Source organism: Streptomyces sp. NPDC013187, from assembly GCF_042899705.1.
Taxonomy (GTDB): Bacteria; Actinomycetota; Actinomycetes; order Streptomycetales; family Streptomycetaceae; genus Streptomyces; species Streptomyces hawaiiensis_A.
In genome coordinates, this window is record NZ_JBIBAF010000002.1 from 605,379 (window position 1) to 646,395 (window position 41,017).

General features: G+C 72.8%; 26 protein-coding genes and 1 pseudogene. 18 read left to right on the plus strand and 9 right to left on the minus strand.

Going from position 1 to position 41,017, the window contains the following annotated elements:
* Positions 1 to 838: 838 nt before the first annotated feature.
* From ACFY5B_RS05945 to ACFY5B_RS05985, 9 genes are all read left to right on the plus strand, one after another.
* A complete protein-coding gene (locus ACFY5B_RS05945) occupies positions 839 to 3,409 on the plus strand; it encodes an FtsK/SpoIIIE domain-containing protein (RefSeq protein WP_389965054.1) in 2,571 nt (856 codons plus the stop codon).
* A gap of 176 nt (positions 3,410 to 3,585) precedes the next feature.
* Complete coding sequence (locus tag ACFY5B_RS05950; protein WP_389965057.1) at positions 3,586 to 4,998, plus strand: ABC transporter substrate-binding protein; 1,413 nt, start codon at positions 3,586 to 3,588, stop codon at positions 4,996 to 4,998.
* A 4-nt stretch (positions 4,999 to 5,002) separates the two neighbouring features.
* Positions 5,003 to 6,349: a carbohydrate ABC transporter permease gene (locus ACFY5B_RS05955; protein WP_389965060.1), complete on the plus strand. Its 1,347-nt coding sequence runs from the start codon at positions 5,003 to 5,005 to the stop codon at positions 6,347 to 6,349.
* Positions 6,350 to 6,440: 91 nt separating this feature from the next.
* On the plus strand, positions 6,441 to 7,301 hold the full coding sequence (locus ACFY5B_RS05960) for a carbohydrate ABC transporter permease (RefSeq protein WP_389965063.1): 861 nt from the start codon (positions 6,441 to 6,443) through the stop codon (positions 7,299 to 7,301).
* 142 nt (positions 7,302 to 7,443) lie between these two features.
* Positions 7,444 to 9,705: a CDP-glycerol glycerophosphotransferase family protein gene (locus tag ACFY5B_RS05965; RefSeq protein WP_389965066.1), complete on the plus strand. Its 2,262-nt coding sequence runs from the start codon at positions 7,444 to 7,446 to the stop codon at positions 9,703 to 9,705.
* A gap of 224 nt (positions 9,706 to 9,929) precedes the next feature.
* Positions 9,930 to 12,128 carry a CDP-glycerol glycerophosphotransferase family protein gene (locus ACFY5B_RS05970; protein ID WP_389965069.1) on the plus strand — a complete coding sequence of 733 codons (2,199 nt, stop codon included), beginning with the start codon at positions 9,930 to 9,932 and terminating at the stop codon, positions 12,126 to 12,128.
* A gap of 8 nt (positions 12,129 to 12,136) precedes the next feature.
* Positions 12,137 to 14,377, plus strand: a complete 2,241-nt coding sequence (locus ACFY5B_RS05975) for a CDP-glycerol glycerophosphotransferase family protein (RefSeq protein WP_389965072.1) — start codon at positions 12,137 to 12,139, stop codon at positions 14,375 to 14,377.
* The gene (locus tag ACFY5B_RS05980) at positions 14,374 to 16,215 is read left to right on the plus strand and encodes a hypothetical protein (RefSeq protein WP_389965075.1); all 1,842 of its coding nucleotides are present in this window, start codon (positions 14,374 to 14,376) and stop codon (positions 16,213 to 16,215) included. Before ACFY5B_RS05975 ends, ACFY5B_RS05980 begins: the two co-directional genes overlap by 4 nt.
* A 71-nt stretch (positions 16,216 to 16,286) precedes the next feature.
* Positions 16,287 to 17,876: a hypothetical protein gene (locus ACFY5B_RS05985; RefSeq protein WP_389965078.1), complete on the plus strand. Its 1,590-nt coding sequence runs from the start codon at positions 16,287 to 16,289 to the stop codon at positions 17,874 to 17,876.
* Here the strand turns inward: ACFY5B_RS05985 and ACFY5B_RS05990 are convergent.
* On the minus strand, positions 17,866 to 18,279 hold the full coding sequence (locus ACFY5B_RS05990; protein WP_033308229.1) for an organic hydroperoxide resistance protein: 414 nt from the start codon (positions 18,277 to 18,279) through the stop codon (positions 17,866 to 17,868). The two genes, ACFY5B_RS05985 and ACFY5B_RS05990, sit on opposite strands and share 11 nt — an antisense overlap.
* A gap of 95 nt (positions 18,280 to 18,374) precedes the next feature.
* Between ACFY5B_RS05990 and ACFY5B_RS05995 the strand changes: the two genes are divergently transcribed.
* Positions 18,375 to 18,893: a MarR family winged helix-turn-helix transcriptional regulator gene (locus ACFY5B_RS05995; protein ID WP_389965081.1), complete on the plus strand. Its 519-nt coding sequence runs from the start codon at positions 18,375 to 18,377 to the stop codon at positions 18,891 to 18,893.
* Here ACFY5B_RS05995 and ACFY5B_RS06000 read toward each other — a convergent pair.
* Positions 18,850 to 20,601: a hypothetical protein gene (locus tag ACFY5B_RS06000; protein ID WP_389965171.1), complete on the minus strand. Its 1,752-nt coding sequence runs from the start codon at positions 20,599 to 20,601 to the stop codon at positions 18,850 to 18,852. The two genes, ACFY5B_RS05995 and ACFY5B_RS06000, sit on opposite strands and share 44 nt — an antisense overlap.
* A gap of 166 nt (positions 20,602 to 20,767) precedes the next feature.
* Here ACFY5B_RS06000 and ACFY5B_RS06005 point away from each other — a divergent pair, with 166 nt between their 5' ends.
* Together ACFY5B_RS06005 and galE are read left to right on the plus strand one after the other, a co-directional pair.
* Entirely contained in the window at positions 20,768 to 22,483 is a 1,716-nt protein-coding gene (locus tag ACFY5B_RS06005) for a glycosyltransferase family 2 protein (protein ID WP_389965084.1), read from the plus strand.
* A gap of 78 nt (positions 22,484 to 22,561) precedes the next feature.
* Complete coding sequence (gene galE, locus ACFY5B_RS06010) at positions 22,562 to 23,542, plus strand: UDP-glucose 4-epimerase GalE (protein ID WP_389965087.1); 981 nt, start codon at positions 22,562 to 22,564, stop codon at positions 23,540 to 23,542.
* A gap of 72 nt (positions 23,543 to 23,614) precedes the next feature.
* On the opposite strand, the gene ACFY5B_RS06015 is transcribed toward galE, so the two are convergent.
* Positions 23,615 to 24,241: a TetR/AcrR family transcriptional regulator gene (locus ACFY5B_RS06015; RefSeq protein WP_389965090.1), complete on the minus strand. Its 627-nt coding sequence runs from the start codon at positions 24,239 to 24,241 to the stop codon at positions 23,615 to 23,617.
* A 181-nt stretch (positions 24,242 to 24,422) separates the two neighbouring features.
* Here ACFY5B_RS06015 and ACFY5B_RS06020 point away from each other — a divergent pair, with 181 nt between their 5' ends.
* The 4 genes from ACFY5B_RS06020 (at position 24,423) to ACFY5B_RS06035 (ending at position 30,082) form a co-directional block, all read left to right on the plus strand.
* Positions 24,423 to 25,343 (plus strand): ABC transporter permease, encoded by a 921-nt coding sequence (locus ACFY5B_RS06020; RefSeq protein WP_389965093.1) that lies wholly within the window; start codon positions 24,423 to 24,425, stop codon positions 25,341 to 25,343.
* Positions 25,336 to 26,166, plus strand: coding sequence for an ABC transporter ATP-binding protein (locus tag ACFY5B_RS06025; RefSeq protein WP_104788437.1), 831 nt, complete (start codon positions 25,336 to 25,338; stop codon positions 26,164 to 26,166). Before ACFY5B_RS06020 ends, ACFY5B_RS06025 begins: the two co-directional genes overlap by 8 nt.
* Positions 26,167 to 26,243: 77 nt before the next feature.
* Positions 26,244 to 28,439, plus strand: coding sequence for a CDP-glycerol glycerophosphotransferase family protein (locus tag ACFY5B_RS06030; RefSeq protein WP_389965096.1), 2,196 nt, complete (start codon positions 26,244 to 26,246; stop codon positions 28,437 to 28,439).
* On the plus strand, positions 28,436 to 30,082 hold the full coding sequence (locus ACFY5B_RS06035) for a glycosyltransferase family 2 protein (protein ID WP_389965099.1): 1,647 nt from the start codon (positions 28,436 to 28,438) through the stop codon (positions 30,080 to 30,082). The genes ACFY5B_RS06030 and ACFY5B_RS06035 overlap by 4 nt, the downstream gene beginning before the upstream one ends.
* A gap of 68 nt (positions 30,083 to 30,150) precedes the next feature.
* On the opposite strand, the gene ACFY5B_RS06040 is transcribed toward ACFY5B_RS06035, so the two are convergent.
* The 6 genes from ACFY5B_RS06040 to ACFY5B_RS06065 all read right to left on the minus strand — a co-directional run bounded on the left by ACFY5B_RS06040 (position 30,151) and on the right by ACFY5B_RS06065 (position 39,561).
* Positions 30,151 to 30,699 carry a hypothetical protein gene (locus tag ACFY5B_RS06040; protein WP_389965102.1) on the minus strand — a complete coding sequence of 183 codons (549 nt, stop codon included), beginning with the start codon at positions 30,697 to 30,699 and terminating at the stop codon, positions 30,151 to 30,153.
* Positions 30,700 to 30,760: 61 nt separating this feature from the next.
* Positions 30,761 to 32,257, minus strand: a complete 1,497-nt coding sequence (locus ACFY5B_RS06045; RefSeq protein WP_389965106.1) for a hypothetical protein — start codon at positions 32,255 to 32,257, stop codon at positions 30,761 to 30,763.
* Positions 32,241 to 32,696 (minus strand): GtrA family protein, encoded by a 456-nt coding sequence (locus ACFY5B_RS06050; RefSeq protein WP_389965109.1) that lies wholly within the window; start codon positions 32,694 to 32,696, stop codon positions 32,241 to 32,243. Before ACFY5B_RS06050 ends, ACFY5B_RS06045 begins: the two co-directional genes overlap by 17 nt.
* 114 nt (positions 32,697 to 32,810) lie before the next feature.
* Positions 32,811 to 37,763, minus strand: coding sequence for an NAD-glutamate dehydrogenase (locus ACFY5B_RS06055; protein ID WP_389965112.1), 4,953 nt, complete (start codon positions 37,761 to 37,763; stop codon positions 32,811 to 32,813).
* A gap of 458 nt (positions 37,764 to 38,221) precedes the next feature.
* Positions 38,222 to 38,887: an HAD family hydrolase gene (locus ACFY5B_RS06060; RefSeq protein WP_344462571.1), complete on the minus strand. Its 666-nt coding sequence runs from the start codon at positions 38,885 to 38,887 to the stop codon at positions 38,222 to 38,224.
* A gap of 158 nt (positions 38,888 to 39,045) precedes the next feature.
* Complete coding sequence (locus ACFY5B_RS06065) at positions 39,046 to 39,561, minus strand: DUF6912 family protein (RefSeq protein ID WP_389965116.1); 516 nt, start codon at positions 39,559 to 39,561, stop codon at positions 39,046 to 39,048.
* 318 nt (positions 39,562 to 39,879) lie between these two features.
* On the opposite strand from ACFY5B_RS06065, the gene ACFY5B_RS06070 reads away from it, so the two are divergent.
* Entirely contained in the window at positions 39,880 to 40,644 is a 765-nt protein-coding gene (locus ACFY5B_RS06070) for an Rv3235 family protein (RefSeq protein WP_389965119.1), read from the plus strand.
* Positions 40,645 to 40,907: 263 nt separating this feature from the next.
* Positions 40,908 to 41,017: pseudogene (locus tag ACFY5B_RS06075) on the plus strand (IS5/IS1182 family transposase); the annotation flags it as partial.

The window sequence follows — 41,017 nt, forward strand, 5'->3', positions numbered from 1 at the left end:
GCCGGAAGCAGTGCGGATCGGGAACGGGGGCACGGGCTCCGGGCCGGAAGCAGCGCGGATCGGGAACGGTGGCACGGGCTCCGGGTCGTCCGGGTCGGAAAGACCACGGATCCAGGGCGCCGGAGCGGGCTCGGGGGTGGCAGCGCCGCGGAGCGAGGTCGGGGGCGCGAGGCCGGAAGCGCCGCGGGTCGAAGGCGGCGCCCGGCCGGAAGCGCCGCAGGACCGGGGGCGCGGCCGCGGGGCCCGGACCGCGGACAGCGGGGGCGAAGCCCGCTCGGGAGGCCTCCGGAGCGAGGTGCCGCCCCGGGGTGCCGACGGCGAAGCCCGACCGGGACGCCGGAGTGACGTGACGCCCTCCAGCGCCGCAGGCACCACCCGCGCCGAGGGCCACCGCCATGAGGTCCCACCCCCGGGTGCCCGCGGCGAAGCCCGGCCGATACGCCGCGACGAGGTCCCGCCCCCGGGCACCGGCAATGAAGCCCGTTCCGGAGGACACCGGAACGAGATGCCGCCCCCCAGTGCCACGGGCGCTGCGCACGCCGGGGACGGTTGGAGTGAAGTGCCGCCCGGGAGCACCGGGGGCGAGGCGCGGCGGCAGACGGCCGGTGGTGGGGCACGGTCGGGGTCCGCCGGGTCCGGGCAGACGTTCCCGGAGGCTCACGGACAGCGCCCCGGTCCTCCGGAAGACACGCCCCGGGCCACCCGGCAGCGCGACGCCGCTCAGGGTTCGACGCCCCTGGCTCCGCCCGGCCCCGGGGGCCGGCGCGACGCGGGCCGGCCGACGAGCGGCGCCGGGGACACGCATGCGGGTCGTTCCGGGGCCGGGACGTTCGGTGACGTGGTCCCGGACCGCGCCGGACCGGCGTACGGCGCGGGCCTCGGCGCCGGTGCCGGCGTCGGCGCCACGGACGGCAGCGGTCACCACTCCTGGAACCCGGACCCCGGTACCGACGACCCGGCCCTCGCCGACCAGCGCGCCGGTCGTGGGCGCAAGGGCACTCCCCTGCGCGGCACCGACATGCCCCAGCAGACCCGCAGGCGTGGCGGGCTCGGGGCGTGGGCCCGGCGGCTGACCGGAGGGCGCGGCGAGCAGGCGGCGGAACCCCGCGAGACGTACGAGGACGAACCGGCCGCGGTGGTGGCCGCGGAGCACCACCCGGTCGTCGCGCCGGCCGCCCCGGAGACCTGGCCGGACCCGGCCACGCTGCTGCTCACGGCCCTGGGGCCCGGACCCCGGCTGTGGGAGCGCGGCCCGGGCCACCCGGAGGCGCTCGCCGTGCGCCTCGGTACGGCCGACCGGGCGGCACCGGACGGCTCGGGTCTGCTGCCCGCCGTCCCCGTGACCGCCGGTCTGCGTGAGGTCGGCGCCCTGGGACTGGCCGGGCCGCGGGCGCGGCTGACCGGGCTGACCCGTGCCGTCCTGGCCCAGCTCACCGCCCTGCACTCCCCCGAGACGCTGGAGATCGTCCTCATCGCCGCGGACCGCTCCCTCCCCTTGGAGGAACGCACCGCCGAGTGGTCCTGGCTGGGCTGGCTGCCGCATGTGCGCCCGGGGCACGGACAGGACTGCCGACTGCTCCTGGCGCACGACCGCGAGCAGGCCGCCGCCCGCGTCGACGAGCTGACCCGCCGTCTGGAGGACCAGCTGGCGGACGCGGGCCAGGCGGGCAGCCCCGCAGGGGTGGGCGATCCGTCGGCGAGCGGCGCCTCACAGTCGACCGGCGGCCTGCCCCCGCATCACACCGTCCCCGCTCCCCGCCGCCCTTCCTGGGCCCTGGGCGACAGCGCCGGCGGCGACACGGCAGGCGGTTTCCCCGGCCCGTACACCGTCGTGGTCGTCGACGGCGATCCCGGCGGTGCCGACCTGCGCGGAGCCCTCGCCCGGCTGGCGCTGGAGGGCCCCCGGGCCGGGATCCACGTCGTCTGCCTGGCCGAGACGGCCGCCGCCTCCCCGGCCTCGCCGGTGACGGACACGTACGAGGCGGCCTGTTCGGTGGCGCCGACCTTCCGGCAGTGCGGCGCGGTCGCGCTGCTCAGCGGGGACGTGGCGACGGCCCTGCGGCTGATGCGGGTGGCCCGCACCGGCGGCGACGGCTCGTCGGCGGGGCCCGTCGGGCACGGCACGGTCGCCACCGTCGACGCCGTCTCCGCGGCCTGGGCCGAGCGGTTCGCGCGGGCGCTGGCGCCGCTGCGGACGGACGGCCCGGCGAGCGAGCGCCAGCCGCGGGTCTCCGCACCGCTGCCGCAGGCGGCCCGGCTGCTGGACGAGCTCGGCCTGGCCCGCGCCACCCCGGCGTCACTGATGGCCCGCTGGGCGGACGCGGCCGACGACGCCGAGGCGCTGGGCGGACGCGTGCGCGCGGTGCTGGGCGCCGGGCCGCGCGGCCCGGTCGGCGCGGACCTCGCCGCGCAGGGGCCGCATCTGCTGATCGAGGGCCCGCCGGGCAGCGGCCGTACGGAGCTGCTGCGGTCGATCGTGGCGTCCCTGGCCGCAGCCGAGCGGCCGGACCGCCTCGGCATCGTCCTGGTCGACGGCCGGGGCGGCCCGGGCGCGGGCGGCGGCAGCGGCGAGGGACTGCAGGTGTGTACCGACGTACCGCATGTCACCACGTTGCTCATGGCGCACGACCCGGTCCGGATGCGGGAATTCGCGCAGTCCCTGAGCGCCGAGCTGAAGCGGCGCGCCGAGCTGCTCGGGCGGTCCGACTTCGCCGAGTGGCACACCGGCCGCGAGCTGTCGGGCCGTATGGTCGCGCAGCGCACGGCGACGGCCCGGGGTGGTGCCCAGGCCGACGCGGCCGGTGCGGGAGGGGCCGGCGACCTCGACTCGCCGTCCAGTTCCACCATGCGGCTGCGGCCCGGCGCCGCCCGGCGGCAGACGGAGGCGGCCGCGCCCCCGCTGCCCCGGCTCGTCGTGGTCGTCGACGACCTGGACGCGCTGGTCGCCCCGGCGCTCGGCTCGACCGGGCGGCCCGCGGCCGGGTCGGTGATGCGCGCGCTGGAGGCGGTGGCCCGGGACGGCGAGCGGCTCGGCGTCCATCTGGTGGCGGCCACCGGCCCGTGTGCCCGTACGGCGGAGACGGAGCCGGCGCGCCGGGCCACCCTGCGCGTCGCGCTCGACGCCCCGGCCCCCGGCCCGGAGGAGCCCGCGCCCGGCCGGGGAAGGCTGACCGGCGCGGACGGGCGGGTCACCCCGTTCCAGGGCGGCCGGGTCACCGGCCGGATCCCGCGCACGGCGACGCTGCGTCCCACGGTCGTACCCCTGGAATGGCACCGCATGGGTGACCCTCCGGCCCGGCGTCCGGTGCGGGAACTCGGAAACGGCCCGACCGACCTGGCACTGTTGGCCAGCGCGCTGGAAAGGGCGGCACGGGAGGTCGCGGCTGCGAAGGTGCCGTCGCTCCTGTGAGCGCGGAAGGGCTTCGGCCCCGCCCGCGTCGTGGGGCCGCGTCCCTGGTCACGAGGGAGTCACGATCCCCCGCTTGACAGCCGACGCCATCTTGCCGCCCCCGCACACCCGGGCGTAGACCAGATCGCACGGGAGCGCGCTCGACGTTCGACGAGGAACGAAGAAGCGGGGCAGTCATGCGCATGACGAGCAGCACCATCCGGACACGCTGGTCGCCCGAGCGGGACACGGCGACCCCCCAGAGCCGCAGAGCCGTCAGGGCTGCGGCCGCCGTCGCGGCGGGAGCCCTCGCGCTCTCGCTCAGTGCCTGCGGAAGCAGCGACAACGACAGCGGTGGAAGCACGGGCGAGGCCACGGAAACCACGAACAACGTCACCCTTCCCAAGCTGGACGGGACGAGCCTGGAGGTCGCCGCCGTGTGGAGCGGCACCGAACAGGCCAACTTCAAGAAGGTCCTGCAGGAGTTCGAGAAGCGCACGGGCGCCAAGGTCACGTTCGTGCCCGCACAGGACCCCATCATCAACTTCATCGGTTCGAAGGTGGCCGGCGGGCAGCCGCCGGACATCGTGATGCTGCCGCAGCCCGGCGCCATCAAGCAGGCCGTCGACAGGGGCTGGGCCAAACAGCTGGGCTCCGACGCCGTGAAGGAGCTCGGCGAGAACTACTCGCAGGGCTGGCAGGACATCGGCAAGGTGGGCGGCAAACCGTACGGCGTCTACTACAAGGCCGCCAACAAGTCCCTGATCTGGTACAACAACCAGGTCTTCGAGAACGCGGGGGCCAGCGAGCCCGAGACCTGGCCGGACCTCCTCAACACCGCGCAGACGGTCTCCGACTCCGGCGTCACCCCGTTCTCCGTAGGAGGGGCCGAGGGCTGGACTCTGACCGACTGGTTCGAGAACGTCTACCTCTCCCAGGCCGGCCCGGAGAAGTACGACCAGCTGGCCAAGCACGAGATCAAGTGGACGGACCCGTCCGTGAAGGACGCCCTGACCACCCTCGCGCAGGTCTGGGGCAAGCCCGACTGGATCGCGGGCGGGGCGAACGGGGCGTTGCAGACCGACTTCCCGGCCTCCGTCACGCAGGTCTTCACCGGCGGGGAACAGCCCAAGGCGGCCATGGTCGCGGCGGGTGACTTCGCGCAGGTCAACATCCCGTCGAGCATGAAGATCGGCACGGACGCGAAGGTGTTCCCGTTCCCGGCCGTGGGTGACCAGGGCCCGGTGGTCTCGGGCGGCGACGCGGCCGTGATCCTTGAGGACTCGAAGGGCTCGCAGGCCCTGGCGACCTGGCTCGCCTCGCCCGACGCGGCGCAGATCCAGGCCAAGCTGGGCGGCTACCTCTCGCCGAACAAGAACGTGCCGAACTCCGCGTACCCGAACGCGGTGCAGCAGAAGATCGCCAAGGCGCTCATCGACGCCGGTGACGACTTCCGCTTCGACATGTCCGACCAGGCCCCGCAGGCCTTCGGCGGTACGCCCGGCAAGGGCGAGTGGAAGATCCTCCAGGACTTCCTGAAGAACCCGAAGGACATCGCGGGTACGCAGGAGAAGCTGGAGGCCGAAGCAGCCGCGGCGTACGGGAACTGACGTCATGACGTCGCTTTCGGCGGCAGGGGGCACCAAGCCCCCTGCCGCTCCCAAGTCGCGCAAGAGTGTGACCGGTACCCGCAGGACCGTCGCGGCGCTGTTCCTGCTGCCCGCGCTCGTCCTGCTCGGCGCGCTCGTGGTGTACCCGATCGGGTACTCGGTCGTGCGCAGCTTCTACGACCAGTCCGGTGACGGCTTCGCCGGAATAGACAACTACAAGGCCCTCTTCACCGACGAGGGCATCCGCACCGCGCTGAAGAACAACATCATCTGGGTGGTGTTCGCGCCGACGGTCGCGACCGCGCTCGGCCTGATCTTCGCGGTGCTGACCGAACGGGTGCGCTGGGGCACGGCGTTCAAGCTGGTCGTCTTCATGCCGATGGCGATCTCGATGCTGGCGGCGGGCATCATCTTCCGCCTGGTGTACGACCAGGACCCGGACAAGGGCGTCGCGAACGCGGTGTGGGTGGGCGTGCACGACACGTTCGCCCAGGCGTCGGCGTTCCCGAAGGCCCACCCGGGCCGCGACTCGCCGCTGAAGCCGGCCGGCGGGGGCGCGTTCATCACCACGTCGCCCGTCCGCGCGGGCGAGGCGGTCTCGCTGCCCCTGGTGGGTGTGGCGCCCGATCTGATGCCCGACGGCGCGAAGACCGCGGTGGCGCCGAAGCCAGAAGCGGACAAGGTCACGGGCACGACCTGGCAGGACTTCACACGCGGCAAGGGCGTCGGCAAGCTCAACGGTGTCGACCCGTCCGAACTGGGCTACGCCGGCATGCGGATCGAGGCCGTGAAGGACGGCAAGGTCGTCGCGTCGACGACGGCCGCGGGCGACGGCACCTTCACGCTGCCCGCCTCGGCCGACGGGGCCCAACTCCGGCTCCCGGCGAGCAACTTCAAGGAACCTTACAACGGCCTGGACTGGCTCGGACCTTCCCTGGTCACCCCGGCCATCATCGGCTCGTACATCTGGATGTGGGCGGGCTTCGCGATGGTGCTGATCGCGGCCGGGCTCGCGAGTGTGCCCCGGGAGCTGCTGGAGGCGGCCCGGGTCGACGGCGCGAGCGAGTGGCAGGTGTTCAGACGCGTCACGGTGCCGCTGCTGGCGCCGGTCCTCGCGGTCGTCGCCGTCACCCTGATGATCAACGTGCTGAAGATCTTCGACCTGGTCTTCATCATCGCTCCGGGCTCCTCCCAGGACGACGCGAACGTCCTCGCCCTGGAGCTGTACCGCAAGGGCTTCTCCGAGGACCAGCCGGGCATCGCCAGCGCCATCTCGGTGTTCCTGCTGCTGCTCGTGATCCCGGTGATGTGGTTCAACGTACGTCGACTGCGTCGGGAGGTCAGGCGATGAAAGCGTCTCGCCCCCACCCCGGCCTGGGGTCCGGGGGTTGTCCCCCGGGAAGGCACAGTAACGTACGCAGGCTCAGGCGGGAGGTGCGGCGATGAAGGCCAAGCAGTCGCTCGGATCGCGGCTCGCCGAGGGGGTCAGCGGCGGGCTGCTGCGGGTGTTCCTCATCGTCGTCGGACTGTTCTGGCTGGTGCCGACCATCGGGCTGCTGCTGTCCAGTCTCCGAACGCCGGAGGACATCGCGGCGAGCGGCTGGTGGAAGGTGTTCACCGAGCCCTCGCAGATCACCTTCGACAGCTACGCGAAGCTGCTGGAGAACGAGGACATCACCAGCTCCCTGCTGAACACGGTCTGGATCACCGTGCCGGCGACCCTGCTGGTCGTGATCATCGGCTCGCTCGCGGGCTACGCCTTCGCGTGGATGGAGTTCCCCGGCCGGGACTGGTGGTTCCTTGGCGTGGTCGGCCTGCTGGTCGTGCCCGTGCAGGTGGCGCTGATCCCGATCGCCGAACTCTTCGGCAACATCGGCATCTTCGGCTCGGTGCTCGGCGTGGTGCTCTTCCACGTCGGCTTCGGTCTGCCGTTCGCGGTGTTCCTGCTGCGGAACTTCTTCGCGGAGATCCCGCGAGAGCTGCTGGAGGCGGCTCGCCTGGACGGGGCGGGTGAACTGCGCCTGTTCTTCCGTGTCGTGATGCCGCTCGGCGCCCCGGCGATCGCGGCGCTCGGCATCTTCCAGTTCCTGTGGGTGTGGAACGACCTGCTGGTGGCGCTGATCTTCTCGGACTCCGGGAGCCAGCCGATCACGGTCGCATTGCAGACGCAGGTACGGCAGTTCGGCAACAACATCGACGTGCTGGCACCCGGCGCGTTCATCTCGATGGTGGTCCCGCTGGCCGTCTTCTTCGCGTTCCAGCGGCAGTTCGTGTCCGGCGTGATGGCCGGCGCGGTCAAATAGCGATCAGAACAACGTAGTCGAAGGGGTGGGCCGGGGGCGGTCCGCCCCTTCCGCGTTCCCCCGGATGCCGTAGCCACCGTAACCAAGTCGGCCCATCGGCCGTTCCCGGGCCGAACGCCCGCGCCGACCGATGGATGGCCTCTTGCCCAGGTTCAGTGTCATTGTCCCCGCGTACCAGGTTCAGGCGTACCTGCACGAGTGCCTGGAATCGGTGCTCTCCCAGTCCTGTCCCGATCTGGAACTGATCGTCGTCGACGACTGCTCGCCGGACGCGTGCGGTGCGATCATCGACGAGTTCGCCGCCCGTGACACGCGCGTACGCCCCGTCCACCTGCCGGAGAACGTGGGCCTGGGCCGCGCGAGAAACGCCGGTGTGGCGCACGCGAGCGGCGACTACCTGCTGTTCCTGGACAGCGACGACACCCTCACGCCCGACGCGCTGCGGTCGATCGCCGACCGGCTGAAGGAGACGGGCGAGCCGGACGTGCTGGTCTTCGACTACGCGCGCACCTACTGGACGGGGGAGGCGATCCGCAACCAGGCGGCCCTGCAGCTCACCGAGCAGGGCCCGGCGCCGTTCCGGCTGGAGGACCGGCCGGGGCTGCTGCGGCTGCTGATGGTCGCCTGGAACAAGGCCTACCGGCGGGAGTTCGTCGAGGAGGGGGGTTTCGTCTTCCCGCCCGGCGTCTACGAGGACACGCCCTGGACGTACCCGGTGCTGATGACCGCCGAGTCGATCGCGACCCTCGACCGGGTCTGCGTGCACTACCGGCAACGGCGGCAGGGCAGCATCCTGCGCACCACCAGCGAACGGCACTTCGACGTCTTCGAGCAGTACGACCGGGTCTTCGCCTATCTCGACGAGCGCCCCGAACTGGACCGGTGGCGGCCGGTGCTGTTCCGCCGCATGGTGCACCATCTGGTGATCGTGTACTCCCGGCGGGACCGGCTGCCCCGGGCCTCGCGCGCCGACTTCCTGCGCCGGGCCCGCGCCCACTACCGCCGCTACCGCACACCCGGCGCGCCGGTCCCCCTGCGCTGCCGGATCCACCACGTCCTGATCCGCTTCGGCCTGCACCGCACCTACCGCACCCTCCAGCTGGCGTCGGCCCTGCACCGCGCCGCCGCCCGGGCCACCGGGAAGCTGCTGCGGGGCCTGCGGTCGGCCGCCCTCAGGACGCACTACCGCGTGCAGCGCTGCCTGCCGCTGTGCGCCGACCGCGCCGTCTTCGCCGCCTACGACGGCCGCGGCCACGGCTGCAATCCCGGCGCGCTGGAGGCCGCGTTCCGTGATCTCGTGCCGCACATCCGCACGGCGTGGATCGCCCGCCGCGAGCACCACCACACGATCCCGCCCGGCCCGCGCCGCCTCGTCCCCGGGACGGCCGCCTACTGGACGGCGCTCGCCCGCTCCCGCTACCTGGTCAGCAACACCGGCTTCGACGACCGGCTGGCCAAGCGCAGGGGCCAGGTCCTGATCCAGACCGGGCACGGCACCCCGCTCGGCCACATCGGCCTCGACCTCCAGGAGCGCCCCGCGGCGGCCCGCGGCCGTGACTTCGCGCGGCTGCTGAAGGACGTCGACCGGTGGGACTACGTGCTGTCCGCCAACCGCCACACCACCCTGACGAACGAGCGCGTCCACCCCGGCCGCTACACCACGCTGGAGTACGGCTACCCCCGCAACGACGTGTTCCGGACGGCGACCCCGGCGGACGTGGCCCGGCTGCGCGCCTCACTGGGCATCCCGCGGGGCGCGGTGGCGATCCTGTACGCGCCGACCCACCGCGACTACCGCCGCTCCCAGCTCCGCCCCCTGGACCTCCAGCGGATCGTGCGCCGCCTCGGTCCCCGTTTCGTCGTGCTGACCCGCGCCCACCACGCCTACGACGCCCCGCTGAGCCGCACCTGCGGCCGGGTCGTCGACGTCTCCGGCCACCCGAGCGTCGAGTCGCTCTGCCTGGCGTCGGACGTCCTGGTCACGGACTACTCGTCGCTGATGTTCGACTACGCCAACCTGGACCGGCCGATCGTGGTCCACGCCGACGACTGGGAGGCGTACGACGCGGCCCGCGGCACCTACTTCGACCTGCGGGACTTTCCGCCGGGCGCGGTCGCCCGCAGCGAGGACGAGCTGATCGACATCTTCGCCACCGGCCACTGGCGCGGCTCCCGCTCGGCCCAGCTGAGGGCGGCCTTCCGCGAGCGGTTCTGCACCTACGACGACGGGCGGGCCGCCGAGCGGGTGGTGCGCCGGGTCGTGCTCGGGGAGTCGGAGCTGCCGCCGGTCGCGCCGCTCGCCGAGCGCCGCCCGGTGCCCTCGGCTGCGGCCTCGCTGACGCGTGCGCCGCTCACCACGGTGCCGTTGGCGTCAGGTCCCCACGCCGTCACCGACAGCCTGTGACCACGGTTCTCACCCCGGGGAATCCGCATGCCCTCCAGCCCGTCGCGGCCGACGCCCAGCAGGCCGCCCTCCTGGCGCCCGTCCGGGCGCCCGGGGCGCCCGCGCACCGCTTGAGAAATCCCGACTCCGACAGACGCAGCTCCCCCGGCAGACCCGACTCTTGACCGACCCGTCGCCTGACAGACCCGACTCCGACAGACCCGCCTCCTGACAGAAAGAGCAGAATGCCCCGCTTCAGCATCGTCGTCCCGTCCCATGGGGTCGCGGGCCGGCTGTCCCTGGCGCTGGACTCCGTCCTCGCCCAGTCGTTCGGCGACTTCGAGCTGATCCCGGTGTGCGACGCGCCCGACGCACCGGCGGCGGACGTCGTCGCGGGGTACACCGAGCGGGACTCCCGGGTGACGCCGGTGCACTCGCCGCCGTCGGACGGACTGGCCGGGGCGCGCAACACCGGGCTGCGGGCGGCCGTCGGCGGCCATGTGCTGTTCCTCGACGGCGACGACGTCCTGGTCCCGGGGGCGCTGGCGGCGCTGGACGCCCGGCTGGGCGAGACCGGCGACGTGGACGTCCTGCATTTCGAGCACGAGCGCACCCCCTGGTGGGAGGGCGAGCCGACCAACCCGGCCGCTCCGTTGCTGGCCAGGACACCGGACGGGGCCTTCTCCCCCGGCCGGGCCCCGCGGCTGACGGGCGTGGCGCTCCCGGCCTGGAGCGCGCTGTACCGCAGGGCCTTCCTCACCGAGCAGGGCCTCACCTTCCCCGGGGACCACTACACCGACATCGGCTTCGGCGGGCTGGTCGCCCTGCGGGCGGAGCGGGTGGCGGCCCTGCGCACGGTCGTCGTCCGGCACCTGCTGCGCCGGCAGGGCAACCGGCTCGGCCTGCCCGGCGTGCACCACGCCGAGCTGCTCGACCAGTGCGAGCTGGTGCTGACGCGGGCCGTGGAGCAGGGGCTTTCGGCGGACCGGCTGTCGCCGTTGTTCGAGCAGCTCTTCGCCGCCGTACTGAAGACGGCCGCCCATCCCCGGCGGCTGACGTCCGGACGCCGGGCCTTCTTCCGGCGGGCGAGCGCGCTCTACCGGCGGCACCGCCCGGCCGGGTACCGGACGCCCGGCGGCAGCCTCGGCGTCCAGCACCGGCTTCTCGCCTCCGGTTCGTACCCGGCGTTCCGCTCCCTGCGCGCCGCCAACCGGACGGCGTCCCGGGCCGCCGCGCTGCTCCCCCGGCCTCGTGGGCTGCGCACCCGGCTGCGCTACGCACTGGGCCTGCGTCTCCCGCTCGACAAGAACCTCGTCGTGTACTGCGCGTACTGGGGCCGCGGCTACGCCTGCAACCCGGCCGCGATCCACGCCAAGGCCCGCGAACTCGCCCCGCACCTGCGCGCGGTGTTCCTGGTGGAGCCGAACGCGGTGGGCAGCGTGCCGCCGGGCATCGAGTACGCGGTGATCGGCAGCCGGAGGTACTGGCAGGTGCTGGCCCGCGCGAAGTATCTGGTCAACAACGCCAACTTCGCGGACGCCGTGGTCAAGCGCCCCGGCAGCGTGCACCTGCAGACCCAGCACGGCACCCCGCTGAAGACGATGGGCGCCGACCAGGCGACATACCCCGTGGTGGCCGCGGCGACCGGCAGCATCGCCCGGCTGCTGGCCCGGGTGGACCGCTGGGACTACAACCTCACCTCGAACCGGCACTCCACCGAGATGTGGGAGCGGGCGTTCCCCAGCGCGCACGAGACGCTCGAGTACGGCTATCCGCGCAACGACGTCTACTGCGCGGCGTCCGCCGAGGACGTCGCCCGCGTACGCAAGGAACTGGGCGTCCCCGACGGCAAGACGGCCCTGCTGTACGCGCCCACGCACCGCGACTACGCCACCGGGTTCGAGACGGGCCTGGACCTGGCGGAGTTCTGCGAGGCGATCGGTGACGACTACGTGGTGCTGCTGCGCGCCCACTACTTCTACGACCAAGGGTCGAGCAGGGGCGGCGGGCGGATCATCGATGTCACCGGGCACCGCTCGTCGGAGGACGTGTGCCTGGCCGCGGACGCGCTGATCACGGACTACTCGTCGATCATGTTCGACTACGCCAACCTGGACCGGCCGATCGTCGTGTACGCCGACGACTGGGACGTCTACCGGGAGACCCGGGGCGTCTACTTCGACCTCATGGAGCTCCCGCCCGGCCGGGTCGCGCGGACGCCCGAGGAGCTGGCGGCGGTGTTCCGCGACGGCTCCTGGGCGGACGAGACCGCCACGTCGCTGCGGGCCGCCTTCCGGGAGCGCTTCTGCCAGTTCGACGACGGGCGGGCCGCCGAACGGGTGGTGCGCCGGGTGCTGCTGGGGGAGCCGCCCGAGTCGATCCCGCCCGTGGTCCCGCTCGCGGAGCGCGTCCCGGCCCCCGCCGCCACCCTCGTGAGGAGCTGACCGAAGAAGTGCCCCGCTTCAGCATCATCGTCCCCGTCTACAAGGTGCAGGGCTTCCTGCGCGAGTGTCTCGACTCGGTGCTCGGCCAGTCCTACGGCGACTTCGAGGTGATCGCCGTGGACGACCGCTCGCCCGACGGCAGCGGCGCGATCCTCGACGAGTACGCCGCCCGCGACGACCGGGTGCGGGTGCTGCACCTGCCCGAGAACATGGGCCTCGGCCGGGCCCGCAACGCCGGCCTGGCGCAGGCGGCCGGCGACTACGTCCTGTTCCTGGACAGCGACGACCACTACACGCCGGGCCTGCTGGCGGCCGTCGCCGCCCGGCTGGCGGCGACCGACGACCCGGACATCCTGGTCTTCGACCATGTGCGCACCCACTGGTGGGGCCGCGGCGGACGCAGCGAGGCGGCGGACCTGCTGGCCGCGGCGGGCCTGGAGACGTTCGGCATCCGGGAGAGCCCGCAGTATCTGAATCTCTTCCTGGTCGCCTGGAACAAGGCCTACCGGCGCTCCTTCTTCCAGGAGCACGGGCTTCGGTACGCGGCGGGGCTGTACGAGGACGCGCCGGTCACCTACCGGTCGATGGTGCTGGCCGAGCGCATCGCCTGCCTGGACCGGATCGGCGTGGAGTACCGGCAGCGCCGGCAGGGCGCGATCACCAAGACGCCCGGACGCCGGCACTTCGACATCTTCGCGCAGTACGAGGGGCTGTTCGCGTTCCTGGAGCAGCGCCCGGACCTCGACTGGGCGCGGCCGCTGCTGCTGGAGCGGGCGCTGGACCACATGCTGTTCGTGCTGGCCCGCGAGGACCGGGTGCGGCCCGCGGACCGGGGCGACTTCTACCGCGAGATCCGCTCCTTCCACCGCCGCCACCTCCCCGAGGGCGGCTTCCCGCGGCCGGACGGCTGGCGCGGGGTGGAGATGCGGCTGCTCGCCTCGGCGCCCTACGCGTCCTACGCGGCGGCGCGCGGACTGCGGGACCTGCGCGCTGCCGCCCTGGGCGGGCAGCGGCGGGTGGCGACGAGGGCCTCGGAGACGGCGCTGCGCGGCTGGTACGCGGCCCAGTCCAAGCGTCCCCTCGATCCGCACCTCGCCGTCTACTCGGCGACCCACCACCGGGGGGTGACGGGTGATCCGGCCGCGATCTACGAGAAGGCGCGCGAGATCGCCCCGCACATCCGGGGCGTGTGGGTGGTCCGGGAGGACGCGGTGGACGCGCTGCCGCCCGGCATCGACCATGTGACGCCGGGTTCACGGCGCTACCACGAGGTGATGGCGCGGGCCACGTACTGGGTGAACAACGTCAACTGGCCCGGCACCCTGGCCAAGCGGCCCGGGAGCGTCCACATCCACACCCACCAGGGCACCCCGCTGAAGTACATGGGCGCCGACCTGCTGACGAAGCCGGGCGCCCGGCACGGCTTCGACGTGCCGCAGATGCTGCGCCGGGCGGACCGCTGGGACTACAGCCTGGTCGCCGGGCGGCACGCGGAGCGGACGTGGGAGCGGGCGTACCCGTGCCACTTCACGTCGCTGCGGACCGGCAGCCCGCGCAACGACGTGCTGGTCGGTGCGGGGCCCGGGCGGGGCCGAGCGGTGCGCGAGCGGCTCGGCATCCCCGCCGAGCACACGGTGGTGCTGTACGCGCCGACCCGCCGCGACTACCGGCGGGGCGGCCATGTCGACCGGTTCGACCTCGCCCGGTTCGCCGAGGACCTGGGCCCCGGGCACACGCTGGTCGTCCGGCTGCACCCGTCGCTGGCGTCGGGCGTCGCGCGCGGGCTCGGCCTGTCCGACCTGCACCGGCGGGGCGTGCTGATGGACGCGACCGACGAGCCGCACGTCGAGGACGTGCTGCTCGCCTCCGACGTGCTGGTCACCGACTACTCCGCCCTGATGTTCGACTACGCCCTGCTGGACCGGCCGATCGTCGTCCACGCCGACGACTGGGGGGCGTTCGCGGCGAGCCGGGGCGCCTACTTCGACATCACGGCCGACGCGCCGGGCCATGTGTCGCGCTCGTACCGGGAGCTGGCCTGGCTGTTCGCGTCCGGAACCTGGCAGGACGCGGAGGCGGCGCGGCTGCGCTCCGGTTTCCGGGAGCGGTACTGCGAGTTCGAGGACGGGCGGGCCGCCGAGCGGGTCGTCCGGCTGCTGATGCTGGGCGAGCGGGGCGGGGCGCTGCTGCCCGCCGCCCGCCGGACCGAGGGGGTCCGCACCCGGCCCGAGGCGCTGATCGACAGATGAGAACTCCCGCCACCCCCGAGGCCGTCCCCTCCCTGCCCGGCCGGCGGGCCTCCTCGGCCCGGCCGCCCGCCGTCGCAGAGCGGCTGCGGCCGGTGCACGGATGGCATGCCGCCCTGGTCGCCGTGCCCACCGCGGCCCTGTTCGTACTGGGCTACCGGCGCCGCTGGATCTGCGACGACGGGCTCATCTATCTGCGGCCGGTCCGGCAGATCCTGGCGGGCAACGGGCCGGTGTTCAACGTCGGGGAGCGGGCGGAGAGTTCGACGGGCACCCTCTGGCAGTGGCTGCTCGCGCTCGCCACCTGGGTCACCGGCGAGGACCCGGCGTTCCTCGCGGTCGGACTGGGGCTGCTGCTGAGCACCGCCGGGTTCGCGTTCGCCCTGCTCGCCACGTGCCGGCTGCACCGGGGCGCGGGGCTGCTGCTCCCGGCCGGGGTGTTCGTGCTGCTGGCCGTGCCGCCGTTCTGGTCGTACATGACGTCGGGTCTGGAGAGCGGTCTCGGCGCCTTCTGGACCGGCCTGTCGTGGTGGCTGCTGACGCGGACCCGGCGGGGTACGAGAACCCGTGAGACGTGCACGGCCGCCTTCGTGTTCGGGCTGGGTCCGCTGGTCCGGCCCGATCTCGCGGTGGTCACGGCGTGCTTCCTGGCCGCCCAGTGGTGGGTGCTGCGCCCCTCCCGGCGGGGTACGGCGGCGATGCTGGCGTCGGCGGGAGCGGTACCGCTGGCGTACGAGGTCTTCCGGGCCGGGTACTACGGCATTCTGGTGCCGCTGCCCGCCATCGCCAAGGAGGCGAGTGCCAGCGACTGGGGCCGGGGCGCCGGGTACGTGCAGGAGACGCTCGGGCCGTACTGGCTGTGGCCGGTCGTCCCGGTGCTCGGGGCGCTGGCCGTCCTGCTGGTGCGGCGCACCCGCCGGGAGCAGCGGGACCGCGTCCCGGGCCGGGCCTCGCTCGCGGTGCTGCTGGCGCCGCTCGCGGCCGGTCTGCTGCTGGCCGGGTACGTCGTGCGCGTCGGCGGCGACTACATGCACGCCCGCATGATCCTCCCCGCGCTTCTGCTGCTGCTCCTGCCGGTGCTGGTGGTGCCCGCGACCAGGGTCACCGGTGCCGCGGGCGTGCTGCTGGCGGTGTGGCTGTGCGCGGCGGTCAGTCCGTTGCGGGCGCCGTTCGACGTGCGCAGCACGCCCGGGTCGTTCAACGTGCGCAGTTCCGACGTGCAGGGCCTCGGCGACCACAACCCGGTGCGCACCGCCACCTGGGTGGACAACTGGCCCGCCCTGCCCGAGGGGCGCGCCATGCTGGCCCGCGCCGAGCGGGCGCCGGTGCCGACGCTGCTCTACTTCGACGCCGGGCGGCGGCTGCACGCGACGCCGATGCGCGAGGACTCCCCGTACCGGGTGGTGATCGTGGGCCGTCACCTCGGAGTGACGGGGGCGGCGGCGCCGCTGGACGCCTACGTCAACGACGCCTGGGGGCTGGCCAGTCCGATCGGCGCGCATCTGGCGCTGGAGCGGTGGAGCTGGCCGGGGCACGAGAAGTTCCTGCGCAACCACTGGATCTTCGCCGAGTGGGCGGCCGAGCACCCGCCGCAACGCGACCTGCTGCGGGCCGGGGCCGCACGGGAGGCGGTCCTGGCGGCCCGGGCCGCGCTGGGCTGCGGCGAACTCGCCGAGCTGCGGGAGTCGGTGCGCGCACCGCTCACCGCCGAGCGGTTCTGGCGCAACCTCACCGGGGCGGTCGAGCGGACGCGGTTCCGCTTCGCGCGCTGGCCGGCGGCGGCGCAGCAGGCGCTGTGCGACGGACCGTCGGCAGGTGGGCGCAGCGGCCTCACCCGATGAAGTGATCCGGGGTCAGGGCATGCGTGGGGCGGGAACATTCGGCGCATGCCCCAGACCCCCTTCACCCTCCGGTGAGCGCCCCGGTCCTGGTCCGGCGGGCCGTGCGCGGCGCGACGGCGCTGCGCGGCGGCCGTGTCGGCAGGCTCACCCCGTACCGGTTCTACGGCGCCCTGTTCTGGCTGGTGATGACGCTGGCGTACTGGCGGATCCCGCTGTGCTGCGACGCCGGGCAGCACGCTGCGGTCGTCGAGCGCCTCAAGGCCGACCTGCTGCACCCGGCCCACAGCATGGCCGACCTGCCGGGTGAGGGCAGCCCGTACTACGGCCCGTACGCCGTCGCCCAGGGTGTGCTGGCGCGGCTGACGGGGCTGTCCGGCTGGGAGGTCGTGAAGCTCGCCGGACCGGTGCACCTGGTGGTGCTGCTGACGGGAATCGGCCGCTTCGTCAGGACCCTCACCCCGCGTCCCTGGGCACCGGTGTGGGCGCTGCTGTTCATGACGCTGCTGTGGGGCAGCACGCGGATCCTGTGGAGCGGCTACCTCGGGCTGATGTCGATGACGACGAACCTGGGCTACCCGTCCACGATGGCCATCGGGCTGACGTTCTGGGCGTGGGCCCTGACGGGCTCGCGCGCGCGGGACGACGCCCCGGCCGTGCGGTTCGTCGGTCCGAGCGGCCTCGGCGGCTGGTGGGGGTACGCCGGGATCGGCGCCCTGTACGGGCTGATCCTGCTCACCCACCCCGTCACGGCGGCGTCGGCGCTCACCGGGGCGGCGGCGATCGTGGCGGCCCGGCAGCGCGGCTGGCGCCGCCCGGTCGTGGCCCGCTGGACCCTCGCCGGGGCGGTCTGCACGGTGGTCGCGGTGGCGTGGCCGTACTACGACGTACTGACGCTGGTCAGCGACACCGGCATGGACGCGATGCACCGGCAGCTGTACGAGAGGATGCTCGGCAATTCCTGGCTCGCGCTGCTCGGCCTGCCCGCGCTGTGGGCCCGGGCCCGCAGGTCGGCGCGTGATCCGCTGGTGTGGATGTTCCTGCTGGAGTGCCTGCTGGTGGCGTACGGCTGGGCGAGCGGGCACTACACCTACGCCCGGGCCCTGTGGGCCGTGCTGGTGCCGCTGCAGTTCGCTCTGGCCGTGGAGCTGGCGGCGCCCCGGCCCTGGCGACGGGCCCGGCGGGTGCTGGGCTGGGTGGCGGCGGCCGGGGTGTGCGCCGGGTTCGTCACCGTGCACGCCGGGGCGGTGGTGCCGCGCTCGGTCGACCCGGTGGGGTTCGCACAGCCGACGCGCTGGCCGTCGTACGACTGGGCGGCCCGGCACATCGGGCCGGGCGAGGTGGTGATCACCGACGGGTATCTGGCCAGTCACGCCATCGCCGGGTACGGGCCGAACCTCGCCGCGCCCATCTGGCCCGACCCCGCCCTGGACGAGCGGGAGCGGAAGCGCCGGGCGGCCGATGTCCGCGCCTATCTCGCCCCCGGGTCGACCCGCGCCGAGCGATCCGCCGTCGTCCGCCGCTATCACGTGCGCTGGCTGTTGCTGACGCGCTGGCACCCGGTGCCCGAGGAGGCCGTGGTGGTGGCGTGGAGCAGCCGGACGGGGGAGGTGCTGGCGCGGGTCGGGGGGCGAGGTCCGGTGGCCTCAGGGGCTACTCGATGACGAGGTCGACCTCGATGTTGCCGCGGGTGGCGTTGGAGTACGGGCAGACCTGGTGGGCCTGCTCGACCAGCTTGCGGCCGGTCGCCTCGTCCACGCTGTCGGGCAGCTCCACGCGGAGGGTGACGGCGAGGCCGAAGCCCTCGCCCTGCTTGCCTATGGAGACCTCGGCGGTCACGGCGGCGTCGCTGACGTCGACCTTGGCCGCGCGGCCGACGAGGCCGAGGGCGCTGCCGAAGCAGGCGGCGTAACCGGCGGCGAAGAGCTGCTCGGGGTTGGTGCCCTGGCCGTTGCCGCCCATCGCCTGGGGCACGCCCAGGGCGAGGTCCAGCACGCCGTCGGAGCTGACGGCGCGGCCGTCGCGGCCGTGGGTGGCGGTGGCGACAGCGGTGTAGAGCGCGTCCATGGAAAACCTTCCCTCTCACGTCAACGTTCGGCGGCCCGCTTCCGGGCCGCCCGACATCCAGAATTAGAGCACACAATTCAGTTGTGCGCAATTGAATGGTGGACACGAGCTATCCTGGGAGCATGAACACGCCGGACGACGACTGGCTCCGCCTGGACCAGCAGATCTGTTTCTCCCTGCACGCGGCCTCCCGCGCCTTCAACGGCGTCTACCGCGGGATCCTGAAGGACCTCGGCCTCACCTACCCGCAGTACCTGGTGATGCTGGTGCTGTGGGAGCACGACGAGCTGCCCGTCAAGAAGCTCGGCGAGCACCTGCGTCTCGACTCCGGCACGCTGTCGCCGCTGCTCAAGCGGCTGGAGGCGGCCGGTCTGGTGCGCCGGGAGCGCAGCGCCCGCGACGAGCGGTCGGTGGAGGTGCGGCTGACCGAGGAGGGCGTCGCGCTGCGCGCGCGGGCGCTTCAGGTGCCGCGCCGGATCGCGTCCTCGACCGGCTTCGGCTCCGAGGAGATCCGCGCATTGCGCGCCCGCCTCGACGAGCTCACCACCGCACTCGACGCGGCCGCGGCGCTCACGGAACCGCAGGGCGGCTCGCCGGCGACCGGGTCGTCGTAGCCGCACCGGACGGGACGCCGGCCGGCTGTCGTCGGACGTGGAGGCGGAGGACGACGCCGTCCTGGGTGTGTTCCTCCCGGACGGTGAACTCCGCCCTCAGGAGGGCGAGCTTGGTCCGCTCGACCGGATCGGCCGGGGGCCGGCGCGGGTTCAGCACATGCGCCTCGGCGACGACCCAGACGCGGTCGACCGAGGCGAGCCGCCGGCGCAGTTCCCCGGGGGTCGCCTCCCGGCCCCACAGCGTCCCGGAGCGGGGCGCGGACTCCCGCAGCGCGATGTCCCGCGCCCGACGGAACCCCTTCGGGTAGGCCAGCGCGGCGAGCCTGCCGACCGACGGCACGAACAGCACCGGGTCACCGGGGCGCATCTGGCGGACGGCGAGCGCGGAGACCACGGCGAGGTTGTCCGGGCGGTGGGCGGCGGACCGGTCCTGGCGGTACACGGGGAGCTGGGTCAGGAAGGTGAGGGTAAGGACGACGACGCCGAGGACGCCGAACACCCCGGTGACGCCCACGACGGCCCGCATCCACCGACCGCCGCCCCGCACCCGCCACCCGTCGAACCGCACCCACCGACCGCCGAACCGCACCCGCCTCCCGCCAACCCGCACCCACCGACCGCCGTCCACCACCCGCCACCCGCCGCCCAGCACCCACCGACCGCTGCCCAGCACCCACCGACCGCCAACCCGCACCCACCGACCACCGCCCAGCACCCGCCACCCGCCAACCCGCACCCACCGACCGCCGTCCACCACCCGCCGCCCGTCGAACCGCACCCGCCACCCCTCGATCCGCACCCGCCCCAGCGCCCGGCCCACTCGCCCGGCCCCCGCCGCGACCAGCAGGGACGCGCCCGCCAGCGAATACAGCACGTACCGGTCGTGGTAGAGCGGCCGGACCTGCGACACGGTCATCAGGATTCCCGGCGGCACGAGCAGCAGCGGCGCCGCGACCGCGGCCGTGCGACGCTCCCGGAGTCCTACGGCCATCAGCAGCAGCGCGCCCCAGAACACCGGCCCCGCCGGACCGGGAGTGAAGTTCCGGGCGAGCCTCTCGACCCGGTCCCACCCGGGCGGCACCAGCCACGCCACCTGCCCGGCCTGGCCCTGCGACACCCACACCAGCGGCAGCAGAAGCAGTGCCGCCGCCCCCGCCGCGCGCCCCCAGCCGGACCACACCCTCCGCGGCACCCGCAGCAGCGCCAGCGTCAGCGCGTGCGCGCCCAGCACCGGCACCGCCAGCTCGTGCAGCGCACAGGTCAGGGCGACGACCGTCCCGTACCCCCACCACACCCGGGCCCCCGCCCCCTCCACGGCCCTCAGGAGCAGCAGCGTCGCCCCTGCCACACCCCCCGCGACCAGCGCGTACGACCGTCCCTCCTGGGCGTAGTGGCCGGTCATCGGGGTGATCGCGTAGAGGACACCGGCCCACAGACCGGCCCGGGGCCCGGCCAGCCGGACGCCCAGGGCCGCGACCAGGCCGGCGGTCGCCGTCGCCGCGCACACCGCCGGCAGGCGCAGCACGACCTCGTCCGCGTGGACGGTGAGGACGACGTGCATGAACAGGTAGTACAGGCCGTGCACCGCGTCCACGTCGTGCAGCAGCCGCCAGATCTGCGGAACCGTGCGCTGCGCGACCTGGAAGGTGACGCTCTCGTCTCCCCACATGCCGCCGCGGTCCAGTCCCCACAGCCCGATCGCGAGCATCACCGCTATGGGAACCGCCACGGGCGCCACCCTCGTGGCGAACCTGCCGCTCCCCGTCGACCGTCCGCTCTTCACGGCCCGATTCTGTGCTGTATCAGACGCTTCATGCATGTTTGATGGTGTGTTACCACTTTCATGTCATTCGCCCGGCTTACGATCCGTCGTGATGAATGCCGAGAGTGAGACCGGGAGTGCGACCCCGAGTGAGACCCGGAGTGCGACCGGGACGGACTCCGGAAAGCCGCTCGCCGAGGTCGCCGTCGTGGTGATCGGTTTCGACGACGCCGCCCATGTGACGGACGCCGTGCGCTCGGCGCTGGCCCAGGGGCCGGCCGTGCGCGAGGTGGTGGCCGTCGACGACTGCTCCAAGGACGGCAGCGCCGGCCTGCTGGAACGGCTCGCCGTCTCGGAGCCCCGCCTGAAGGTGATCCGCCGCCGGGTCAACAGCGGCGGCTGCGGCACCCCCCGCAACACCGGACTCGGCGCGGTGACCTCGCCGTACGTGATGTTCCTGGACAGCGACGACATCCTGCCGCCCGGCGCGGTCGAGGCGCTGCTCCGAGCGGCCGAGGGCGCGCAAGCGGAGGTCGCGGGCGGCCTGTGCGTACGCCGGGAGCTGCCCTCAGGGCGCGAAATCCCCTGGCAGGATCGCCTCTACGCACTGCACGCCGTCGTGCCGCACCCCGCGCGGCGACCGCGCCTGGTCCACGACACGCTCTGCGTCAACAAGCTCTACCGCACCGGCTTCCTGCGCGCGCACGGCATCCGCTTCCCCGAGGGCCGCTTCCCGTACGAGGACGTCGTCTTCACCGCGCGCGTACTGGCCGCGGCCCCGCGCATCGCCCTGGTCCCGGACCGCGTCTACGTCTGGCACGTGCGCCGGTCCGCCGGGCGGCTGTCGATCTCCCTGGACCGGGCCGGCGTCGAGAACTGGAGGGCCCGTACGGAGGCGTGCCGGCAGGCGTACGAGGTGCTGCTGGGCGCCGGGCAGAAGGAACTCGCGCGGGCCGTGCGCGCCAAGTTCCTCGACCACGACCTGCGGATGTACGTGCGCGAACTGGTGTTGCGTGACGCCGCGTACCGGCGCGCATGGTGGGAGCTCACGCGGGCGCACCTCGCGGAGTACGACGCCGACGACTGGGCCCGCAACCCGGCCGCTCCCGGCCGGCTGGCCGGGCAGGTCGTCCTGGCCTCCCCGGAGCCGTGCGACCTGCTCCGGCTGCGGGAGCTCGCGGCCCGCCCGGCCCGCCTGTGCCCGCCGTACGCCCGTGCCGCGGACGGCACGCCCGTCTGGTCGCACGGGCTCCCGCAGGTGTCCCTGGAGCCCCTGCGGGCCCGGCCGGTGCGGGCGCTGCCCCTCGCCGTCGACGGGGAGCTGCGGCCGGGCGCGCGGGGCACCCGGCTGCGGCTGCGCCTGCACGAGCTGTACGGGCGGGTGGCGCAGGCGGGTCCGGAGGCGGTGGAGGTGGAGTGGAGGCACCGGGACGACGGTGACGTGGTGGTCCGGGGCCCGAGCGTGGCGCTCGCGCCGTGCACGGGGACGCATCCCTGGGCTTCGGGATCTGCCGGCCCCGACGGACACGAGGCCTCCTGGTCGGCGGAGACGGCCGTCGACCTCGCCGCACTGGCCGCGCTCGGCGCGGGCACCTGGGACCTGCGCCTTCGCGTCCGCTTCCGCGACGGCGCGAGCCGGAACGTCACGGCGCACGCTCTCCGGGGCACCGGTCTGCTGCGCCGCAGCGCCGTCCCGAGCGCCCGGCGGGGCGTGGTACTCGTACAGCCGTACTCCACCCACTCCGGTGCGCTGGCGCTGCGGGTGGCTCCCGGTGTACGCGGTGTGCTGTCGGTCGTACGCGCACGACTGCGCCGCCTGCTTCACTGAGGACACGACAGCGACGACCGCGACGGATCAGCGCGCAGCACCACCACCACGGGCCAACTGACGAGGGGACGGCCGCACATGACCTGGTTGATCACCGGCGGCGCCGGCTACATCGGCGCGCACGTCGTACGGGCGATGACCGCGGCGGGCGAGCGGGCGGTGGTGTACGACGACCTGTCCACCGGCATCGCCGAGCGCGTGCCCGACGGGGTGCCGCTGGTGGTGGGCTCGACCCTGGACGCCGAGCGGCTCGCCCGCACCCTCGCGGACCACTCGGTCACCGGCGTCGTCCACCTCGCGGCGAAGAAGCAGGTGGGCGAGTCCGTCGAACGGCCGCTGCACTACTACCGGGAGAACCTCGAGGGCCTGCGGGTGCTGCTCGACGCCGTGACGGCGGCGAACGTGCCGTCCCTCGTCTTCTCCTCCTCGGCGGCGGTGTACGGCATGCCGGACGTGGACCTGGTCACGGAGGAGACGCCGTGCGAGCCCATGTCGCCGTACGGCGAGACCAAGCTGGCCGGTGAGTGGCTGGTCCGTGCGACGGGCCGGGCGACCGGGCTGGCGACGGCGTCCCTGCGCTACTTCAACGTGGCGGGCGCGGCGGGTCCGGAGCTCGCGGACACCGGCGTCTACAACCTGGTGCCGATGGTCTTCGAAAAGCTCACGGAGGGCGCGCCGCCGAGCGTCTTCGGTGATGACTACCCGACCCCGGACGGCACCTGCGTACGCGACTACATCCACGTCGTCGACCTGGCCGAGGCCCATGTGGCGGCGGCCCGGGTGCTGCGTTCCTCGCCCGGCCGCGACCTCACGCTCAACATCGGCCGGGGCGAGGGCGTCTCGGTCCGCGAGATGATCGACCGCATCAACGCGGTCACCGGCCACGACCGGCCGCCGGTCGTGGCCCCCCGCCGCCCGGGCGACCCGGCCCGCGTGGTCGCCTCCGCCGACCGCGCGGCCACGGAGCTGGGCTGGAAGGCCCGGCTGGACGTGCTCGACATGATCACGTCGGCGTGGGAGGGGTGGGTACGGCTGCACCCGGAGGCGCGGCGGGTCTGATACGCCCGGACCGTGAGTGGACCCCGGGGCACCTGCCCGGGTTCACTCGAACGGGTCCCGTCACGGGCCGTACTACAACGCCTTCAGCCCCTCCGACGTGGCCCGGGCCAGGGCGCCCAGGTACCCCTTCGGGAGCTTCGGGCTGCGGATCACCACCGAGCGCCAGTAGAGGGGGCCGGAGATCAGGTCGAGGGCGAGGTCGTGGTCGATGCCCTCGCGCAGCTCGCCGCGGCGTTCCGCCGCCGTCACGATGCCGGTGGCGACGCCGTCCTGGCCTTCCCGCAGGGCCTTCTGCAGTGCCTCGGCGATGTCCGGGTTGCGGGCCGCCTCCGCCTGGAGGTCGGGGATGACCTGCGAGGCGACGGGGTGGCGCAGGGCGCGGGACGTCACCTCGTAGAGGAGCCGCAGGTCGCCCTCCAGGGAGCCGGTGTCCGGCGCGGGCAGGCCCTGCACGGCGAGCGCCGAGACGATGTCGAGGACCAGGTGCAGCTTGGAGCGCCAGCGGCGGTACACCGCCGTCTTCCCGACCCCCGCCCGGCGTGCGATCCCCTCGATGGACATCCGCGCGTAGCCGACGGCCGCGAGCTCCTCGAAGACGGCCGCGCGGATCGCTTCCGTCACGTCCTCCCGCAGTACGGCCGCCCCCGCGGGGGCCCGGCGACGCGGGGGCTGCTGGGGCTCGTCGGGGTTCGTCGTCATGCCGACAGCATAGGGCGTCACGACGAAACGGTTGCGTTCCGACGTCCACCCGACGTACGCTCCCGTTACGACGATACGGTCCCGTCCCGACGTAAGAGTTCGTGAAGAGTCCGGTAAAAGACCACCCGCCCTCAGCTCTTCGCGCCCCCGGTCCCACAACCCCCGAGCGAAAGCAGCGGATGTGAGTACGGTCCTCCACACACCGCCCCAGCCCCCGGCCCCCACCCCGGCCGACCACGACCTCGCGGCCCTCGCCGCCCGCCACGGCCTCACGGTCAGCGGCGCGCGGCCCTCCCTGCCCGAGTACGTCCGCCAGCTCTGGGCCCGCCGCCACTTCATCACCGCGTTCGCCACCGCCAAGCTCACCGCCCAGTACAGCCAGGCGAAGCTCGGCCAGGTCTGGCAGGTGATGACCCCATTGCTGAACGCGGCGGTCTACTACTTCATCTTCGGTGTGCTGCTCGGCACCAAGCACGGCGTGCCGGACTACATCCCGTTCCTGGTCACGGGCGTGTTCATCTGGACGTTCACGCAGAGCTCGATCATGGCGGGCACCCGCGCGATCTCCGGCAACCTCGGCCTGGTGCGGGCCCTGCACTTCCCGCGCGCCGCGCTGCCGATCTCCTTCTGCCTGCAGCAGCTCCAGCAGCTGCTGTTCTCGATGGGCGCGCTGGTCGTCATCCTGCTCTGCTTCGGCGTGCCGGTGTCCGCCTCCTGGCTGCTGGCGTTCCCGGCCCTGGTGCTGCAGTTCACCTTCAACGCCGGCGTCTCGATGGTCATGGCGAGGTGGGGCGCCAAGACCCCGGACATCGCGCAGCTGATGCCGTTCATCCTGCGCACCTGGATGTACGTCTCGGGCGTCATGTGGAGCCTCGACAAGCTGGCCAAGAACGACCACCTGCCGCATGTCGTCAAGGTGGCGCTGGAGGCCAACCCCGCCGCGGTCTACATCGACCTGATGCGCTTCGCGCTGATCGACAGCTTCCACGCGGGGCAGCTGCCGCACCACGTGTGGCCGCTCGCCGTCGGCTGGGCACTGGTCGCCGGAGTCGGCGGCTTCATCTACTTCTGGAAGGCCGAGGAGACGTACGGACGTGGCTGAGCACCCGAACGAGAAGATCCCCACCGTCGTCGCCGACGGCGTCGACATCGTCTACCGCGTCAACGGCACCGGCGCCGGACGTGGCTCCGCGACCGCCGCCCTCAACCGCATCGTGCGGCGCAAGCAGACCGAGAAGGCCTCGGGTGTGCGCCGGGTGCACGCCGTGAAGAACGTGTCCTTCGTCGCCTACCGGGGCGAGGCGATCGGCCTGATCGGCACCAACGGCTCCGGCAAGTCGACCCTGCTGAAGGCCGTCGCCGGTCTGCTCCCCGTGGAGAACGGCCACATCTACACCGACGGCCAGCCCTCCCTGCTCGGGGTGAACGCCGCCCTGATGAACGACCTCACCGGCGAGCGCAACGTGCACCTCGGCGGCCTGGCCATGGGCATGTCCCGCGAGCAGGTGAGGGACCGCTACCAGGAGATCGTCGACTTCTCGGGCATCAACGAGAAGGGCGACTTCATCACGCTGCCGATGCGGACGTACTCCTCCGGCATGGCCGCACGGCTGCGGTTCTCCATCGCCGCCGCCAAGGACCATGACGTCCTGCTGATCGACGAGGCGCTGGCCACCGGCGACCGCTCCTTCCAGAAGCGCTCGGAGGAGCGCATCCGCGAGCTGCGCAAGCACGCGGGCACGGTGTTCCTGGTCAGCCACAACAACAAGTCGATCCGCGACACGTGCGACCGGGTGCTGTGGCTGGAGCGCGGGGAGCTGCGCATGGACGGGCCGACGGAGGACGTCCTCAAGGAGTACGAGGCGTTCACCGGAGACAAGGCGCCGAAGCCGAAGCCCCAGCCGAAGGTCGCCGTTCCCTCGTGAGGCCCACCCGGTCGGCCCTTTTGTCTCATTGATGGCAGCATGACCGCATACGGTGCAGCTGTGAGAGGGGGCCCGGGATGGCCGAGCTCAGTGTGATCGTCCACGGGCCGAACGTTCAGGACCATCTGACGGAACTCCTCGACTCCCTCGCCGCCCACCCCCTGCCGGACGCCGAGGTGATCGTGGCGGCGGTGGGCGACTGGGCCCGGGAGACGGCCGAGCGGCACACCCCGGACGTCCAGATCGTGCCGCTGCCGGACGGCACGGGTGACGCGGCGGCCCGGGCGGCGGGCGCGTCCCGGGCCGCCGGCCGCTGGCTGCACTTCGTCCACGCCAAGGACGGCCTGCCCGCCGGCACCCCCCGGACGATCGCGGAGCGGGTGGCCGAGCTCCCCGGCGAGGTCGACGTCCTCCTGCTCGACCACGTCCGCAGCACCTGGCACACCTCCGGCATGCCCTCCCCCGACGGCCCGCTCCTCGCCCGGGCGGGCCGCGCCGAGGTCACCCTCGACGACTGCGCGCCCCTGCTGCGGCTCACCCCACTGCTCGGCACCCGCGTGCTGCGCGCGGAGTTCTGGCGGGCGCACGAGTCGCGGTTCGGCACCGACGACGAGCCGTACGCCGCCCTGGCCGCCCTGCTGCTCGCCGACCGCGTCGCCTGCCTGCCGCACGTCGCCTACGAGGACCGCAGACTGCGCCCCGCGAGCCTGCCCCCGGTCGCGCCCGAGCAGCGGTACGGCCTCGTCGAGCGCTACGAGTCCCTCCTCGACCTCACCCGCGACCGGCGCGCCGCGCACGCCGTGCTCTACGACGTCATGGTCCGCGACTGCCTGCGCACCTTCGCGCGCGGCGGCATGCCGGAAGGGGTCGCGCGGGAGTTCTTCCGCCGGGCGTCCCTGGCCGCCCTGCGCCGCCGCCCCGAGGGCTACCGCCGCCCGGCCGGGCTCGAAGGCGTCCGCCGCTCCCTGCTGGAGGACGGCGCCTACGCGAAGTACCGGGCCTTCCAGGCCGTCAACCGCGCCCGCCGCAACGCCAGAGCGGTCGTGCGGACCCGCAGACGCGAGGCCGGTGCCAGGCTCCGGGACCACCAGTACCGCAGGGCGCTCAGCCGTCCCGTCAACCCGCATCTCGCGGTGTTCGCGGCGTACTGGAACCGCGGCGTCGCCTGCAACCCCGCCGCGATCGCCGCCAAGCTCGCCGAACTGGCCCCGCAGATCCACGCGGTGTGGGTGGTCACCGAGGAGAACGCGGCCCTCCTGCCGCCCGGCACCGACCACGTGGTACCCGGCAGCCGCCGCTACTGGGAGGTGCTGGCGACCGCCAAGTACCTCGTCAACAACGTCAACTTCCCCAACGCGGTGGTCAAACGCCCCGACGCGATCCACGTCCAGACCCACCACGGCACGCCCCTGAAGCGCATGGGCCTCGACCAGATGGCGTTCCCGGCCGCCGCGCAGGGCCTGGACTTCCCGGCGCTGCTGGAGCGCATCGACAGATGGGACTTCAGCGTCTCGGCCAACAGTCACACCACCCGCATGTGGGAGCGCGCGTACCCGTCGCACTACGTCTCCCTGGACCACGGCTATCCGCGCAACGACGTCTACTACACCGCCGGCGCCGACGACATCCGCGCGGTCCGCGACCGCCTCGGCATCGCCCCGGGGCGCCGTGCCGTCCTGTACGCGCCCACCCACCGCGACTACGAGGCCGGCTGGACCCCGCGCCTGGACCTCGCCGCCCTCGCCGACCGCCTGGGCGAGGACACGGTCCTGCTCGTGCGCGGCCACTACTTCTACGGCGGCGCCGCCTCCCCGCTCACCAACCTTCGCCGCACGGGCCGGATCATCGACGTCTCCTCCTACGACCCGGTCGAGGAGCTGTGCCTGGCGGCGGACGTCCTGGTCACGGACTACTCCTCGATCATGTTCGACTACGCCAACCTCGACCGGCCGATCGTGATCCACGCCGACGACTGGGAGACGTACCGCACCACCCGCGGCGTCTACTTCGACCTCATGGACCAGGCCCCGGGCCCCGTCGCCCGCAACCAGCAGGAGCTGACGGAGATCCTCACCACCGAGGCCTGGCGCGACGAGAGCGCGGCGAAGAGCCGGGCCGTGTTCCGGCGCCGGTTCTGCGAGTACGACGACGGCCGCGCCGCCGAACGCGTCGTCCGCCGGGTCTTCCTCGGACAGGACGAGCGGGACCTGCCTCCCGTGCTGCCGATCGAGGAGCGCACCCCGGCCCCGAACCCGCAGGAGGCGACCGCATGAGCACCCCCGACGTCACCGTGACGGTCATCGTCTACAACGACGCCGAACGGCTCACCCGCGCGGTCGAATCGGTCCGGCGCCAGACCCACGCCAACCTCGAGATCATCATCAGCGACGACCACTCCACGGACGCGACCCCGGCGGTGGCCCAGCGGCTTGCGGCCCAGGACCCCCGGGTCCGGCACCTCCGTCTGGAACGCAACAGCGGCGGCTGCAGCGCCCCGCGCAACCGCGCCCTGCAGATCGCGCGAGCGCCGTTCCTGATGTTCCTGGACAGCGACGACGAACTCCCCGCCGACGCGGTCGAGCTGCTGCTCGCCGCGCACCGCGAACGTGAGATCGACTTCGCGATGGGGGCGGTGCAGCGGGTCCGGGTGGACAACGGCCGCTGCTCGACGTGGATGCCGCACCTGGTCGCCGAGCGCCGCACGCTCGACGGCATCGAAGCCGACCCGCGCCTGTTCTTCGAGCACCTGTCGACCAGCAAGATGTACGCCCGCGCCTTCCTCGACCGGCACGCCCTGCGCTTCCCCGAGGGCATCCACTACGAGGACCAGCTGTTCTCGGCGCAGGCGTACTGCCTGGCCGAAAGCTTCACGATCATCCCGGAGCCGGTCTACCGCTGGTACGTGGCGCCCTTCGCGGCCTCCGAGACGGCCTCGATATCCAACCAGCGGCACAAGCTCGCCAACGTCCGGGACCGGATCCACGTCCAGCACCTCATCGACGCGTTCCTGGCCGACAGCGGGCACGAGTCGCTGCGCGAGGACAAGGACCACAAGTTCCTCAAGCACGACCTGCGCATGTACGCCGGTGACCTGCCCTACCGGGACGACGCCTGGCTGACGTCCTTCGCGGACATCGTCACGCCCTACCTCGACACCCTCTCGCCGGGCGCCTTCGCACGCCTCCCGCGCGCCGAACGCGTCGTCATCCAGCTGATCCGCGACCGCCGTCTGCCGGAGGCCCGCCTGGCCGCCCGAGGCCTGGGCCACGCGGTGGGCCCGAGGCGCGTGACCGCCGACGCGGCAGGCCGCACCTACTGGGGAGAGCGGGTCCCCGAGTCGGAGTGGTCACGCCGCGAACTGAGCGTCGCCGACCTGGAGCTGGAGACCCGGCCCTTCCCGAGCGCCCAGTTCCGCCACGAGATCAAGGAGATCGCCCGCGGCCCGGGCGCTTCCGTCGACCTCACGATCCGCACCTACGACCCGGCGCTGCGTCTCCCCGTCGGCCCTCAGCGCGCGACCCTCGTCATCGCCCCGGGCGGCCGCCGCCTCCAGGTCCACTTCCGCCTCTCCCCCGTCCGCCCCGGCCTCTTCGAGGGCCACGCCCACCTGGACCTCGCCGCGGCCCCGCTCCCCCTCCAGGGCTTCGCGGGCATCCGCCACCCGCTGCTCCGCCTCCAGCACCAGGGCCTGTCCCACACGGGCCTGCTGCTGGCCCCCCTGACCTTCCCGGCCCTGACGACCCGCATCCCCTCCCACCACCTGACGGTGGAACCGGAGGGGCACAACCCAGGCCGCCTCCAGGTCCGCTGGGAGCCGGTGGGCGTGACGGCGGCCCTGATCCGCCCGACGGTACGCAAACTGGCCCGGCCGAGGGTCAAGCGGGCGGTGCGGCTGGTGGCGAGCGCAGTGAAGTAACGCCCCGGCACGGTGTCGTTCTCCGGCCGAGGTGCCGACCGACACCGCCGATCGCCGGGGCTCCGTCATCACGAGAGTGAGGCGAGGAGCCCGGTCCCTCCCGCCAGCACTCCGGGCTGCCCGAGGGCGCGGAAGTCGGTCTCGACCGCTGCCAAGTCGAGGGCACCGGCGCGCACGGCGTGGTATCGGATGACCGACCACAGGAAGACGTCGAGGTTGTCGAACTGCGTCTGGGCCTCTATGACCTCCTCCTCGTGGAACCACACCGCGACCCGGCCGTCGGTCAGCACCACGTAGTAGTTGCCTCCTCCATCGGCGCCGAGGGACCACACATCGTCATCGGAAAGTTCCGTCTCATAGTCGGAGTCGAGGATCCGGCAGTCGTTGGCCGCGAAGTCGAAGCCGTACGACCAGTCGTATATGTCAAGAAACCCGGCCGGCATGGTTCCCGATCGGACCCTGCGGTCGAAGCCGGCCAACGCGGTTGCGGCGTCACGCGGAAGCCTGGCGAGGAACGGTTCGACCGGGCGGGTCGACGCCGGGACGTCGACCCGCGGCTCGTCGCGGAACCACCGCGCCAGGTCGGCGTCCAGATCCCGATCCACGTACCCTGCCAATTGATCAACGGTGAGAGGCATGCGGTGAGGCTAGCCGAGGCACCTGTCACGGACGCCCGGCTCACCGGTCAGGCAGGGGATCGCGTACCTGCTCACGCACCACGGCGTACAGCACCTGCCCCTCCGGCCCCCGAGCCACCTCCCGCAACCCGGCACCCCGCATCCCGACCCCGGCCATCACCCACCGCACCCCGTACTCCCGCAGAATCCCCGCCCGCTCCTCCCCCGACGTCCCCTCCGCGAAGTACCGCCGCACATCCCCCACCCGACGCCCTTCATCCGCCAGGAAGAAGTCCGGATACCCGGGCGCCACCGTGTACGCCCCGTACGCCGGGATCTGCCGCGCCGGCCGCCCCTCCCGCGCCATCACCACATCCCCGTACTTCACCCAGGGCGTCATCCACTGGTACCCCGTCCACGGCCGCCGGTACTTCTCCGCGACAGCCTCCGGAAGATCCCCCCGCTTCACGACGTACCCGACCGCCCCCGCCTGCGTCCACGCCCCCAGAGCCAGCGCAGCGCCCAGCACGCACGCCCAGCCCACCCGCACCCCCCGCCGCCCGGCCTCGCACACCTCCACGGCGACCGCGAGCTGCGCCGGGATCAGCACCGCCGGCAGGGCCCGCCCCCACGACCAGTGCCCGCTCACCCCACCGGCCGTCACCAGCACGGCCCCCAGCACGAAGAACAGCACCAGCGGATCCCACCGGTCCCGCCACCACCGCACCCCGAGGGCCACCACCCCGAGCAGCACCAGCCAGTACCGCCCGACCAGATCGTCGTACAGCGGCCGGTGCACCGCCTCGAGCCCGCCGCCCTCCCCGAACAGCGCGAAGAAGTCGTAGTACGGCCACAGCGCCAGCACCCCGAATCCCACCGCCGGCCCGCTGCCGAGCCGCAGCCACGCCGCACGGTCCGGCCGGGCGGCGACCACCGTCGCGGCCGCCCCCAGCGAAGCCACCACTCCCGAGAACTGGTGGCACAGCAGGATCACCGCCCACAGCACCCCGAGCCCTGGCCACACCCCCCACCCGGCGCCCTTCCGCGCCACCGGCCCCAGCCACGCCCAAAGGTGGAACGCCAGGCCGAGCGCGAACAGGCTCGGATACGGCACCGTCAGCGCCAGCGAGTCGAGCCCGTAGAAGCCGCTCCACTTGAACACGGCCGTCCCCCACAGCAGCAGCAGGCTCAGCAAGGCCAGCGCGGGCGCGGCGTGATGGCCGGTCAGGGTGCGCACGTAGCGCCACACGCCGGTCACCAGCAGCGCGAGTCCGGCCAGCGCCCCGAGTCGCAGCACCACGAAGACCGACAGGCCGGTCACCCGCGCCACACACCCGAGGACCAGCATCCAGGGCGAGTAGTACGGGCTCGGCGTGTCCGCGTCGACCAGCGGATCACCCGGGTCGACGAGATCGTGCCGCAGGCGCTGGACGGTCGCGGCGTGCATCCCGAGGTCCCCGGCCCAGGGCAGCCGGACGACGACCAGGAGCAGCAGCAGGACCACCACCGAGGCAGCGAGCCACGCGGTGAGGACGGCGGGTCTAGGCGGGGCGCGCATCGTGCGGGAACACCCAGGTCCGGTAGACGAGGAAGCGGAAGGCGGAGGCCAGCACGATGGACAGCGCCTTGACCGCGTTGGATTCCAGCGGCCCGTCCAGGCCGAGGCCGTGGTAGCCGACGTAGAACAGCCCGCTCTCCATGGCGACGCCGATCGTGCTGAGGACGAAGAACAGCGTGAGCTGACGCCGGGTCCGGGACGCCCGGTCGCGGTAGGCGACGTACCGGAAACCGAGGTAGTTGCCGCCCATGGCGATCAGGCTGGCCGGCACGGTCGCCACCATGGCGGCCAGGTGCAGCCCGTGCAGGAGCACGTTGAACACCAGGAAGTTCACCGCGACGCCGCTGCCGCCGACCAGCGCGAAGTGCACCACTTCGAGGACGACGCGCCTGGCCGGGCGGGCGGCGGCCACGCGCTCCTCGGAGACATTGAGAGTCACGTCCCAAGCCTTAGCCGGATCGGGTAAGTCCTCCAGTCGAATCACCCTAAGGCAGGCAAAGAAGAAGGCGCCCCGGGCCGAAACCGGCCCGGGGCGCCCGTCACGCCGTACGCCTTACGAGTGTGTCCGCAGCAGCGTCCTCATCGTGCGCATCGCCACCGACAGGTTGGCGAGGTCGAACGCGTCGGAACTCTGGATCTCCTCCAGGGTGCTGCGGGCCCGGCCGAGGATCGCCGCGTTCTTCTGCTCCCAGGCCTTGTAGCGCTGCTCGGGCGTCGAGGTGCCGTCGCCCACCGCCAGGACGTCGGCGGTCAGCGCCGCGTGCGCCGCGTACAGGTCCTCGCGGATCGCCGCACGGGCCATGGACTGCCAGCGGTCGGCGCGGGGCAGCTCGATGATGCGGTCCATCAACTGGGTGATGCGCAGCCGGTCGGCGAGGTCGTAGTACACCTCGGCGACGTCCATCGGCTCCCGGCCCATGCGGTCGGCGATCGAGACGATGTCGAGCGTCGGGAAGGCCGAGGAGAAGCCCGCCACCCGGGTGGCGAGTTCCTCAGGGACACCGGCGCCCGTCAGCTCGTCGTGGATCTTCTGGTACCACTCCAGGTCGGCGCCGCGCAGCAGCTTCGGCAGCTGCCCCCAGACCTGTTCGACCCGGTCGGCGAAGAAGTCGACCGTCCCCGCGAGCTCCAGCGGCTGCGGCCGGTTGTTGAGCAGCCAGCGCGTGCCGCGCTCCACCAGGCGGCGCGCGTGCAGCCGGATGCGGGTCTGGACCTCGGCATCGACCTTGTTGTCGAGCGCCTCCACCCCGTCCCACACCGGGGACTGGCGGAAGATCGCCCGGGCCGCGGTCTGCGCCCGCACGATCTCCTCCAGCGACGCGCCGGTCTCCTCGCGCAGCCGGTGCAGGTACGTCGTACCGCCCGTGTTGACCGTGTCGTTGACCAGCACGGTCGTGGTGATCTCACGGCGCAGCGGGTGGCAGACGAGGTGGTCGGGGTACTGCTCGCGCAGCTCCTTCGGGAAGTACGCGTGCAGCAGGGTGCTCAGGTACGGGTCGTCCGGCAGCGAGGTGTGCAGCAGCTCCTCGGCGACCGTGATCTTCGTGTACGCCAGCAGTACGGCCGTCTCCGGGCCGGTCAGGCCCTGGCCCTGGGCGAGCCGCTCGCGGATCTGCCGGTCGGTGGGCAGGAACTCCAGCGCCCGGTCGAGGTGTCCCTCCCTGACCAGGTGCTTCATGAAGCGCTGCTGGGCGTGGAGCATGGCGCTGGACTGGGCGAGGGCGTTGGCGATCGCCGTGTTCTGCGCGTAGTTGTTGCGCAGCACCAGGCGGCCGACCTCGTCGGTCATCTCGGCGAGCAGCTTGTTGCGCTGCTTGACGGTCATGTCGCCGTCCCGGACCAGGCCGTTGAGCAGGATCTTGATGTTCACCTCGTGGTCGGAGGTGTCCACGCCCGCGCTGTTGTCGATGGCGTCGGTGTTGATCCGGCCGCCCTGCAGCGCGAACTCGATCCGGCCGAGCTGGGTCAGGCCGAGGTTGCCGCCCTCGCCGACGACCTTGACGCGCAGGTCCTTGCCGTCGACGCGGATGGCGTCGTTGGCCTTGTCGCCGACGTCCGCGTTGGACTCGGCGGAGGACTTGACGTACGTGCCGATGCCGCCGTTCCACAGCAGGTCCACCGGCGCGTGCAGGATCGCCTTCATCAGGTCGGCCGGGGTCAGCTTGGTGACCTTGGCCTCGATACCGAGGGCCTCGCGGATGTGCGCGTTGACCGGGATCGCCTTGGCCGTGCGCGGGAAGACGCCGCCGCCGGCCGACAGGAGCTCCGTGTCGTAGTCCTCCCAGCTGGAGCGGGGCAGCTCGAACAGGCGGCGGCGCTCGGCGTAGGAGGTGGCGGCGTCCGGGTTCGGGTCGATGAAGATGTGCCGGTGGTCGAAGGCCGCGACCAGGCGGATGTGCTCGGAGAGCAGCATGCCGTTGCCGAACACGTCACCGGACATGTCGCCGATGCCGACGACCGTGAAGTCCTCGGTCTGGCAGTCCACGCCCATGTCGCGGAAGTGCCGCTTGACGGACTCCCAGGCGCCGCGGGCGGTGATGCCCATGCCCTTGTGGTCGTAGCCGGCGGAGCCGCCGGAGGCGAAGGCGTCACCGAGCCAGAAGTTGTACTGCTCGGCGACCCCGTTGGCGATGTCGGAGAAGGTGGCGGTGCCCTTGTCGGCGGCGACGACGAGGTAGGTGTCGTCCTCGTCGTGCCGGACGACGTCGGCCGGGGGCACGACCTCGCCCGCGACCATGTTGTCGGTGATGTCGAGCAGCGCCGAGATGAACGTCTTGTAGCTGGCGATGCCCTCGGCCATCCAGGCGTCCCGGTCCACGGACGGGTCGGGCAGCTGCTTGGCGACGAAGCCGCCCTTGGCGCCGACCGGCACGATGACGGTGTTCTTCACCATCTGCGCCTTGACCAGGCCGAGGATCTCGGTGCGGAAGTCCTCACGCCGGTCGGACCAGCGCAAGCCCCCGCGCGCGACCTTGCCGAAGCGCAGGTGCACGCCCTCGACGCGCGGCGAGTACACCCAGATCTCGAAGGCCGGGCGCGGCGCCGGCAGGTCGGGGATGGCCTGCGGGTCGAACTTCATGGAGACGTAGTCGTGCGACTTGCCGCCCGCCGCCTCCTGGAAGAAGTTGGTCCGCAGCGTCGCCTTGATGACGGTCAGGAAGGACCTGAGGATCCGGTCCTCGTCGAGCGAGGCCACCTGGTCGAGGGCCGCGTCGACCTCTTCCAGCAGCGCGTCCACGATCTCGTGCCCGGCGCGCTGCCGGTCCGGCGACATCCGCGCCTCGAACAGGGAGACGAGCAGGCGGGTGGTGTGGACGTTGTTGCGGAGGGTGTCCTCCATGTAGTCCTGGCTGAACGTCGACGCCGCCTGGCGCAGGTACTTCGCGTACGCCCGCAGCACCATCGCCTGCCGCCAGGTGAGCCCGGCGCTCAGCACGAGGGCGTTGAAGCCGTCGTTCTCCGCCTTGCCGGTCCAGGTGGCGGCGAAGGCGTCCTGGAAGCGCTCGCGGGCGTCGTCGCCGAAGTAGTCCCCGCCGCCGTTCGCGCGGGGCATGCGCAGACCGAAGTCGTAGATCCAGGCCACGCTGCGGTCCGAGCAGCGCAGCTCGTAGGGCCGCTCGTCGACGACCTCGACCCCGAGCCGGTTGAGGACCGGGAGGACGGCGGACAGGGAGATGGCGTCGCCCGTGCGGTAGATCTTGAAGCGGCGCTCCTCGGGGGCGGCGCCCACCGGCTCGTACAGGCTGAGCGCGAAGTCCTTGTCCGCCTCGGCGTTCAGCTGCTCGAGGTGGACGAGGTCGGCGACCGCGGCGCGCGGGTTGTGGTCGGCCTTGTAGCCCTCGGGGAAGGCGTGCGCGTAGCGGCGCATCGCCTCGGCCGCGTGCTCCTCGCCGAGCTCGGCGTTGAGCGCCTCGGCGAAGGCGTCCTCCCAGGAGCGGGCGGCCTCCACCAGCCGGGCCTCGATGCGCTCCTTGTCGGAGTCGGACAGCTCCGGCAGCTCGGTGCCCTGCGGGACCCGGACCACGAAGTGCAGCCGGGACAGGATCGACTCGGTGTTCCAGGCGGTGAAGTCGACGCTGATGCCGCCGAGCTCCTCCTTCAGGATCTCGATGATCCGCAGGCGGACGGCCGTGGTGTAGCGGTCGCGCGGGAGGTAGACGAGGGCGGAGTAGTAGCGCCCGTACTCGTCCTGGCGCAGGTAGAGCCTGAGGCGCCTGCGCTCCTGGAGGTAGAGGACGGAGGTGACGATCGACCGCAGCTCGTCGACCGGGGTCTGGAACAGCTCGTCGCGCGGGTACGTCTCCAGGATCTGCAGCAGGTCGCGTCCGTCGTGGCTGTTGGGCGAGAACCCGGCCTGCTTCAGGACCTCCTCGACCTTGCGCCGGATGACCGGCACCCGGCGCACGGACTCGGTGTAGGCGGCGGAGGAGAACAGCCCGAGGAAGCGCCGCTCGCCGATGACGTTGCCGTCGGCGTCGAACTTCTTGACGCCGATGTAGTCCAGGTACGACGGCCGGTGCACGGTCGACCGGCTGTTCGCCTTGGTCAGCACGAGCAGCTTGTGCTCGCGCGCCTTGGCCCGGGCGTCGGCGGGCAGCCGCTCGAACGACGGGCTGACCGGGTGGCTCTCCTCGGCCGCGTGGTGCGGGTCCGCGCGCAGTATGCCGAGCCCGGTGCCGGGCACGGCGGCGAGAGAGTCGTCGTCGCGCAGCTGGTACTCGCGGTAGCCGAGGAAGGTGAAGTGGTCGTCGGACAGCCAGCGCAGCAGCTCGCGGGCCTCCTCGACCTGGGGGCCGGGCAGGTCGCCGGGGATGGGCTCGTCCGGCAGCCCCTCCGCCAGCCGGGTCGCCGCCTCCCGCATCTTGCCCCAGTCCTCGACGGCCTCACGGGCGTCGGACAGCACGCGCAGCAGGTCGGCGGTGATCTGCTTCAGATCGGCCCGGTCGGTCTCACGGTCGATCTCGACGTGGATCCAGGACTCGACGTGCGCGTCGTGCGGAAGGTCTCCGATCGCCGGGGTCGACAGGACCTCGATGAGCTTGCCGGTGACATCGCGGCGCACGACGAACTGGGGGTGGATGACGACGTGGATCCCACGCCCCTGCCGCGTCAGCTCATTGGTGACGGAGTCGACGAGGAAGGGCATGTCGTCGGTGACGACCTCGACCACGGAGTGGCTGCAGGTCCACCCGTTCTCTTCCACCGTGGGGGTGTGCACCCGCACGTTGGCCGTGCCCTGGGGGCGGTTCTCGGCCAGCCGGTAATGCGATACGGCAGCTCCGAAGACGTCGACCGGGTCGCGGTCGGTGAGGTCCTCCGGTGCCGTGTGCAGGTAGTAACGCTGGAGGAACGTGTGGAGGGTGTCGCGGTCCGGGGCCTTCTGGGCGTCTGGGGTCTCCTCGCCCGTCGACCCGGTCGGTAGGTGCCCCCCGACCGGGCTGTTCTCAGCTACCCGGGCGGCCCTCTCGAGCAACTCGGCTTTGGCTTCGTCCAGCTTGGTCTGCATTGTCCTCTGGCTCCTGTCGCGCGCCGTTGCGTGACGTAGAAGGAAGTACGGCCTCTGCGCTGACGGCCTCACGTCGTGACACGGGGTATCCGGTCTGTTCCGACGCTATGCCGCAAGGCGAGATGAGCGGGGGTGTCTGAGCCATTTTTGAGCTGGGCCACCGGTGTGACGCTGCTCTCCGCGACGCTCGGGTACGGGTGGTGCTCGGCGTCCCGGGAGTCCTCGATGGCACGTCCCGCCCGCTAAGACCAGCGACTGCCGCCCGGTCACGGATGTCGTCCGTGCTCTCCGGGCGCAGGGCAGGGACGACGACGTCCCCGCGAACTATCGCGCTGATCACGCCACCTAGGCTATCGCTCCTTACAGGGGCTCCGTCATGAGCCGTATGTGTACAAAACCAGCCGTAGAAGTTTGACGTTCTGCACAGTGCCGCTACGGGTTCCGGTCAGGACGGCCGGTCACGCCGCTAGCCGCTCCGCCTCCGCGACCGCCTCCTCCAGTGTGTCCACGACAGGAACGCCGACGGCTTCCAGGCTCACTCTGCTGTGCGATCCGCCGGTGTACAGCACGGCCCGCGCCCCGACGTGCAGCGCCGCCACCGCGTCGTCCGCGGCGTCCCCGATCACCACGGTGCGCTCCGGCGCCACCCCGCTCAGCGACGCCAGGTGCCGCACCATGTGCTCGGCCTTGCTGCCCCCCGACGGCCCGGTCCGCCCGTCCACCCGTATGAAGTGCGGCTCGATACCGAACCCCCGCACCAGCGGAACCAGCTCCTCGTGCACGTACATGCTCAATATCGACTGGCTGCGGCCCGCCGAGCGCCATCCGGCCAGCAGCTCCACGGCCCCCACCGTCAGCCCGCACGCCGCCCGGTGCTCGGAGTAGTACCGGTGGAAGACGTCGTCCATGGCCTCCCACTCGGCCTCGGTCGGCAGCCGCCCCATCAGCCGCTCGTAGAACTTCGGCACCGGCACGCAGTACAGCTCCCGGTACTTCTCCAGCGTCAGCGGCTCCAGGCCCAGCTCGGCGAAGGCCGCGTTCGTCGCCCCGATGATCGCGTCGTTGTCGTGGAACAGCGTCCCGTTCCAGTCCCAGACAATGTGCGCGCCCGTCTTCATCCCCATGCCCGAAAACGTACCCGCCCCCACTGACAATCAAGAGAGCGGCGCCTCAACGCGCCCCCGGCGACGGGTTCAGTCCCCCGACGCCCTCGACGGGGGTTCAGTCTTCTCCAACACATCCGACGAAGGGTTCAGTCCCCCTGACACCCCCGACGACGGGTTCAGTCGCCGCGCCCCACCAGGTTCGCGATCTCCTGGGTGGCGAACCACAGCAGCTCGTGGTCCTCCGCCCCGTCCACGACGAACTGTGCGTCGTCGTCCCCGCCGTCCGCCGCCTGCAGTGCCTCTGCGGCCGCCGTCACATCGGCCGCCGCGTCCGTCGCGTCGACGTGCACCGACGCCGCCTTGCCGAGCGGCACGGGGCCCGCGACCCGCACCTCCCCCAGCGGCGCGGGATCGGGCCCCCGGTCGGGGCCCGCGCTCACGGCCCGCTCGGCGACGTCGACGGCGATGACGACCCGGCGCCTCGGCGCCTCGGGCTCGGCCGCCAGCAGGCGCAGCGAGGCGAGCGCGGCCCGGCCGAGCGCCGCGTACTCCAGTTCCTCGATGTCGTCGGAGACGTACCACTCGCGCAGCCCCGGCGTCACGGCATAGGCGACGAACGGCCCGCTTCCCAGCTCACCCGTCTTGTACGCCTCGGCGAGGCCGGGGAGGGTCAGGGGCACGTAGACACGCATGGCTGGCCGCTTTCGTGGTCGTGGTGATCGTGATCGGAGGTCTCGGCACGGCTCCGGAAGGTCTTCAGGATACGTGCGGGGCGTCCCCTTTCGAGCCCCGCCCCGTGCCGCCGGAGGCGTCCACCCTCGGCCCGGAATTCACCCGGCACCTCCCCGGCCTTCAAGGGATCCCTACCCCCGACACCACCCGGATAGGTGAACTTTTCGGCGCCCGCGACCCGAACCGCGCTTCCTTGCCGCGGCCCCGGTCCGCCCCGTACAAGATCACCAGCCGAAGTTACTCCCCGGTATCCACCGGTTCACGAAACGGGGACCCCCATGCACAAGGTCATGACCAGGACCCAGCACCGCCCGGCCACGCCGACGCCCCGCCCACAGGTGAGCCCTGCGGCCCGCACACCCGGGTACGCCACACCCCGCACCCCCGTCGGCACCGCCGCCACACCGCCCCTTCCCGGCGGCTCCGCGCCTCCGCGCTCTCCCGGCAGCGGCCGGGCCCGGCCTCCCGCTGCCGGCGGTCGTCCGCCGGCCTCCGCCCGCGCCAGGGCTTCCCGTAGCCGCCCGGCGGACACGCGCCCACCGTCCCTCTCAGCAACGCGCACAGCCCCGCGCCGGACCCCGGAAGCAACCGGCTCCCCGGCCCGCCCCAACGCCACCGCCCCCGCCCCCGCCCCTGCCCCTGCCCCCACCGAAAGCGACCCACGGGTCCCGGGCCAGGGCTCACGTCCCGCGGCGGTTCCCCAGCTCCTGCCCACCGACGTCTTCGCCGACCTCCTCGTCGCCGTCCTGAGCGGCCACCGCCCCGTCCACTCGATGCTCCGCCACACCCGCGGCCGCGCCTACGACGAGCTGGCCTGGCTGGCCGAACGCGGCCCCCTGCGCACTCGCGGCGCCCGCCCCGTCGTCCGCGACATCGGCTGGTACGCACCCCGGCCGGGCGCCATCGAGGCCTTCGCCCGCATCGGCGCCGGCGACCGGCTGCGCGCCATGGCGTTCCGCCTGGAACTCGGGCAGGACCTGCGCTGGCGCTGCACGGCCGTGGAACTCGGCGGCCCCCGCCCACCCCGCCCGGAGTGCGACTGAGGCCTGCCGAGGCCCCGGAAGCAGGTACCCGCACCTCGGACACCGCCGCGCGGGGCCCCGGAAGCAGGTGCGCCCGCGCCTCGGACACCGCCGCGCGGGCCCCCCGCCCATGACAAAGCGTCGGGCACCGCCGCACGGGCCGACGCCCGTGACAAAGCGCCGGACACCGGCAGACCCTCGCCCATGACAAGGCGCCGGACACCCGCAGACCCCCGGACATGACTAGAGCGTGTCTCTTTGATGGATTGGTCAGTTGATCGGATATGTCCGTCCGATTAGTGATCACCGATGCGATGTGGGACCGGATCGAGCCGCTGATGCCGGCCGATCCGGTCCGCGGGCGGCGATGGGCCGACCACCGCCGCACGCTCGA

What these genes read in the sequence shown, in the direction of transcription:
- ACFY5B_RS06000 (WP_389965171.1), bottom strand. Translation starts at nt 20,601, where the DNA reads ATGCTCGCGATCGGGCTGTGGGGACTGGACCGCGGCGGCATGTGGGGA.
- ACFY5B_RS06015 (WP_389965090.1), bottom strand. Translation starts at nt 24,241, where the DNA reads ATGACGACGAACCCCGACGAGCCCCAGCAGCCCCCGCGTCGCCGGGCC.
- galE (WP_389965087.1), top strand. Translation starts at nt 22,562, where the DNA reads ATGACCTGGTTGATCACCGGCGGCGCCGGCTACATCGGCGCGCACGTC.
- ACFY5B_RS06060 (WP_344462571.1), bottom strand. Translation starts at nt 38,887, where the DNA reads ATGGGGATGAAGACGGGCGCGCACATTGTCTGGGACTGGAACGGGACG.
- ACFY5B_RS05980 (WP_389965075.1), top strand. Translation starts at nt 14,374, where the DNA reads ATGAGAACTCCCGCCACCCCCGAGGCCGTCCCCTCCCTGCCCGGCCGG.
- ACFY5B_RS05955 (WP_389965060.1), top strand. Translation starts at nt 5,003, where the DNA reads ATGACGTCGCTTTCGGCGGCAGGGGGCACCAAGCCCCCTGCCGCTCCC.
- ACFY5B_RS05960 (WP_389965063.1), top strand. Translation starts at nt 6,441, where the DNA reads ATGAAGGCCAAGCAGTCGCTCGGATCGCGGCTCGCCGAGGGGGTCAGC.
- ACFY5B_RS06035 (WP_389965099.1), top strand. Translation starts at nt 28,436, where the DNA reads ATGAGCACCCCCGACGTCACCGTGACGGTCATCGTCTACAACGACGCC.
- ACFY5B_RS06030 (WP_389965096.1), top strand. Translation starts at nt 26,244, where the DNA reads ATGGCCGAGCTCAGTGTGATCGTCCACGGGCCGAACGTTCAGGACCAT.
- ACFY5B_RS05950 (WP_389965057.1), top strand. Translation starts at nt 3,586, where the DNA reads ATGCGCATGACGAGCAGCACCATCCGGACACGCTGGTCGCCCGAGCGG.
- ACFY5B_RS06070 (WP_389965119.1), top strand. Translation starts at nt 39,880, where the DNA reads ATGCACAAGGTCATGACCAGGACCCAGCACCGCCCGGCCACGCCGACG.
- ACFY5B_RS05970 (WP_389965069.1), top strand. Translation starts at nt 9,930, where the DNA reads ATGCCCCGCTTCAGCATCGTCGTCCCGTCCCATGGGGTCGCGGGCCGG.
- ACFY5B_RS06005 (WP_389965084.1), top strand. Translation starts at nt 20,768, where the DNA reads ATGAATGCCGAGAGTGAGACCGGGAGTGCGACCCCGAGTGAGACCCGG.
- ACFY5B_RS06045 (WP_389965106.1), bottom strand. Translation starts at nt 32,257, where the DNA reads ATGCGCGCCCCGCCTAGACCCGCCGTCCTCACCGCGTGGCTCGCTGCC.
- ACFY5B_RS05990 (WP_033308229.1), bottom strand. Translation starts at nt 18,279, where the DNA reads ATGGACGCGCTCTACACCGCTGTCGCCACCGCCACCCACGGCCGCGAC.
- ACFY5B_RS06065 (WP_389965116.1), bottom strand. Translation starts at nt 39,561, where the DNA reads ATGCGTGTCTACGTGCCCCTGACCCTCCCCGGCCTCGCCGAGGCGTAC.
- ACFY5B_RS06055 (WP_389965112.1), bottom strand. Translation starts at nt 37,763, where the DNA reads ATGCAGACCAAGCTGGACGAAGCCAAAGCCGAGTTGCTCGAGAGGGCC.
- ACFY5B_RS05995 (WP_389965081.1), top strand. Translation starts at nt 18,375, where the DNA reads ATGGTGGACACGAGCTATCCTGGGAGCATGAACACGCCGGACGACGAC.